The 46,424-nt window shown below is 60.9% G+C and carries 45 protein-coding genes; 11 read left to right on the top strand and 34 right to left on the bottom strand.

The window, feature by feature from the left end; genetic code table 11:
• Positions 1-39: 39 nt before the first annotated feature.
• Both ACNA0I_RS24505 and ACNA0I_RS24510 read right to left on the bottom strand, forming a co-directional pair.
• Complete coding sequence (locus tag ACNA0I_RS24505; protein WP_415808633.1) at positions 40-1,533, bottom strand: CoA-acylating methylmalonate-semialdehyde dehydrogenase; 1,494 nt, start codon at positions 1,531-1,533, stop codon at positions 40-42.
• A gap of 139 nt (positions 1,534-1,672) precedes the next feature.
• Complete coding sequence (locus ACNA0I_RS24510) at positions 1,673-2,890, bottom strand: ABC transporter substrate-binding protein (protein WP_415808634.1); 1,218 nt, start codon at positions 2,888-2,890, stop codon at positions 1,673-1,675.
• 143 nt (positions 2,891-3,033) lie between these two features.
• Here ACNA0I_RS24510 and ACNA0I_RS24515 point away from each other — a divergent pair, with 143 nt between their 5' ends.
• Positions 3,034-3,954: a LysR family transcriptional regulator gene (locus ACNA0I_RS24515; RefSeq protein ID WP_415808635.1), complete on the top strand. Its 921-nt coding sequence runs from the start codon at positions 3,034-3,036 to the stop codon at positions 3,952-3,954.
• A 12-nt stretch (positions 3,955-3,966) separates the two neighbouring features.
• On the opposite strand, the gene lptF is transcribed toward ACNA0I_RS24515, so the two are convergent.
• Complete coding sequence (lptF, locus tag ACNA0I_RS24520) at positions 3,967-5,064, bottom strand: LPS export ABC transporter permease LptF (RefSeq protein WP_415808636.1); 1,098 nt, start codon at positions 5,062-5,064, stop codon at positions 3,967-3,969.
• Positions 5,065-5,118: 54 nt separating this feature from the next.
• On the opposite strand from lptF, the gene ACNA0I_RS24525 reads away from it, so the two are divergent.
• The 4 genes from ACNA0I_RS24525 (at position 5,119) to ACNA0I_RS24540 (ending at position 8,726) form a co-directional block, all read left to right on the top strand.
• A complete protein-coding gene (locus ACNA0I_RS24525; RefSeq protein ID WP_415808637.1) occupies positions 5,119-6,615 on the top strand; it encodes a leucyl aminopeptidase in 1,497 nt (498 codons plus the stop codon).
• A gap of 128 nt (positions 6,616-6,743) precedes the next feature.
• Entirely contained in the window at positions 6,744-7,187 is a 444-nt protein-coding gene (locus tag ACNA0I_RS24530) for a DNA polymerase III subunit chi (RefSeq protein WP_415808638.1), read from the top strand.
• A gap of 20 nt (positions 7,188-7,207) precedes the next feature.
• Complete coding sequence (locus ACNA0I_RS24535) at positions 7,208-7,777, top strand: hypothetical protein (RefSeq protein WP_415808639.1); 570 nt, start codon at positions 7,208-7,210, stop codon at positions 7,775-7,777.
• Between the two features lie 238 nt (positions 7,778-8,015).
• The gene (locus ACNA0I_RS24540; RefSeq protein ID WP_415808640.1) at positions 8,016-8,726 is read left to right on the top strand and encodes a Bax inhibitor-1/YccA family protein; all 711 of its coding nucleotides are present in this window, start codon (positions 8,016-8,018) and stop codon (positions 8,724-8,726) included.
• 76 nt (positions 8,727-8,802) lie between these two features.
• On the opposite strand, the gene ACNA0I_RS24545 is transcribed toward ACNA0I_RS24540, so the two are convergent.
• The 21 genes from ACNA0I_RS24545 to ACNA0I_RS24645 all read right to left on the bottom strand — a co-directional run bounded on the left by ACNA0I_RS24545 (position 8,803) and on the right by ACNA0I_RS24645 (position 27,068).
• Positions 8,803-10,035, bottom strand: a complete 1,233-nt coding sequence (locus ACNA0I_RS24545; protein ID WP_415808641.1) for a VWA domain-containing protein — start codon at positions 10,033-10,035, stop codon at positions 8,803-8,805.
• Between the two features lie 151 nt (positions 10,036-10,186).
• Entirely contained in the window at positions 10,187-10,423 is a 237-nt protein-coding gene (locus tag ACNA0I_RS24550; protein WP_415808642.1) for a hypothetical protein, read from the bottom strand.
• A gap of 105 nt (positions 10,424-10,528) precedes the next feature.
• Positions 10,529-11,137 (bottom strand): flavodoxin family protein, encoded by a 609-nt coding sequence (locus tag ACNA0I_RS24555; protein ID WP_415808643.1) that lies wholly within the window; start codon positions 11,135-11,137, stop codon positions 10,529-10,531.
• 131 nt (positions 11,138-11,268) lie between these two features.
• Positions 11,269-11,856 carry a DNA repair protein RecO gene (gene recO / locus ACNA0I_RS24560; RefSeq protein ID WP_094820240.1) on the bottom strand — a complete coding sequence of 196 codons (588 nt, stop codon included), beginning with the start codon at positions 11,854-11,856 and terminating at the stop codon, positions 11,269-11,271.
• Positions 11,849-12,739 (bottom strand): GTPase Era, encoded by an 891-nt coding sequence (gene era, locus ACNA0I_RS24565; protein WP_094820239.1) that lies wholly within the window; start codon positions 12,737-12,739, stop codon positions 11,849-11,851. The genes recO and era overlap by 8 nt, the downstream gene beginning before the upstream one ends.
• On the bottom strand, positions 12,736-13,497 hold the full coding sequence (rnc, locus tag ACNA0I_RS24570; RefSeq protein ID WP_415808644.1) for a ribonuclease III: 762 nt from the start codon (positions 13,495-13,497) through the stop codon (positions 12,736-12,738). The genes era and rnc overlap by 4 nt, the downstream gene beginning before the upstream one ends.
• A 1-nt stretch (position 13,498) precedes the next feature.
• The gene (gene lepB, locus ACNA0I_RS24575; protein WP_415808645.1) at positions 13,499-14,383 is read right to left on the bottom strand and encodes a signal peptidase I; all 885 of its coding nucleotides are present in this window, start codon (positions 14,381-14,383) and stop codon (positions 13,499-13,501) included.
• A gap of 21 nt (positions 14,384-14,404) precedes the next feature.
• Entirely contained in the window at positions 14,405-16,198 is a 1,794-nt protein-coding gene (gene lepA / locus ACNA0I_RS24580; protein ID WP_415808646.1) for a translation elongation factor 4, read from the bottom strand.
• 273 nt (positions 16,199-16,471) lie between these two features.
• A complete protein-coding gene (locus ACNA0I_RS24585; protein ID WP_415808647.1) occupies positions 16,472-17,956 on the bottom strand; it encodes a DegQ family serine endoprotease in 1,485 nt (494 codons plus the stop codon).
• Positions 17,957-18,000: 44 nt separating this feature from the next.
• Entirely contained in the window at positions 18,001-19,059 is a 1,059-nt protein-coding gene (locus ACNA0I_RS24590; RefSeq protein WP_415808648.1) for a MucB/RseB C-terminal domain-containing protein, read from the bottom strand.
• Positions 19,056-19,556: a sigma-E factor negative regulatory protein gene (locus ACNA0I_RS24595; RefSeq protein ID WP_415808649.1), complete on the bottom strand. Its 501-nt coding sequence runs from the start codon at positions 19,554-19,556 to the stop codon at positions 19,056-19,058. The genes ACNA0I_RS24590 and ACNA0I_RS24595 overlap by 4 nt, the downstream gene beginning before the upstream one ends.
• A gap of 12 nt (positions 19,557-19,568) precedes the next feature.
• The gene (gene rpoE, locus ACNA0I_RS24600; RefSeq protein ID WP_415808650.1) at positions 19,569-20,168 is read right to left on the bottom strand and encodes an RNA polymerase sigma factor RpoE; all 600 of its coding nucleotides are present in this window, start codon (positions 20,166-20,168) and stop codon (positions 19,569-19,571) included.
• The gene (locus tag ACNA0I_RS24605; protein ID WP_415808651.1) at positions 20,165-20,503 is read right to left on the bottom strand and encodes a hypothetical protein; all 339 of its coding nucleotides are present in this window, start codon (positions 20,501-20,503) and stop codon (positions 20,165-20,167) included. The genes rpoE and ACNA0I_RS24605 overlap by 4 nt, the downstream gene beginning before the upstream one ends.
• A 1-nt stretch (position 20,504) precedes the next feature.
• Positions 20,505-21,734 (bottom strand): beta-ketoacyl-ACP synthase II, encoded by a 1,230-nt coding sequence (fabF, locus tag ACNA0I_RS24610; protein WP_415808652.1) that lies wholly within the window; start codon positions 21,732-21,734, stop codon positions 20,505-20,507.
• Positions 21,735-21,911: 177 nt separating this feature from the next.
• Positions 21,912-22,151, bottom strand: coding sequence for an acyl carrier protein (gene acpP / locus ACNA0I_RS24615; RefSeq protein ID WP_003813816.1), 240 nt, complete (start codon positions 22,149-22,151; stop codon positions 21,912-21,914).
• 128 nt (positions 22,152-22,279) lie between these two features.
• Positions 22,280-23,032, bottom strand: a complete 753-nt coding sequence (gene fabG, locus ACNA0I_RS24620; RefSeq protein ID WP_415808653.1) for a 3-oxoacyl-ACP reductase FabG — start codon at positions 23,030-23,032, stop codon at positions 22,280-22,282.
• A 42-nt stretch (positions 23,033-23,074) separates the two neighbouring features.
• Positions 23,075-24,010, bottom strand: coding sequence for an ACP S-malonyltransferase (gene fabD / locus ACNA0I_RS24625; protein ID WP_415808655.1), 936 nt, complete (start codon positions 24,008-24,010; stop codon positions 23,075-23,077).
• A 105-nt stretch (positions 24,011-24,115) separates the two neighbouring features.
• On the bottom strand, positions 24,116-25,102 hold the full coding sequence (locus tag ACNA0I_RS24630; RefSeq protein ID WP_415808656.1) for a beta-ketoacyl-ACP synthase III: 987 nt from the start codon (positions 25,100-25,102) through the stop codon (positions 24,116-24,118).
• Positions 25,102-26,166, bottom strand: coding sequence for a phosphate acyltransferase PlsX (plsX, locus tag ACNA0I_RS24635; RefSeq protein ID WP_415808657.1), 1,065 nt, complete (start codon positions 26,164-26,166; stop codon positions 25,102-25,104). Before plsX ends, ACNA0I_RS24630 begins: the two co-directional genes overlap by 1 nt.
• A 49-nt stretch (positions 26,167-26,215) precedes the next feature.
• A complete protein-coding gene (rpmF, locus tag ACNA0I_RS24640; RefSeq protein WP_094820226.1) occupies positions 26,216-26,398 on the bottom strand; it encodes a 50S ribosomal protein L32 in 183 nt (60 codons plus the stop codon).
• Positions 26,399-26,450: 52 nt separating this feature from the next.
• Positions 26,451-27,068 carry a YceD family protein gene (locus ACNA0I_RS24645; RefSeq protein WP_415808658.1) on the bottom strand — a complete coding sequence of 206 codons (618 nt, stop codon included), beginning with the start codon at positions 27,066-27,068 and terminating at the stop codon, positions 26,451-26,453.
• A gap of 166 nt (positions 27,069-27,234) precedes the next feature.
• On the opposite strand from ACNA0I_RS24645, the gene ACNA0I_RS24650 reads away from it, so the two are divergent.
• The 3 genes from ACNA0I_RS24650 to ACNA0I_RS24660 all read left to right on the top strand — a co-directional run bounded on the left by ACNA0I_RS24650 (position 27,235) and on the right by ACNA0I_RS24660 (position 29,488).
• Positions 27,235-27,849, top strand: coding sequence for a Maf family nucleotide pyrophosphatase (locus tag ACNA0I_RS24650; protein ID WP_415808659.1), 615 nt, complete (start codon positions 27,235-27,237; stop codon positions 27,847-27,849).
• Positions 27,846-28,562, top strand: a complete 717-nt coding sequence (locus ACNA0I_RS24655; protein WP_415808660.1) for an SAM-dependent methyltransferase — start codon at positions 27,846-27,848, stop codon at positions 28,560-28,562. The genes ACNA0I_RS24650 and ACNA0I_RS24655 overlap by 4 nt, the downstream gene beginning before the upstream one ends.
• 131 nt (positions 28,563-28,693) lie before the next feature.
• Positions 28,694-29,488 (top strand): N-acetylmuramoyl-L-alanine amidase, encoded by a 795-nt coding sequence (locus ACNA0I_RS24660; RefSeq protein WP_415808674.1) that lies wholly within the window; start codon positions 28,694-28,696, stop codon positions 29,486-29,488.
• On the opposite strand, the gene msrQ is transcribed toward ACNA0I_RS24660, so the two are convergent.
• From msrQ to ACNA0I_RS24680, 4 genes are all read right to left on the bottom strand, one after another.
• On the bottom strand, positions 29,468-30,085 hold the full coding sequence (gene msrQ, locus ACNA0I_RS24665; RefSeq protein WP_415808675.1) for a protein-methionine-sulfoxide reductase heme-binding subunit MsrQ: 618 nt from the start codon (positions 30,083-30,085) through the stop codon (positions 29,468-29,470). The two genes, ACNA0I_RS24660 and msrQ, sit on opposite strands and share 21 nt — an antisense overlap.
• Before the next feature lie 38 nt (positions 30,086-30,123).
• Positions 30,124-31,089 (bottom strand): protein-methionine-sulfoxide reductase catalytic subunit MsrP, encoded by a 966-nt coding sequence (gene msrP / locus ACNA0I_RS24670; protein ID WP_415808661.1) that lies wholly within the window; start codon positions 31,087-31,089, stop codon positions 30,124-30,126.
• Positions 31,090-31,187: 98 nt separating this feature from the next.
• Positions 31,188-31,847: an HAD family hydrolase gene (locus ACNA0I_RS24675; RefSeq protein WP_415808662.1), complete on the bottom strand. Its 660-nt coding sequence runs from the start codon at positions 31,845-31,847 to the stop codon at positions 31,188-31,190.
• A gap of 2 nt (positions 31,848-31,849) precedes the next feature.
• Complete coding sequence (locus ACNA0I_RS24680; RefSeq protein WP_415808663.1) at positions 31,850-32,818, bottom strand: RluA family pseudouridine synthase; 969 nt, start codon at positions 32,816-32,818, stop codon at positions 31,850-31,852.
• Between the two features lie 541 nt (positions 32,819-33,359).
• On the opposite strand from ACNA0I_RS24680, the gene ACNA0I_RS24685 reads away from it, so the two are divergent.
• Complete coding sequence (locus tag ACNA0I_RS24685; protein ID WP_415808664.1) at positions 33,360-36,851, top strand: Rne/Rng family ribonuclease; 3,492 nt, start codon at positions 33,360-33,362, stop codon at positions 36,849-36,851.
• Between the two features lie 207 nt (positions 36,852-37,058).
• Here the strand turns inward: ACNA0I_RS24685 and ACNA0I_RS24690 are convergent, their stop codons facing one another.
• The 6 genes from ACNA0I_RS24690 to ACNA0I_RS24715 form a co-directional block, all read right to left on the bottom strand.
• Positions 37,059-37,598, bottom strand: coding sequence for an acyloxyacyl hydrolase (locus ACNA0I_RS24690; protein ID WP_415808665.1), 540 nt, complete (start codon positions 37,596-37,598; stop codon positions 37,059-37,061).
• Between the two features lie 196 nt (positions 37,599-37,794).
• Positions 37,795-38,670: an acetyl-CoA carboxylase, carboxyltransferase subunit beta gene (accD, locus tag ACNA0I_RS24695; RefSeq protein WP_415808666.1), complete on the bottom strand. Its 876-nt coding sequence runs from the start codon at positions 38,668-38,670 to the stop codon at positions 37,795-37,797.
• A gap of 33 nt (positions 38,671-38,703) precedes the next feature.
• On the bottom strand, positions 38,704-39,564 hold the full coding sequence (trpA, locus tag ACNA0I_RS24700; protein WP_415808668.1) for a tryptophan synthase subunit alpha: 861 nt from the start codon (positions 39,562-39,564) through the stop codon (positions 38,704-38,706).
• 4 nt (positions 39,565-39,568) lie between these two features.
• The gene (trpB, locus tag ACNA0I_RS24705) at positions 39,569-40,768 is read right to left on the bottom strand and encodes a tryptophan synthase subunit beta (RefSeq protein WP_415808669.1); all 1,200 of its coding nucleotides are present in this window, start codon (positions 40,766-40,768) and stop codon (positions 39,569-39,571) included.
• Positions 40,769-41,077: 309 nt separating this feature from the next.
• Positions 41,078-42,232 carry an acetylornithine deacetylase gene (argE, locus tag ACNA0I_RS24710; RefSeq protein WP_415808670.1) on the bottom strand — a complete coding sequence of 385 codons (1,155 nt, stop codon included), beginning with the start codon at positions 42,230-42,232 and terminating at the stop codon, positions 41,078-41,080.
• Positions 42,233-42,309: 77 nt separating this feature from the next.
• A complete protein-coding gene (locus ACNA0I_RS24715) occupies positions 42,310-44,595 on the bottom strand; it encodes a RelA/SpoT family protein (protein WP_415808671.1) in 2,286 nt (761 codons plus the stop codon).
• 108 nt (positions 44,596-44,703) lie between these two features.
• Between ACNA0I_RS24715 and ACNA0I_RS24720 the strand changes: the two genes are divergently transcribed.
• Positions 44,704-45,588, top strand: coding sequence for a M90 family metallopeptidase (locus tag ACNA0I_RS24720; RefSeq protein WP_415808672.1), 885 nt, complete (start codon positions 44,704-44,706; stop codon positions 45,586-45,588).
• A 70-nt stretch (positions 45,589-45,658) separates the two neighbouring features.
• On the top strand, positions 45,659-46,171 hold the full coding sequence (locus tag ACNA0I_RS24725) for a flavodoxin family protein (RefSeq protein WP_415808673.1): 513 nt from the start codon (positions 45,659-45,661) through the stop codon (positions 46,169-46,171).
• Positions 46,172-46,424: the final 253 nt, after the last annotated feature.

Genomic DNA, 46,424 nt, shown 5'->3' on the forward strand with positions numbered 1-46,424 from the left:
CCACCGGGATGGAGCCCAACCGGTGGCCCAACGGGGGGATCAGCGCATTGAGATGGTGGTGTTTACTGTTCTTCCGTGCGCGGACCAGCGGGCTGTGACTGTTTTGGTTTGGGTCCAGAACTGTACTGCCTGCTTTCCGTTCGGACCTAGGTCGCCTAGTTTTGAGCCGCGAGAGCCTGTGAAGCTGAACCATGCTACGGGTACGGGAATGGGAATGTTGATCCCGACTTGGCCTACGTCGATATTGTTTTGGAAGTAACGGGCCGCGCCGCCGTCTTGGGTGAATAGCGCGACACCGTTGCCGTTGGGGTTGCGGTTGATGAACGCGACGGCATCCTCGAGGGTTTCGACGCCGACCACGCACAGCACGGGGCCAAAGATTTCCTCGGTATAGATGGTCATGTTTTCGGTCACGCCGTCGAACACGGTCGGGCCGACAAAGTTGCCTTCTTCAAAACCGGAGACTTTCAGGTTACGGCCATCGAGCAACAGTTTGGCGCCTTCGTCGACGCCTTTTTGGATCAGGCTCTCGACGCGTTTTTTGGCATTGGGCGATACCAGCGGGCCCAGATCTGCTTCGCGGTCGGTGCCGGCGTTGACTTTCAGGCGCTTGGCGCGCTCGACGAAATCAGGCAGCCAATTGCGGGCCTCGCCCACCAGCACGGCGACCGATGCAGCCATGCAGCGCTGACCGGCTGCGCCGAATGCGGCGCCGATCAGTTGATTGAGCGCGACTTCGGGATCGGCGTCCGGCAAAATCACGCAGTGATTTTTGGCGCCCATCATGGCCTGGCAACGCTTGCCGGCATTGGAGGCACGTTGATAGATCTCGGAGCCCACGCGGGTCGAGCCGATGAACGATACGGCCTTGATGTCGGGATGCTCGCACAGGCCGTTGGCAATTTCGGGGCCGCCGTGCACGACGTTCAGTACGCCCGGCGGCAAGCCTGCCTCCAGGGCCAATTGGGCGAGGAACAGCGATGACGTTGGGTCTTGTTCCGAGGGCTTGAGCACAAAGGTATTGCCGCAGGCCACCGCAATGGGGAACATGAAGCACGGCAACATCACGGGGAAGTTGAACGCGGTGATGCCCGCGCACACGCCCAGCGGTTGAATCAAGGTATAGACGTCGATGCCGCCCGCCGCATTCTCGGCGTATTCGCCCAGTTGCAGGTTGGCGATCGAGCATGCATGCTCTACGACCTCCAGGCCGCGGCCCACTTCGCCCTCCGCGTCAGGCAGAGTCTTGCCGTGTTCGCGCGTGATCATTTCGGCGAGTTTGCCTGTGTTTTCGCGCAGCAGTTGCTGCAGCTTCAGCATGACGCGCATACGCGCGCCCTGCCCGCTGTTACGCCAGGTCTGAAAAGCCTCTTTGGCATTGGCTACCGCCAGATCCAATTCTTCCCGAGTCGCAAAGGGGACTCGGGCGACAACTTTCTGCGTGGCGGGATCGATGACGTCGCGCCATTCTGTCGTCTTGGACTGCACGAGCTTGCCGCCGATCAGTAGCGGGACGTTGGGAACTTCACTCATGATGACTCCTTATTCCGAAAAAACCGCTGCGCTGTTGCGCAGCCCGTGATTTGAAAGGCCCCGCGCCCGCCGCTACGTTGGCATGCTGCGCCTGAATTGGCACTTTTCCTGCGTGGCGGGCCTGGGATAAAAATAAAATCTATTTCTTGAGCAGCGGGCAGCTGGAGTCCGCCAACGGCTGAAAGGCTTCGTCGGCCGGGATCGTGGCGATCAGCTTGGAATAATCCCAACCGCCTTTGGATTCGTCCGGTTTTTTGACCTCATACAAATACATGTCGTGAATCACGCGACCGTCGGGCCGGATGCTGGCGTTGCGCATGATCGGATCCTTGATCGGCAGCGCGCGCATCTTGTCGGCCACTGCGCGCCCTTCGGTGCTGCCCGTAGCGGCGACCGCGCGCAGGTAATGCAAGACGCTGGAATACACGCCTGCCTGCGTCATCGTCGGCTTTAACCCGCGAAACGCTTTTTCGAATCGAGCTGACCATTCGCGCGTCGCGTCGTCGTAGTCCCAATAAAAGCCGTCGACATAGGACAGGCCCTGCGCGTTATCCAAGCCCAAGGCACGCAAGTCCGACAAGAAGATCAACAACGACACCAGCCGTTGACCACCCGCGACGATGCCGAATTCACGAGCCTGTTTGACGGCATTGACGGTGTCCTGACCACCATTGGCCAACGCCACGACTTGTGCTTTGGAGCTCTGCGCCTGCAATAGATAGGATGCGAAATCGGGGGCATTCAAGGGATGACGGACCGAGCCTGCGACAGTACCGCCCAGGGCTTTCACGGCCTTGGCGGTATCTGCCTCGAGCGAATGGCCGAACGCATAGTCCACGGTAATGAAGTACCAGGACTTGCCGCCCGCCCTTACCGTGGCTTTGGCGCCGCCAGCCGATTGCGAATAGGTGTCGAACATCCAGTGAAAACCGACCGGCGAACATTCTTTGTTGGTCAGCGCCGTCGTCGCAGGCCCGGAGAACATCACGACTTTGTCTTTTTCGCGGGCAATACCCTGTACGGCCAGGGCTACGGCGGAATTGGTCAGGTCGGCGATCGCGGTGACGCCTTCGCGGTCGAACCATTCACGGGCGCGAGCGGCGCCGACATCGGCCTTGTTTTGATTGTCGGCCGACACCAGTTCGATCTTCATGCCCTTGCATTCGGCGGCCAGGCAGTCGTCGATCGCCATCTGTGCAGCGGCCACCGAGCCGGCGCCGCCCATTGCGGCATAGGTACCCGACATATCTGTCAGCACCCCGATTTTGACGGGCGGCTTGTCCGCTGCCCAGGCTGGGGCGGTCAAGATGGCGCCCAGGCACAAACTTGCGGCCAGGCCGCGCGCATGCAGTGTCATGATGATTGTCTCCGGTGATTATTTATCTTGTTTGCAGGCCGATGCACCGTTCGGACCTGCTGGTCTAGTGTAGATGTGTAAAAATCATCCAGCAACAGCACAAATTGCACATTCGTTGTGCATAGATACACAAGGAAGCCACCATGCTGGATTGGGACAGCCTGCGCTATTTTCTGGAGGTCGCCCGCACGCAGCGCGTCAGCGCCGCCGCACGTAAATTGGGCGTGGAGCACACGACGGTGTCGCGGCGCATACGCGCGCTGGAGGCTGAGCTCGATTCGCTGCTGTTCGAGAAATCGCGCAACACGGGGTTCCTGCTGACAGAAGATGGCCATCGGCTATTTGTCTACGCCGAGCAAATGGAAAGCGCAGTGCATACGGCGCGAGAAAATTTGTCGGGAATCGGACAAGCTCTGTCGGGCCATCTACGCATCGGGGCAACCGAAGGCTTCGGCAGTTATGTATTGACGCCACTGGCGGCCGACTTTCAGCGGCGCTATCCCCATATCACGCTGGATATCCTGCCGGTGCCGCGATTTGTCAGCCTGTCGAAACGCGAGGCGGATCTGGCCATCACCATCGAACGGCCGCAACGCGGACCCTATGTGTGCACCAAACTGTGCGACTACACGTTGCGGCTATATGGGACGCCTGGATATCTGGCCAATCATGCGCCGATCACACGCCGCACGGATCTGACCGAGCATACGTTCATCGGCTATGTGGATGAATTGCTGTTCAGCGAGCGGCTACGCTATCTGGAAGACCTGCTGCCCGAGAGCCGGGTCGTCTTGCGCAGCACTAGCGTGATTGCCCAATATCACGCCGCACTGCAAGGCCGATCGCTGGCCATTTTGCCCTGCTTTATCGCCGCCCAGGATCCACGGCTGGTGCCCGTGCTGGAAAATGACATCACCATCACGCGCAGCTTTTGGATGTACTGCCATGAAGATCTGCACAAACTCAAACGGATGGCGATTTTGTGGGATTTCATGCGCAAATCCGTAATGCGCAATGCCAAGCTGTTGGCGGGCAAACAAGGCGCCATGCGTTACCTGCCCTGAGGATTGGCAGCCTCACGCGCCTTTTGGCGCCTTGACCCGTAAACGCCGCATCAGCAGGTAGATCGCCAGTCCGGCGACGGCGGCGTGAATCACCCAAACCCCGACACCGAACGGCAATTTGCCGCTGCTGATCCAGGCTCGCGACAGGTTGATCATATTCATGTAGAGCAAGCCGACGAGACCCGCGATCAGCAGATCGCCCGAGCGGCCCAGGCGCGGATTCACTGCGCCCAACGGGATCGCCAACAGCGCCAGATTGAGGGCCGCGATGGGCAGGGAAATCCGCCACATGATCTGTGACCAGGAGCTATCCGTGTCATCAGCCACCAACTGCAACGTCGGGCGCGCCTTGCTCGAACGCTCCGCGGCAGCCCGCGCCTCGGCGATGGGATCGCCGGACTTGCTCTCCAGGCGAAAGCCATATCCCTCAAAGTCCACCAGGCGAATTTCGGGGGTCCCCGGTTTCAAGTCATAACGATGGCCTTTACCCAGGACCAGGAAACGATCGCCATTCGGCTCAGTCTCGATACGTGCGCTGCTTGCGGTCATGACGCTGTGCCATTCAGGGCCGGTTTCGCGGGCGAATACGGCGCCCAGTTCATCACTGGCGTGGGAGGGCTCTTCAGCAAAAAAGACGCGTTCTCCGCCGTTGGATTCAGCGAACTGGCCGGCCGCGACTTTCGACAGGTCCGAACGCTGTTCGAAGCGCTCGCGATATTCCGCAATCTGGCGATACGCCCAAGGAGAGGCACCTAGCGTCAGGACCGCGACAAGAATCGACACTGGTATTGCTACGCGCAAGACCGGACGCAGCCAATCCGCCAGTGACAACCCGCTGGCGAACCAGACCACCATTTCGGATTCGCGATAATTGCGGGTCACCGTCGTCAACACGGCGATGAACAGGGATACCGCCAATACGGTAGGCAGCGCAGTAATGGTGGAAAACGCGGCCAGCCCCAGGACGACATCCGCGCCAATAGTTCCGCCCGCGGCTTCGCCCAACAGGCGTACCAAGAGGACGCTAAGCCACACCACGACCAACGTGGAAAATACGACCCCAGCATGGCTGGTGATCTCAGCAACGACAGACCGTTTGAATAGAGACATGTGAGAATATGCGGGATAATCAACCGCACTGCACCACGCACACGGGAATCCTCCATGGAATTTAGCACACAGACCACCGCCTCTTTGCACCAAATCAAGACAGCCGCACTGGCGATAGGCGTCTATGCTGACGGCGAACTCAGTCCCGCCGCCGATGTCATCGACCGCGCGAGCAATCACGCCGTGCGTAATGTCGTAAAAACCGAGTTCCGTGGCCGTGCAGGCGCTACGCTGGTTCTGCGGGCCTTGCCCGGTGTCAGCGCGCAACGCGTCGTCCTGGTCGGCCTGGGCAAACAAAGCGAATACAACGCCCGCGCACATGCATCTGCAGAGCAAGGCTTTGCCGCGGCCTGCGTCGCTGCCCGCTTGACCGAGGGGGTCTCCACCCTGGCCGCCAACCCGGTCGCCGACGTCGATCTGCGCGCCCGCGCGCGTGCCGCGGCCATTGCGGCCGGCGCAGCAACGTATCACTATGACACCACGTTCGGCTCGCCTGATCGGGACAACCGTCCAAAATTGAAAAAAATCGTCCAGGTCGTCGAGCGCGCCGACGCCGCAACAGCCCAGCAAGGCCTGCGCGAAGGCGCCGCCATTGCCCACGGGATGGAATTGACCCGCACGCTGGGCAATCTGCCTGGTAACGTCTGCACACCAACGTACCTGGGCGACACCGCCAAGAAGCTGGCGCGCGAGTTCCAATCGCTCAAGGCCGAAGTCCTGGATCGCAAACAAGTCGAGGCACTGGGCATGGGATCGTTCCTGTCGGTTGCCCGTGGATCAGAGGAACCGCTGCGCTTCATCGTACTGCGCCACCAGATCAAGAACGCCAAGAAATCCAAATCCGGCCCGGTCGTGCTGGTCGGCAAGGGCATCACGTTCGACGCGGGCGGCATCTCGCTCAAGCCGGCGGCCACCATGGACGAAATGAAATACGACATGTGCGGCGCAGCCAGCGTGCTCGGAACGTTCCGCGCCCTGGCCGAACTGGAGCTGCCGGTCGAAGTCGTCGGCCTGATTCCCGCCTGCGAAAACCTGCCCAGCGGCAAAGCCAACAAGCCTGGCGACGTCGTGACCAGCATGTCCGGCCAGACCATCGAAATCCTGAACACCGATGCCGAAGGCCGTCTGGTGCTATGCGATGCCTTGACCTATGCCGAACGCTTCAAACCCTCGGCTGTCATCGATATCGCCACCTTGACCGGTGCCTGCGTCGTCGCCCTGGGCCACGTCAACACGGGGCTGTTCTCGCCTGACGACAGCCTGGCCGATGCGTTGTTGTCGGCGGGCAAACAGTCGCTCGATACGGCATGGCGCATGCCGATGGATGACGCCTACCAAGACCAGTTGAAATCGAACTTCGCCGATATGGCCAACATTGGCGGCCCACCGGCGGGTTCGGTCACGGCGGCGTGCTTCCTGTCACGCTTTACCAAGGCCTATCGCTGGGCGCACCTGGACATCGCCGGCACTGCATGGCGCAGCGGCAAGGACAAGGGAGCCACCGGCCGCCCCGTGCCCCTGCTGATGCAATACTTGCTGGATCAGGCCTGAGTTCGTTGCATGCTTATTAACGTTACCGCGCCAGGAAAAGCCGGCCATTTTCGGGACGGCTTCCTCCTCATGGAGGGGCAGCAGGGCCTTGCCCTGCCCTGGCGCAGACCTCAGAACTGCGTTCATTCATGACGCGCATCGATTTTGCATTTGGGGCCAACGACAGACTGCGTGCCGCCTGCCAGGTAGCGCGCAAGCGTTATCTGGCAGGCCAGCGGCTCGTGGTGTACTGCGCCAACGGGTCTCGCCTGTCCGCGTTCGATCGTTTGCTTTGGGCGTTTGACGATATTTCTTTTGTGCCACACGTGCTGGCGAGCGACCCCTTGGCAGCCAGCACACCGGTGGTTCTCACGGCAGCTCCGCCAGCCGCGCCCCTCTCGGAGGATGCCGAGGGGCCGTGGCTGATGAATCTCGATGATGATTGCCCGCCCGGTTACGAAGCATTTCCGCGGGTTCTGGAGATTGTGTCAGGAGAGCCCGACGACCGCCATGCAGCACGCCAGCGCTGGCGGACTTATCAGGCTGGCGGACACGATCTGCACGGCCACGATCTCGCCGGTCGTTTAGCATAAGGGCTGATTCAGGAGCCCTTATGCCCCACTATTCAGACCCTGGCATCCCTACGTTGACGCAGCGCGTCGAGCCGACCTTCGCTCCTGCGCAGCCGGACAAAAGCCGTGCCGAGCAAGATCACCACGATGATTTGCCGGTCTTGACCGATGTCACGGACTCGGCACCGGTCTCGGCCCCGTCCCGTACAACGCCGGCGGAACGGCAGGATGAGAACGAGCTGCCGGTCTTGACCGACATCGCCGACTCGACCCCCTCGCCTGCCGCATCCGGATCGCTCGCGTCCGAACAGCAGGATCGAGACGAGTTCCCCGTGTTGACCGACATCGCCAGCGACCAGGACGCAGGGTATTCCTCATCGGAGGCCGTCGCGGGCGCTGCGGGTGGCGCCGGCCTGCCGCAGGCAGCTTTCAGCACCACGGCAGGCGGCACAGATGCCAACACGGCGGTCCTCAGGGCGGCCCTGCAGGCCGAACTCGAACAAGCCCTGCAACAGGCGCTGGACGACGCCGCGGCCGGCGTGCGCGCCCGTCTGGAAGCGGAATTGCCCACGTTGATCACGCGTGCGCTCAGCAAAGTCCGGCCGGGTTGAGGCGAAAAGGTCTTGTGAGAAGACGAGCAGTATCCTGGCCTCGACCAAGAGCGTCCAAGTCAGGCCGAAGTGCACCGGATACTTACCCCTTGTTTCGTGCCATATGGCCCCCATATTGGGTTCAAGGCAAACCGGATACCGGCAAATCCTGCCCGCCAGTAGATTTTTCAGGGAACTGTAAGGTATCCTATACCTCTAATACGTTGGGCAACCCGTTTGCCGTACACAGGAGCCGTCCATGAACGATTACCGTCCTTCCCCTTTCAACCGCTCTGGCGCCTATGCTGGCGCGCCGGGCGAAGTCGTCCGCAATAAAGTCCTGCGCAACACCTATTGGCTGCTGGCGCTGTCGCTGATCCCCACCGTGCTGGGCGCGGCAGTCGGCCTGTATAGCGGCATCAACCAGGTCATGATGGCCAGCCCGGGCCTGTCGGCCATCATCTTTCTGGTCGGCGCGTTTGGCCTGATGTTCGCCATCGAAAAGAACAAGAACAGCTCGCTGGGCGTGGTCCTGCTGCTGGCCTTTACGTTCTTTATGGGTGTGATGCTGTCGCGCCTGCTGGGCTTTGTACTGGGCATGGGTAATGGCGCTCAGCTGGTCATGACCGCCTTTGGTGGTACGGCCGTGGTGTTCGGTACGATGGCAACGCTGGCCACCACCATCAAGCGTGACCTGTCCGGCATGCAGAAATGGCTGTTTACCGGCGCAGTGGTCATCCTGGTCGCCGCACTGGCCAACATCTTCCTGCAGATGCCGGCGCTGATGCTGACCATCTCGGTCCTGGCCATCGTGATTTTCTCGGCCTTCATGCTGGTGGACCTGCAGCGTGTGGTCAATGGTGGCGAGACCAACTATGTGTCGGCGACCTTGGCCATCTATCTGGACGTCTACAACGTCTTCTCGAACCTGTTGATGCTGTTGGGCATCTTTGGCGGTAATCGCGAATAAACCGTCCGCAGCTCGGCATCCTGAGGCCCGCCTTGTGCGGGCCTTTTTCATTGAGAGCCTTGCTATGGTCGATCAATCAATGGCGAGGAACCGGCGGCGGCGTGATCCCAGACCAGTGCGAATGATCGCCATAGGCCGCGTTGACGCGAGCTCTATCTGCATCGATACGCGCATTCATTTCCGCGAGTTCTGCCTTGGCCTGGTCACGAAACGCCCGCATGTCGGCGTGCAGGTCATCATGATGTATCTTCAATTCGTTATACGCGTCGCGGGCGGACTGAGCGTCGGTTTGCCCGTCCTCAATCATGCGGTGTGTCATGTCCAGAAATTGGGCCGACTCGCGACTGATGATATTGGAGACACAGGTGTTGGCGTGATTTGAGGCGTGTAGCGCTTGCTGTGTATTTTCGTCCTTCACCTGCAGGGCCGCTGTTTCGTAGGCAGTCTTTTTTTCCGGGTTGGTATATCTGACACGCAGGTGTTTTTCCAGTTCTCGCTGATTCGCGGCGTGAACAAATACGCCCCCGCCCGCGTGAGCGATCTGCTCGAGGGTGTGGCGATCCTTTTTGGGAACGTCAAAGCCGATGACGTTCACCACCGCTTTCACGTTGGAGTTACGCAGCGCCTGCGCAGCGGCGACTGGATCTCCATCACAGGTTTCCAGTCCATCTGACACGACAAAGACGGCCCTGTGCTCTTTTTTCTTATCCGTCTCTGATTTGAATGCAGCCCCTGCCTGGGTAATCGCGGCAGCTAACGGCGTCCAGCCTTTGGCTTGCAAGCCATCTAATGCCTTCTCGAGTTTCGGCTGACTCATGCGAGCCGGATCAGAAAGCACCTCAACTGCAGTGCATGACATCGCCTTGTCTCGTTCATCATTGCTACCGCGATGGCCAAACGCTAATAAACCCACTTCGGCATCGCTGGGGACGGTTTGCAGAAACGCCCGTGTAGCGGTTTTAACAGCGTCCAGTTTGCGTTTGCCCCCCGCGCGGCCTCGCATCGAACCCGAGGCATCAATGGCGATGACGGCCGTGCTCCAACGTTGCCCCAATGTCTGAGGCGCGTCCGGCAGGGGCGGCCCCGCATGGAGTCGATAGTCCGAATAGCAGGCATCGGCAGACTCGCCAAACTCGGAGAGAAAGTCCGTATATAGATCCTCTGCCGTCCAGAAGTCCCTTTTCGCCGCCAGTGTCGGGACATCGGCGCTCATGACGGTGATAGGCAACAGCCACGCGCAACCCACGGCCAACCCTAGCCATCGGCGTGTCGCCAAGCGGGTTTTATACGTCAATGCTGCGCCGTCCAAGATTCGCCTCCATCAAAGGAGGCGATGCTCATCGCCCCCAGATTCCGGGGCCAACGATACCACCGGCGCCAGCACCATAGCGTCGAAAAACCTTGGCAAAGCCGTTACAAGCGCTACGGCCTATAACTGCTGTAAGCGCTACGAGCGTCTTTTAACCTGCACGATCTTTAAACTCGGGCGCACCCATTGCCTCGGCACAGTGCGCGCAACAATACATTTTTCCCTCTTTTTCAAGCCCGTGCCCAATGATTCGAACGCCACAATGTTCGCAGGTGGGGGCCAGCGTTTTAATGGCGCATTCAAAGCTATCGAACGTATATGACTTTCCCTGGATAGCTATTTCAAAAGATTTGTCATATTCATTTCCACACGAATCACACTTCGCCATGTCGGCCTCCTCGATCAAGTCGTCTTGAATGACTCGCCCGGACTGGCCACCTACACCACGTCCCGACGCCCCCGGGGACCCGCAAGTTTCAAGCCTGGCCGCTCCTTAGCGGGGCGGATAAGGCGAGGCACGCAAGACGTTCGCCAGGTGTGCGCAATTAAGCGCCAGCTCCACTGTCGTCTGAGCTGTCTTTTGTGGCGTGACAGGCAGGTCGTCAAAATTCGTTTTTTGCATGGCTTCTCCGACCCAATAGGTCACTGCGCTGGCCGGCAATGTGAAACCCACATCATTCAGGGCCTGAAACAATTCAGCACTGACATGGTGTGCGCCATCCTCATTACCGACTACCACGACCCCGGCTACCCGGCCGTAAGTCACCATACGGCCGGCGTCATCCAACTCGCCTAGAAACGCGTCCATACGCTCGAGAATACGCTGGCATATGCTGGAAGGATGGCCCAGCCAAATCGGTGTTCCCAATATCAGGATGTCGGCCGCGAGAATGCGGCGCCGCAGATCCGGCCATTGGTCGCCAGCACCTTCATCCGACGTCACGCCGGGTGAAATGGCCAAGTCGACCGCACGTACTACATCATCACATTGAACACCTTGCTTGCGAAGCGCCTCTGCGACTTGGCTGAGCAGCTTGTCACACGATGAGGCGGCAGGAGATTTTTTGAGTGTGCAATTAATGGCAATCGCTGAAAGAGCCATGACGCGTCCTCCGTAGGCAGACGCTGGAATTGCGCAAGTCCCATGCCTGCCGCAGGATGCAAGGCCCCCGGGCTGTGCGTATCGGCTCGATCTGCCCACCCCGTTTTACGAATCGCTGACAAGCGCGATGATTACAACCGCTGCAAATCCAGTAATACGCGGCGCGTAGACAATGGACGGCCTACTAAATTGGCGGCCAACCGTTCACGGAGATCTCGCCGTAATGCAGGCTCAATCGCCGGATCATCGAAATCCGGGGCGGCCTCATCAATGCCATAGCCGGTTTCACTAAGCAACGTCCATTCAAAGCGCCGCAACGCACCGGCTGCCCGCGTCCCGCCCGCCAATTGCTGCAATGCCGTGTCGTAGGCGTCGAACAAGGCAGGATGCGCATCCTCACGCGGCAGCAAGCGCAACAGCAGCTCGTTCATGTACCAGGCGGACATGAGTGCCGTGCCTTTCAACGGCCGCAAGCCGACGACCTCGGCACGAGTCAGGGTTTTGACTTCGCCCGCTCCGCTCCACGACAACAACAGGGGTTGAAACGCGGACAACACCGGCCGTAGCACCGAATACGGCCGCTTTGCCCCCTTGGCGACCAGGGCTACACAGCCGTGATCGCGGGAGAAACTCTGGACGATAAGAGAGGTTTCGCGCCACGGCGTGGCGTGAAGCATAAAGGCAGGACAATCCTGGACGCGATGCGCCCTTTTACTCATAGCCTAAATCGCGCAACGCACTTTCGCGGTCAGACCAGCCCTTGCGCACCTTGATATAGACCTCCAGATGCACGGGCTTGTCCACCAGCTTGGCGATGTCTTGGCGCGCCTCGGTCGCGATGCGCTTCATGTGTTCACCGCCGGCGCCCAGCAAGATAGGCCGATGGCTCTCGCGTTCGACCACCACGCAGGCCGCCACACGTAGCGCCTGATCGTTTTCTTCCCATTGCTCGATGACGACGGTGCACGCGTAGGGTAACTCGTCGCCGACCAGACGAAAGATCTTTTCGCGGAGCAATTCGGCCGCGATGAACCGCACGGGCCGATCGGTGAGCGTGTCTTCCTCGAACATGGGCTCGCCCTCAGGCAAGCGCGTCGCAATTTCCTGCAGCAATTGATCGAGTTGCTGAGACTTGAGCGCGCTGACCGGCACCACCGCATCATAGGGATGCAGGGCCACGATCTTGGAGACAAAGGCGAACAGGTCATCGCGCCGTTTGATCGCATCGATCTTGCTCACGACCAGAATGGTGCGCTTGGCATCGGGCAACAGTGGCAGCAGCTTGGCGTCGCCGTCGGTCCATTTGCCGGCCTCGACGACATGCACCACGACGTCCACGTCGGCCAGTGCCTGCGTCACGACGCGATTCATCATGCGGTTCATCGCTCCGCCATGGCGCGTCTGAAAGCCGGGAGTATCGACAAAAACGAATTGCTCATGCTCTCGCGTGAGCACGCCGTGAATACGGTGACGCGTCGTCTGCGCCTTGCGCGAGACGATGGAGATTTTCGAGCCGATCAAGGCATTGGTCAGGGTGGACTTGCCCACGTTGGGACGGCCCACCACGGCCACGAAACCGGTTCGGAAAGGGGTATCGCTCATTTGACCTCTTGAGACACTGCCACGGGCAGTGACAATTGCGCTGTTTTACGGGCTTTGCCCGATTTACGGGCCGGACGTCCTGGCGGACTCGCGACCTGGGCGGCCTCCAGGGCCAGCTTGGCGGCGGATTGCTCGGCGGCACGGCGGCTGGCGCCGGGGGCTACGATTTTGATTTCCAGGGCCGGGATGGAACACTCGACCTCGAATTGCTGGCTGTGCGCCGCACCGTGCGTCGCGACAACCGTATAAAGCGGCAGGGCCAGTTTCCGGCCCTGCAGGAACTCTTGCAGCAAGGTTTTGGCGTCTTTGCCCAGGGTTTTGGGGTCTACGCTGGCCAACACCGGCTGATATTGCCGCGCAATGACCTTGCGAGCCACCTCAAAACCACCGTCCAGAAAGGCCGCGCCAAAAATGGCCTCGACCGCGTCAGCCAGAATGGACGGACGGCGAAAGCCGCCGCTTTTGAGCTCGCCCTCGCCCAGGCGCAGATGCTGGGAAAGCTCGAGACGCTGGCCGATTTCGGCCAACGACGCTTGTTTGACCAAATTGGCGCGCAAGCGGGACAAATCGCCCTCGTCCAGCTTGGGGAACCGCTCGAACAGCAACGCTGCCACGACAAAGTTCAACACCGAATCCCCGAGAAACTCCAGGCGCTCGTTGTGACGTGCGCTATGGCTGCGATGCGTCAGCGCCTGCTCAAGCAGGCTCGCATCGCTGAAGCGATGATCGAGGCGGGTTTCCAGCGTGGCGAGAGACATGTCAGTGAAAGCTGCCGATGCGGCCTAAGTCGCTGAAGTTCATCCAGATAAAGAATGCCTTTCCGACGATATTGGCATCCGGGACAAACCCCCAGTAACGGCTATCGGCGCTGTTATCCCGGTTGTCGCCCATGGCGAAATATTGTCCTTCCGGCACCTTGCAGCGTACTCCATTACGGGCATACTGGCAGTTGCCCATGTTGGGAAACTGCCAAATTGGGCCGTACATCTGTGTTTTACCCTCATCTAGCAGGATTTGGTGTTCAACATCGCCCAATTTTTCCTTGTATTGGGCAATATACGACACCCGATCCGGCTCGAAATACTCGCCATCCTGGACATGGGGCACCAGCTGGCCATTGACGTAGAGTTTTTTGTCCAGATAGGCGACCTCGTCACCCGGCAAGCCGACAATACGCTTGATGTAGTCCACGCTGGGGTCTACGGGATAGCGGAAAACGACCACATCGCCGCGCTGAGGCGAGCCGGTATCGACGACTTTTTTGTCAACGATAGGCAGACGCACGCCGTAGCTGAATTTGTTCACCAGGATCAGATCGCCCGATTGCAGTGTGGGCAGCATGGACCCCGACGGAATGCGAAATGGTTCGACCACAAAAGAGCGCAGTACGAACACGAACAAAATGACGGGAAAGAAGCTGACGGCATACTCGATCCACCACGGCACACGGGTCGCGGACTCAAGCGCGGCCTGGCGCATGCGAGTGGCCTCCTGGGGATCCGTCACATAGCTGGTATCGACGGCGTCGGCGGCCTCCCGGCCGCGTTGCGCGCGCTTGCGACGCAGCATCGACACGTCCAGCGCCCAAACAATACCGGTCACCACCAACAGCACAAAAAGTATCAGTGCAAAATTCCAACTCATAGGGTTGCCGCCTTTTTCTTACTACTTGTCTTCGACCTGCAAAATAGCCAGGAACGCCTCTTGGGGGATTTCCACGCTACCCACTTGTTTCATGCGCTTTTTGCCCGCTTTCTGCTTTTCAAGCAGTTTTTTCTTGCGGGTGATGTCGCCGCCGTAGCACTTGGCCAGCACGTTCTTGCGCAAGGCCTTGACGTTTTCGCGCGCGATCACCTCGGCACCAATGGCCGCCTGAATCGCGACATCGAACATCTGGCGAGGAATCAGGCCACGCATCCGCGTCACCACGTCACGCGCACGATAGCGGGCATTGGCCCGGTGCACGATCATGGCCAGGGCGTCCACACGATCGCCGTTGATGAGCAGATCGACCTTGACCACGTCTGCCGAGCGGTATTCGAGGAACTCATAGTCCATCGACGCATAGCCGCGCGACACGGATTTCAGTTTGTCGAAGAAATCGAGCACGATTTCAGCCAAGGGGATCTCGTACGTCAGATGGACCTGGCGGCCGTGGTAACTCATGTTGATCTGCGCACCGCGCTTTTGATTGCACAGCGTCATGACCGGCCCCACGTATTCCTGGGGCATGAATAGCGTCACCTTGACGATGGGCTCGCGTATATCGACGATATGTCCGACTTCCGGCATGCGCGCCGGGCTGTCGATCACGGCCAGAGTGCCATCGCGTTGCTCGACCTCGTACACCACCGACGGCGCGGTGGTGATGATGTCCATATCGAACTCGCGCTCCAGGCGCTCTTGCACGATCTCCATGTGCAGCAGGCCCAAAAAGCCGCAGCGGAAACCAAAGCCCAGCGCCTGAGAGACCTCGGGTTCGAACATCAGCGCGGCATCGTTGAGCTTGAGCTTTTCGAGCGAGTCGCGCAGTTGGTCATATTCAGAGCTTTCGACCGGATACAAGCCAGCAAACACCTGCGGCTTGACCTCTTTGAAGCCGGGCAGCGGTGTGGGCGCGGGCTTGCCGGCGAGCGTAATGGTATCGCCGACTTTGGCGTTGGCGAGCTCTTTGATGCCCGCGATGATAAAGCCCACCTCGCCTGCCGATAGCCTGGTGCGGGGTTGGGACTTTGGGGTAAACACCCCTAATTGCTCACACAAATGCGTGGCGCCGGACGCCATCAGCAGGATTTTGTCCTTGGGATTGAGCGTACCGTTGACGATACGCACCAGCATCACAACGCCTACGTAGTTGTCGAACCAGGAGTCGATGATCAGCGCCTGCAGCGGTGCGTCCGGATCGCCGACAGGAGGCGGCACACGCGACACGACAGTCTCGAGAATCTCGTCGATCCCCATCCCGGTCTTGGCGCTGGCCAATACGGCCTGACTGGCATCGATGCCAATCACATCCTCGACTTCTTGGCGGGCGGCATCGGGATCGGCTTGTGGCAGATCCATCTTGTTGAGTACGGGCAACACTTCGACGCCCAGTTCGATCGCGGTATAGCAGTTGGCGACCGTTTGTGCCTCAACGCCCTGCGAAGCATCAACGACCAGCAATGCGCCCTCGCAGGCTGACAGCGAGCGGCTGACTTCGTATGAAAAATCGACGTGGCCCGGAGTGTCGATCAGGTTCAGATTGTAGACCTTGCCGTCCTGGGCATGGTATTCCAGCGCAGCGGTCTGGGCTTTGATGGTGATGCCCCGCTCGCGTTCGATGTCCATCGAATCCAGCACCTGAGCGGACATCTCGCGCGCTGCCAGCCCGCCGCAACGTTGGATCAGGCGGTCGGCCAAGGTCGATTTGCCGTGATCGATGTGGGCGATGATGGAAAAATTGCGAATATGCTGCATAGAGTGGATTTATTAGGGACAAAACGCACGCAAACCCGGTGCGCGACAGAGACACAAACGCAAGCCATACAAGACTGCGGTCACCATACCGAGCCCCGATGTCACTCGGGTCACGAGAAAAGAACCAGCCAAAAACGAGGGGGCGCATCGCGCCCCCTGCTGTGCCGCCTGGCCGCTCCCGAGGTATGTGCCGCCCCTATGGGAGCAACAAACCTCGGATACGGCGTGGCAGCCACTTTTGTGGCAACCAGCCATTTTAGCCGGTCTTGGCGCTTATTTGGACGGCTCGACCGCCACCCACTGCGCTTGGTCACCACGACGGACCAATAAACCTGCCGCTTTGCCCTTGGGCAGCTTGCTGACCAGACTGTTGAACTGGCTCGCATCCGTCACGTCGGTGTTATTGACCGCCAGGACGATATCGCCGGGCTGCAGGCCGGCAGCGTCCGCCGCGCCGGTGGCTGTACGCACTTGAACGCCGCCCTTGATGCCCAGTTTGCGCTGAACATCATTGGGAACATTCACCACGCCCAATCCCAGGGCATTGCCGGCCGGCTGGGCCTCTTCCTGAGGGGTCTCCTCGGAATCATCGGCCTTGGCAGTAAGCTCGCCCACTTTGACCGACAGCGTCACGGTTTTGCCACGGCGCCAGACTTCCATGTCGGCACGGGTGCCCGGCTTGGTCTCCCCGACGATACGAGGCAAATCGGACCAGCGTTTGATGGTCTCGCCGTTGAATGACGTAATCACGTCACCCGCCTTGACGCCGGCATCTCCAGCGGGGCCGTCAGTCTCGACATTGCTGACCAGCGCGCCTTCGGCCTTGGGCAGACCAATGGCACTGGCAACGTCCTTGCCGACCTCACCGATCTGCACGCCGATACGGCCACGAGTCACCTTGCCGCTGGCACGCAGCTGGTCGGCCACGCGCATGGCTTCGTCAATCGGAATGGCCAGGGAAATACCCATGAAACCGCCGCTACGCGAGACGATCTGCGAGTTGATCCCGACGACCTCGCCTTTCAGGTTGATCAGCGGGCCGCCCGAGTTGCCGGGGTTGACCGCCACATCGGTCTGAATGAAGGGGAGGTATTCACCTGTATCGCGGCTCATGGCGCTGACGATACCCGCCGTTGCAGTGGAATCCAGCCCAAACGGCGAGCCGATTGCCAGTACCCATTGGCCCTTTTTGAGCTGTTTGGGGTCGCCGATCGCCAGGGGAGTCATATCCTTGGCATCGATCTTGATCAGCGCCACATCGGTGCGCTCGTCCGTCCCGATGACCTTGGCCTTGAACTCGCGCCCATCGGTCAGCGTGACATAGATATCAGCCGCGTCGCTGACAACGTGATTGTTGGTCAGGATGTAGCCATCAGCCGAGATAAAGAATCCTGAACCGACACCACGGGGGACTTTGCGCTCCTCGGGGGCCTGACGGGGCGTAGGATGCGGTTGCTGCGGGACGCCGGGGCCTTGGAAATCCGGACCGAAGAACCAGCGGAATAATTCGTAGGGGTCACCGCTGCCGCCTGGCGAACGCACCGGCACGTTGGCCGTCGTGCGGATATTGACCACAGCAGGATCGGCTTTGGCAATGACGTCGCTGAAATCAGGCAGCACTACCGCGGGACTGGCCGCAGCCGGTGCTTGCGTCTGTGCTTGTGCAACAGGCCCGTAGGCGCCGGCCAGCAAGACGGCTGACATGACTGCAGGGGCAAAGCGCCGGATAAAAGGTTTCGACACTGAAAGTGATTCCATGAGAGAACTCCGAAAACTCCCCATACCTTTTGCAGGCTTTATTGTTATTGAGAAGATACAGGCACGTATTCAGTAGAGGTGGCAAGCTGCTCCAGCGTCTCGGCGGGGACCTCGCCCAGCGCCGTCAGCCAGAAATCAGCGATGCGCGTGCTATAGATATTGATCGCACCGCGCCGCACCGCCCCGTTGGACATGGGATGGTCGCGTTGATCATCATAGGGTTCGATAAAGACAGAAATGGCGGCCAGCCCATCAGACAGCACGAGCTGGCTGACATTGCTGCGCCCCATCGAACGCACTACCTGCATGACCGAGACGAACCCGGCCGGGGCAGGAATACGCCATCCCTGAGCCGCCAGATCGATGGTCTCGATCTTGGGCTGCAAGATCTTCCAGTCTCGCGTGTTCCACGGCGACGTCAACTCATTCGCATCGACCTTGTCGCCCAAGCGGATGGAACTGAACGATACCTGCTCGACGACGCTGTGATCGCTGTCCACCGTCTGCGCGCGGAGCAGCAAATTAGTGGCCACATCTGCGCACAACCGATAGCCATAGCGCTGCCCGTCGCGCGGCTGAATCGTGATGATCCGGCATTGGCGGTCCGCGACACGGTGCAGCTTGTCTTGCACCCGAATGTCGTAATGTTGCGCCAAATCTGTCGGATTACCCAGCAGCAAGCCCGGGAAGCGGTCACCGCGACGCGGCTCCATCAACACAGTCTTGCGCTCGGGAATGAGGCATTGAATTTCGTCGTTGTGGCGCAAGTATTCGCGAGGCTGGCCATCCAGGATTTCCAGACGCTCACGCTCGCCTGTGCCATCAATTACATGAACGAGCCGGGACGACTGAATGGCCTCGCCCTGCTGGTACATGAATACGCCCGCATAGTCCTGCTTGCGCGCAGCCTGCTGAATATCGTAGAGCAGTTGTACTGCCGAGTCCGGTGCCGCAGCCTCGGCAGCCCGGGCGGCGTCATGCAAAGAGGAAAACGCGACCAGGAAAACCGCAGTCAACGCCCACCCTGCCCCTTGTATCGGCCGGCGGATCAAGCCGGCACGATGCCATGCGGGACGACAGAAATGTTGTAACTGTGCGATCAACGTCCGGCTCCGGCATCAAACGACACCTGGCGTACCGCACTGGGCCCCGCCATCTGGCGATGAGCCTCGAGGTAGTCACGTAGCGCCGGAGTTTCGTTGATGGACGCATCCGCCAACGTACGGGTATCGGCCGGGCGGCTATTGCCGCCCATGATGTAAGGCTGGGCTACCCACGCCACGGTAGCAACGGCGGCGGCAACGGCCAGGCTGGAGAGCCCGAAACGTAACGGAGAACGACGTCGCTGCGGCGCAACAATCGGCAGCTCGGCATCGAGCGCACGAGACAGACGCGCGTGAAAATTCGCACTGGGGCTGACAGCCAGATCGGCGTTGCGCAGAGCATCGCCTATCAGGTGATAGGTATCCCAGGTTCGACGGCCTTGCTCAGTGGAAAGGTCGGGAAAATTGAAATCGGATGGCTCACCGTCCATCCAGGCCGACACCGACTCCTCGAGGGAAACTTCGGTCTCTACCACTGATTTTGCTGTTGACTGCATGACTGCCGCTCCTTACCAACGACGCTCGGCATCGGTGTCCAGCAATGGACGCAACCGGGTGGCGATGGCTTCGCGCGCACGAAATATGCGCGAACGTACCGTGCCAATGGGGCAGTCCATGCTTTGGGCGATGTCTTCGTAACTCATACCTTCGATTTCACGCAGCACGATAGCGGTCCGGAGCTCTTCGGGCAATTCCTCGATGACGGCGTTCACTGTCTCGGCGATTTCCCGGCTAGCCACCATGGATTCCGGTGTGCTGATATCGGTTAGGTTGTCTGTTTCGTTAAAAGTTTCACCGTCTTCGGTTTCAATTGCATTTGGCGCGCTGGGACGACGCCCGGCAGAGGCCAGCCAATTGCGGGCCGTATTGACGGCAATGCGGTAAAGCCAGGTATAAAAGGCGCTCTCGCCGCGAAATTGGGGCAGCGCCCGGTAGGCCTTGATAAAGGCCTCTTGAGCGACATCCTCGATTTCGGCGGGATCGCGGATCATGCGGCCCAATAGCCGCAGGATTTTGCGCTGGTACTTGAGCACCAGCAGGTCAAAGGCTTTCTTGTCGCCCCGTTGTACGCGGGCGACTAATTCGGCGTCGACATCGCGCTCGCTCATGACGCCCCCTGCACAGGTGATGCTTGCAGGCGCTGAGCGGCCCCAGCCAGCAGGCAAACCCGACGCCAGACTGCTGCGGGAACGCCCGGTTGCCAAATGGAGACGCGATAGAGGGTACGAGGGCCCGCAGCAGACGCATCGGCCTGCAGGCGCAGGCTCAGCCAGCACGGGCCGCGCTGGCTATCTTGCAAGACGGCGTGAACCCAGTGCCGCCCCTGGCGGATCTGCCAGCGACGGCTGCCCGCAACCGCGCGGATCGCGCGCACGGCCGCGTGACGCGTCGCGCGCACCGGAACGCACAGCGTCCGCAGGCCGGGTTCCCAGAGGACGGTCAAATTAAACCCGGCGAACGGCCATGGAGCCGTTGGTGCCGCCAAAACCAAAGGAATTGGAAAGCCCCACGTCGATCTTCATGTCCCGAGCCTCGTTGGCGCAGTAATCCAGGTCACACTCGGGATCCTGGTTGAAGATATTGATGGTGGGTGGCGATTTCTGGTGGTACACCGCAAGCGTGGTGAACACCGCCTCGATACCGCCGGCAGCCCCGAGCAGGTGACCCGTCATCGATTTAGTCGAATTCACCACCAGCTTTTTGGCGTGATCGCCAAAGGCCAGTTTCAACGCATCGGATTCGTTTTTGTCGCCCAACGGCGTCGAGGTGCCATGGGCGTTGACGTAATCCACCTCGTCGAGGTTGATGCCGCCATTACGCAAGGCGTTGACCACACCACGGCGGGGACCGTCCTTGTCGGGAGCGGTGATGTGATGCGCATCCGAGCTCATCCCATAGCCCGCGAACTCGCCGTAAATGCGAGCACCGCGTTTTTTGGCGTGCTCGTATTCCTCGAGGACCAGGACGCCAGCGCCCTCACCCAGCACGAAACCATCGCGGTCTCGGTCCCAGGGGCGCGATGCCGTCGTCGGATCGTCGTTACGGGTCGACAGGGCGCGCATGGCAGCAAAACCGCCGATACCCAGGGGCGATACGGTGGACTCGGCACCGCCCGCCAGCATGACGTCGGCATCGCCGTATTCGATCAGGCGCGCGGCATCACCGATGCAGTGCAAGCCCGTCGTACATGCGGACACCACAGCATAGCTCGGGCCTTTCATGCCGAATCGGATCGATAACTGGCCGGAAATCAGGTTGATCAGCGAGCCAGGCACGAAAAAGGGGGAAATACGTCGCGGACCTTTGGCGAGCAGTTCGGTCTGCGTTTCTTCGATACGGGGAAGACCGCCAATGCCGGACCCCACGATCACGCCAATGCGGTCAGCATTGGCTTCGGTAACGTCCAGCCCGCTGTCTTGCCAGGCTTGAATGCCCGCAGCCATACCGTAATGGATGAAGGTATCCATCTGGCGGGCTTCTTTGGCGGGCATGTACTGCGTGACGTCGAAATCCTTGACCTCACCGGCGATATGCGTGGTGATGGCAGAAGGATCGAAACGGGAGATGCGGCTGATGCCAGAACGTCCGTTGACGATATTGTCCCAGGCGCTGGAGATATCGTTGCCCACGGGCGAGATGATACCCAGGCCGGTAATGACGACTCGTCGCTTCACGGAGGACTCCTAAAAGACAAAAGAAAGGCGGCTTTCGGATGCGCCGTGCGAACGGCAGACAAGCAAGAATATCGTAACAATACTCTCGCATGCGAACCGCACGACACCTCTGAAACCGCCCCGACTCCCGATCGCTACCCCTGTATGGGATAACGCCGGGAACAATATAGGCTGCGCTTACTGCTTACCGTGCGAATTGATGTAATCAATCGCCTGCTGCACGGTGGTGATCTTTTCGGCCTCTTCGTCGGGGATCTCGGTCTCGAATTCGTCTTCGAGCGCCATGACCAGTTCAACCATATCGAGCGAATCGGCACCGAGGTCGTCAAGGAAGGAGGACTCGTTTTTGATCTCGGCTTCGTTAACGCCAAGTTGTTCAGCGACGATCTTCTTGACGCGCTGTTCGATGCTTTCCATGCAGATCTCCAAGTGGGAAAAATCCCGCGAATTATAGCCAAGCGTAGAGGAATGCAAACGCCTGGCCGTGATAAAAGTAACAGTACGCCGTGAGACGCACCCCAAAATCGCCCTTTTTCAGGCCGACTTTACATGTACATTCCGCCGTTTACGTGCAGCGTTGTTCCCGTAATGTAACCTGCCTGCGGTCCGGACAAAAAGGCCACGGCATGAGCAATGTCCGTCGGCGAGCCTAAACGGCCCAGCGGAATCTGCTGCAACAGTGCCGCCGTCTGGGTTTCGCCCAGAGCGCGAGTCATGTCAGTATCAATGAAACCGGGCGCCACGCAATTGACGGTCACGTTGCGGCTGCCGAGCTCGCGTGCCAATGCACGCGACATCCCTGCAACGCCGGCTTTGGCCGCCGCGTAGTTGGCCTGACCGGGGTTGCCGCTGGAGCCCACCACAGAGGTCACATTGATGATGCGGCCCCAACGGGCTTTCATCATGCCGCGCAATACGGCGCGGGACAGGCGAAACACCGAAGCCAGGTTGGTATCGATCACCGCAGACCATTCCTCGTCCTTCATCCGCATGGCGAGATTGTCGCGTGTAATGCCGGCGTTATTGACCAGGATGTGAGGGCCACCCTCGGGCGCCTTGCTCAAGGTGTCGATCAGCGCATCACAAGCCTGCGCGTCGGTAACGTCCAGCACGACACCGCGACCGCCCAGCGGCGCAAGCGCTTCGCCGATGGCCTGGGCGCCGGACTCGCTGGTGGCTGTGCCGACGACGATGGCGCCGCGCTGTGCGAGTTCTAAGGCAATGGCCTTGCCGATACCGCGTGTGGCACCCGTGACCAATGCCACTTTGCCCTGCAATTCTGCTGATTGTTTATCCATATCCGTTTCCGTAATGACTGGCGATCGGTACGCAGAACGGCCTCAGGCCTGTCCTAACGTCGCCAGAGCGGCCTCGAGAGAGGCCGGATCGGTGATCGAAAGCCCGATGAGCTCGCTGTCGATACGCTTGGTCAGCCCCGCCAGTACCTTGCCAGGGCCGCATTCGACGACGTGAGTGACGCCTTGTTCCTTCATGGCGCGCAAGGTTTCCACCCAGCGCACAGGATGCCATGCCTGGCGCACCAGCGCATCCCGGATGGCGTCCGGCTCGCCAGGCGCAGCAACATCCACGTTGTTGATGACGGGCACCTGAGGCGCCAATACGGAGGCTTGCGACAAAGCGCTGGCCAGCACCTCGGCAGCGGGCTTTAGCAAGCTGGAGTGAAATGGCGCCGATACAGGCAGCGGCAAGGCACGCTTGGCGCCTGCAGCCTTGGCAGCCTCGCAGGCGCGTTCGACGGCGGCCTTGTGGCCGGCGATCACGACCTGGGCAGGCGCATTGAAATTCACAGCTTCGACGATTTCGCCCTGGGCAGCCTGAGCACAAGCAGCACGCACCGCATCGTCATCCAAGCCCAGGATCGCGGCCATGCCTCCCGTGCCAACGGGCACAGCGGCTTGCATCGCATCGGCGCGCACACGCACCAGGCGCACGGCGTCCTCGAGAGTCAGCGCGCCGGCAGCCGTCAAGGCGGCGTATTCGCCCAGGCTATGGCCGGCCATCAGCGCCGGCAGCGGGCCGCCGGCAGCACGCCAGGCAGCGTATACGGCAACGCCTGCCGTCAACATGGCGGGCTGGGTGTTGATAGTCAGATTGAGCTGATCCGCAGGACCTTGTGCAATCAAGGCGCCGAGATCCTGGTCGAGTGCCTGACCCGCACGGGCAATGACATCGGCCACAGCAGCGTTACCGGCCCAGACATCGAGCATGCCGACCGACTGCGAACCCTGGCCAGGAAACACAAACGCGATTTTCATGATGGAAGTATCAACAGATTTCAGATTTGGGAGAATACCCGACATCGGGCGACCGCTGAGGTTGCCACCGCCCTCGTGGCGCAGGCAACACATGGACGTGCCGCACTACATGCGCGCCAGCACCGAGCCCCAGGTAAAACCGCCTCCCACGCCCTGCATCAACACCAGTTGCCCCGGCTTGACTCGCCCGTCACGGCGCGCGGCATCCAGCGCCAAAGGAACGCTGGCGGCAGAGGTATTGGCATGGGAATCGACCGTAATGACGACCTTTTCAGTCGGAACGTGCAATTTACGGGCCAGGAAATTCAAAATACGGACGTTGGCCTGATGAGGGATGAGCCAGTCGACATCTGACACGCCCACGCCTGCCTCTGCACATACGTCTCGCGCGGAGCGATCGAGTACCGTCACGGCCTGCTTGAACACAGCCTGGCCATCCATGCGCAGGAACGGATCGCCCACGACGCTGCCATAGGCGACGTTGCCCGCGGCGCACAGGATTTTGGTTTGAGAGCCATCGGCATGCAACTGAGCAGCCAGGATGCCCGGCTGATCCGAGGCCTTGAGAACCACCGCCCCCGCCCCATCACCGAACAACACGCAGGTGCTGCGGTCGTTCCAATCGAGAATGCTGGAAAACACCTCGGCGCCAATCACGAGCGCGCAACGCGCCCGGCCAGCCCGCACAAACGCATCCGCCGTGCTGAGCGCATAGACGAACCCGCTGCAAACGGCCTGCACATCAAATGCAGCCCCGCCTTTGGTGCCCAGATTGGCTTGAACCAGACAGGCGGTGCTGGGAAAGACGAAGTCCGGTGTCGAGGTCGCGACGATGATCAGATCGACATCCGCCGCCTGAACACCTGCATCTACCAATGCACGCTTGGCGGCCTCGGTCGCCAGGTGGCTGGTAGTCACACCACGCTCGGCCAAGTGACGTTGGCGTATCCCCGTCCGCTCAACGATCCATTCGTCGGACGTGGCAATATTACGCGTAGCCAGCTCGGCAGCCAGCTCGTCGTTGGACACGACCCGCTCGGGCAGAAAACTGCCAGAGCCCGCGATCACGGCATATGTCATTGCATTACCCATCAAACGGTATCTCCGGCCGTTTCGGACGCGCCGGAGGCTGCTTCGCCCATCTGGACGCGCTGAGTGATCAGCGCCACGGTCTGGGCGGTACGTTCTTGCAGTTTACTCACTACCGCCTCGCGCGCACGCTGCAAGGCGAACCCGTACGCATATACGTCAGCCGAGCCGTGGCTTTTGATCACCACACCACGCAGGCCCAACAAAGCAGCACCGTTGTAGCGGCGATTGTCGACGCGGCCGCGCAGGCGGTTGAGTACGGGCTTGGCGATGGCTCCGGCCAGCAGCGTGACCAAATTGCGCTTGAATTCCTCGCGGATCACGCTGGAGAGCATTTTTGCCAGCCCTTCGACGGACTTGAGGACGACATTACCAACGAAACCGTCGCAAACCACTACATCGACGGTGCCCTTGAAAATATCGTTGCCTTCGACGTTTCCGTAGAAATTCAGCGGACTGCGGCGCAAGAGCTCTGCAGCCTCTTTGACGACCTCATTGCCCTTGATGACTTCTTCGCCGATATTCAGCAAACCCACCGACGGATTGTCTCGATGATCGACAGCCTGGGTCAACGCCGCACCCATGATGGCAAACTGCAACAGGTGTTGCGCCGAGCAATCGACGTTGGCCCCCAGATCGAGCACGGTCGTTGCCCGGCCGGTCTGGTTGGGAATGGACGTGGCGATCGCTGGACGATCGATGCCATCCAGGGTCTTCAGCACATAGCGGGAGATCGCCATCCACGCGCCGGTATTGCCTGCGGACACGCAAGCGTCGGCACGCCCGTCCTTGACGGCTTGAGCCGCCAGGCGCATGGACGAATCTTTTTTACGACGTAAAGCGACCTCGACCGGATCGTCCATCGTGACAACCTCGGTCGCGGGGACGATTTCCAGACGATCACGCGGGGCGGTCTTGTGTTCGTTCAAGGCCGCTTCGATAGCGTCAGGCAGCCCGACCAGCAATAGCTTGGAATCGGGGAACTGCCGGGCGAACTCGATCGCGGCCGGAATCGTAACGGGCAGACCGAAGTCGCCGCCCATGCAGTCAATGGCGATACGTATCACAGGTGCAGTACAGCTGCTGCCGTGAGTGCGAAAGCGCTTTTACAGCGGCTTATTCGTCAGCCTTGGTCTTGAGGACCTTGCGGCCACGATAAAAGCCGTTGGGGCTGATGTGGTGACGCAGATGGTTTTCGCCAGTGGTGGGCTCGATCGCGGTCGGCGGGTTGACCAGAAAATCGTGCGAGCGATGCATGCCACGCTTGGACGGGGACTTTTTGTTTTGTTGAACAGCCATGATGACTCCTAGAAACGGGGCGCATTGTACGCGATGCACGCCCGATGTTGACCTAATCTTTACGCTTTAATTGTTCGAGCACCGCGAACGGCGACGGACGCTGGGTGGCGGGCGCCTGCTGCGCGTCGCCGTCTTTGGCCTGTGCGCCCGGGCATACAGGATGCTTGGGCACATATGGAATACTCAAAATGAGCTCGTCTTCGACCTGGGCCAACAGATCAAAACGATGCGAACCCACGACCTTTTCGGGTAGCGAATCTGCAACATCCGGGTCTTGCGCATCAAAGGACAGATCGTCGTCGAGCTCGTCCTCGGACTTGACCAACTGCAATACTGCCTGGGAATCCACTGCAAAAGCAAACGGGGCATTGCACCGCTGACAAATCAGCACAGGATGCGCCTGCACACGCAAGCGCAGGAGCGGCTGACCGGACGCAAAGCTCGTTCCAATCACACCCTTGCCGATTTCGCCCTGGACCGACCAGCGGACCAATCCCGCCTCGCCACTGGGCTGCTCGGGTAACCCCTCGACAGCCCGGGCCAAGCGTACCAGTGGTATCTCGCCCTGAACAAAATCGCCTTGCCTGGCCAGCGCAAACGCGTCGATCACAGTATCCGCCGACACGGACGCGCGCGGCGATGCCGCCCCTGCCCGTTGATTGTCACTCATGCGAACTCCGTAACCCTGTCGTTTTAGCTGTGCTGCACGCATCGCAAAACATATTCTCGCGACCGCAAGCGCAGACATCCCTCAGCGCCCAAAACCGAGGCGCCGTGCAAAAATCCCGCAAAACGTTAGATAATACCGTGACTTACGCCTAACCGTCAAACAACGCATGCCCATTTCCACACCTCGCCTGATCCTGGCTTCGAGCTCGCCATACCGCCGTGAACTGCTGTCCCGGTTGCGCCTGCCCTTTGAGGCAATTTCCCCAAATGTGGACGAAACGCCCCACGAGAACGAGTCCCCTGCGGCACTGGCGCTGCGCCTATCCGTCGACAAGGCCATGGCCATAGCGGCCCAACGACCGGGCTGCATCATCATCGGCTCTGATCAGGTCGCCACCATCGATGGCAATCCGATCGGAAAACCAGGTGATTTTAGCCGCGCGCAGGCCCAACTGCGGATGCTGGCCGGGCAAACGGTAGAGTTCCATAGCGCGCTGGCGGTCACCGATGGCCAACACGTGGAAAAAGCCGATGTCGTCACGCAATGCCGATTCCGCCCGCTTTCGGATGCGGCCATCGACGCTTACCTGCGCGCCGAAGCTCCCTTTGATACGGCAGGCAGCGCCAAAGCGGAAAGCCTGGGCATTGCATTGATGGAATATATCCGCAGCGATGACCCTACCGCCATCATCGGCCTGCCGCTGATCACGCTGACCGGCATGCTGACCACGTTTGGCTTGGACCCACTGACGCATGCGCAGCCCGAGGGACAAGCAGCATGAGCGGCACGCTACACCTCATCCCCGTGGGTCTGGGACCTGCGCAACCCGAGCGCTGGTTACCGGCGGATGCCCGTGCCCTGGCAGGCAGCTTGGACACCTATATCGCCGAAAACGCAAAAACCGCGCGGGCATTTCTCAAACAGATCGGCACGGCGCGCCCGCTGCAGGAAATCACCATCCACACGCTCAGCCCCAAAACGGATGTGGGCCAGATACAAGAGTGGCTGGCCCCCGTGCACAAGGGGCAGGACATCGGCCTCGTATCCGAGGCCGGCTGCCCTGCCGTCGCCGACCCCGGCGCCACGGTTGTCGCCGCGGCGCATCGGCTCGGCATTCATGTCCGTCCCTGGGTCGGACCCTCGTCGATTTTGCTGGGATTAATGGCGAGCGGCCTGGATGGACAGCGCTTTGCATTCCATGGCTACGCTCCTGTCGACCCGGGCGAACGCGCCAAGCAATTGAAAGCCTGGGAGCAGCACTCCGCCCGCCACCACCAGACCCAACTGTTGATCGAAACCCCCTATCGCAACGCCGCCATGTTCGCGACCCTGCTCTCGGCACTGCGCGGCGACACGCGGCTATGCGTCGCCCGATCCCTCACGACAGACGACGAATGGGTACGCACCTACAGCATCGCCGAATGGAAAAAACAGCTCGCGCCGGAACTGGACAAACAGCCGACCTTATTCCTGTATCTCGCTCCGCGCGCGTAAACTCGTCCTAGCCGACGACCGACGGCCCTTGCCACCTGCAATCATCGCCGCTTGCTCAACGCACGTAAGTCCGCCCTATGCCGATACCCCCAAGTTCCCGCTTCGCGCACCCTCGACGCCATCTGGGGCTGATGTGGGCGGGTGCGGTACTCGCCCTGGCGGGCTGCGTGGGGCCCCAGCCCGTGTCTACCCGCCTGGATGTCGATGATTCGATCAAAGCCGTCAGTCACGACAGCCGGGTGCGGTATATCGTGCTGCACTACACCTCGACGGACACAGAGAACTCGCTGAGGCTGTTGGCACAGGGCCAAGTCAGTACCCACTACCTGATCACGGATGACGCACGCCCCCGCATCTACCGCCTGGTCGACGAAACCCAGAGCGCCTGGCACGCGGGAGAAAGCCGGTGGTACAACCAGGTGTCGCTGAACCCCGTATCCATCGGCATCGAACTGGTCAATATCGGCCGTACCGACCTGGCACACGGCCAGACCCGCTGGGCGCCCTATTCCGAACACCAGATCCAGACCCTGATTCTGCTGTTAAAAGATCTGACTAAACGGTACGGCATCCGTGCGGAAAACGTGGTGGGACACAGTGATATCGCCCCTCAGCGCAAAACCGACCCAGGCCCGTTATTTCCCTGGAAGCAGCTCGCCGAAGCCGGCATCGGGCGCTGGTACAACGAAGCGCAGGCCGCCACGAACTGGGTCACCCTGCAACGCCAAGGCACACCCGACGTTGCCTGGTTCCAGGAACGGCTGGCCAAGTTGGGTTACGCGTGCCCCCAGCACGGCCGACTCGATCGCGAAACCCAGAACGTGCTGTCAGCCTTTCAGATGCACTATCGCCCCAGCAACTACGACGGCAAACCCGACGCGGAAACAGGGGCCATCATCATGGCGCTACTTGAGCCGCAGCACTAGACGCCAGCCCAGCAACACGGCCAGGATTGCGCCATAAATCAGGGGTTGCTCAAAATCATTCTTGCCGGACTTATGCCACCACAGGTGCACAACGGCCAGGATACCTATCAGATACACCAGTCGATGCAGCATTTGCCATCGCCGCCCCAACTTGCGGATGGCCCACTGCGTCGAGGTGAGCGCCAATGCGGTCATGCACACGAAAGCCGCAAAGCCGACGGTGATGAAAGGCCGCTCCCATACGTCTTGCAGCATGGCTCCGACATCCAGACCACGATCCCACCACACCCAGGCGACGAAATGCAATGCGCCATAGAAAAAGGCAAACAGCCCACAGGGCCGGCGCAAGCGCACCAGCGCCGGCTGCCTGAGCAAGCGGCGCAAAGGCGTGATCGACAGCGTGACCAACAGACACACTAGCGCCCACGTGCCAGACGAACGTGTCAAAAACTCGATCGGATTGGCGGTCAGGCCATCGTTGAACCCGAGCCAGAACCAGCGTGCCAATGGCAACAAGCCCGCGACAAATAAGAGCGGCTTGAATCGCGCCACCGCTGCCGCGGACCATTGCGCCCGACGCGCAGCAGGCTCAGCCATAGACGCAGTGGCTTTAGTCATAGACACCTATTTTGCCGTCAATAGTTCGCCGTCAAATCCATCCCCTGATACAGCGAGGCGACCTGATCGGCATACCCGTTAAATAACAGCGTCTTGCGCTTGGGCGTGAAAAAACCGCCCTCGCCGATCCGCCGCTCCGTCGCCTGGCTCCAGCGAGGATGAGGCACGTCGGGATTCACGTTGGCATAAAAGCCATATTCATTGGCAGCCGCCTGCATCCACGAACTCGTCGGCTGACGTTCGACCAGACGAATACGCACAATCGATTTAGCCGACTTGAAGCCATATTTCCAGGGCACCGCCAGGCGCATTGGCGCACCGTTTTGATTCGGCAGGACCTTTCCGTATAAACCAAAGACCAGTAACGCCAACGGATGCATGGCCTCGTCCAACCTCAGCGCTTCGACATAGGGCCATTCGAGCACGGGATACCGCAATCCGGGCATATTTTCCCGCTGCTCGACCGTGGTGAACTCCACATATTTGGCGTTACCTGTGGGCTCGACCTGCTTGAGCAAGGTCGATAGCGAATACCCCACCCACGGGATGACCATGGACCATCCCTCGACACAGCGCAGGCGATAGACCCGGTCCTCGAGAGGAGCCAGTTTCAGCAGGGTGTCGATATCAAAGGTTTGAGGACGCAGCACCTCGCCCTCGACCGAGACCGTCCAGGGACGGGTCTGCAGCTTGTCCGCGTATTTTGCCGGCTCGCCTTTGTCGACCCCGAACTCGTAGTAGTTGTTGTACGTGGTGACGTCTTTCCATTCGGTCGGCTTGTCCATGACCGAATAGGCGGGACTTGGCCGGCCGGGCAATTCGGCGCCGCTCTGGGCAAACGCACTGCGCGACGCCCAAGCCGGCAAGCCCGCGGCCGCTGCGGCCATGGCAGCGCGCGCCATCCATTCGCGACGCGACTGCCAAACCGCCTCGGGCGTGATTTCGGACGATGCGGGCTCGTGACGGGGCTTACGTATCAGCATGACCAGATCTCCTGGCGTCGTTCCAGTCGACGCGAAAGATGACAACAGACTAACCACCACTGCAAGCAAACGGCGCCAGGATGCGCATCAGACCCCGATCAAGCCCCGACGCGAGACAATAGCCACTCTCGCAAGGCAGGCACAGTATCGACTACAGCCTGGGGCGTACACCCCAGCAATTCTTGTGGGCTATGAGCACCATAGGCGACCCCCAGACCATGCACGCCGGCATTAGCCGCCATATTCAAGTCATGCGAGGTGTCGCCCACCATGATCACGCGTTCGGGTTCGACATCCAATTCCTGCATGAGTTCATGCAACATGGCGGGATGCGGCTTGCTGAACGTTTCGTCGGCCGTGCGCGTAGCATCAAAGATATCGCGCAAGCCAGTGGCGGCCAACACACGATTGAGCCCGACGCGGCTTTTTCCGGTCGCGACTGCCAAGCGGATTTTCTGGCCGGCCAGTTCGCCCAGCAGAGGCTCTATTCCCTCGAACAACTGCAAATCGGGGTCACGCAATAAATAGTGAATGCGATAACGCTCGAGGAACCGCGGCAACATGGCCTGAGTCAACTCGGGCACCGCACGACGCAAGGCGCTCTCCAGCGACAAGCCAATCACCCAACTGGCCTCCGAGGCGGACGGCACGGGCAGATCCAGATCGCGGCACGCGCCCTGAATGGCGGAAACAATGCCGTTGGTGGAGTCCATCAAGGTTCCGTCCCAATCGAACACCACCAGCGAATACGACGACATGGTTATTGATTCTCCAACTGCTGCAACAGCTTACGGCAGGCCGGCGGCAACTCAGCCGTCAACCTGAGGATCTCGCCGGTCAAGGGATGCGGCAAGGTCAATTGATGGGCATGCAGAAACATGCGATTAAAGCCCTGACGGGCAAATTGTGCCCTCGTCTCATCCACCCCGTATTTCTCGTCGCCAATGATCGGGAAACCGCTGGCCGCCAAATGCACACGGATTTGATGCGTACGCCCACTGCGCAGTTCCGCGTCGACCAGACTGTAACGGCCGAAGCGTTGCCGTAGCGTGACGATGGTATGAGCCGATTGTCCGTCCGGATCGGGGCGCACGCGGCGCTCGCCGGACTGGGTGGTCCATTTGGTCAGCGCCAGCCGAATATGCTGGCGATCATTGACCCAGTCACCTTCGACCAGCGCGAGGTAATGTTTGTCGCCTTTGCCTTCGCGCAGCATGGCGTGCAACGCCAATAGCGCGCTGCGCTTCTTGGCCACCATCAGCAAGCCCGAGGTCTCACGGTCCAGGCGATGCACCAATTCCAGGAAACGGGCCTCAGGCCGCGCCGCCCGCAATTGCTCGATGACACCGAATGAGACGCCGCTGCCCCCATGGACCGCCACCCCGGCAGGCTTGTCGATGACGAGCAAAGCATCGTCCTCGAATACGATGGGAAATTCGCTCCCGGGTACTGGCCTGGCCTCACCCGCCGCCGGCAACCGCAGCGGTGGCACGCGGACCACATCTCCAGCTACGACACGGTAGTCTGCCTGAATACGTCCCTTATTTACTCGTACCTCTCCGCCACGGATCGCCTTGTAGATATGGCTTTTGGGCACGCCCTTGCACAGGCGAAGCAGAAAATTATCGATACGCTGGCCGTCGTGTTCCGCGTCCACCTCGACGAGGCGGACAACGGGTGCAGACGAGGTCGAGACAGGGGTTTCTTTGCGCATTACGGAAAGCGACATATAATCGGGACAGCCTTGAGGGGCTGAACATCGGGGGCTGAACAACGGGGCTGAACAAGCCGCCCGGCGTAGAGATGCAACAACGCGTCTCCGTCGAGCGCGCGGGCCGTCATTGTACCGCTGCCTGCTGGTTCAGCTCCGGGGCCTCTCGGTCGCCGGCGCAACCGCGCTCTGCCGGACGGTGGTGTGGCACTTTTTGCCCGCCGTCCTGGCTGAGTCGTTGCATGCCGCAAGCGGCTCTGAAGCACTGCAAGAATCATCGCGTAATTTAAAGCACCAGGTGCGCGCAGGCTGATCGTTCGCCGCATCTGTTCGTTCACAGCAACCCTTTCCGTCAACCACTTAGTGAAACTGACTCCCCTGCTGACAGAACCACGTGCCCTCTGGCACGATGTGCCCGCCTGACCGGCGGCGGCCTTGCCTGGGCGCAGCCCGGCGGCCGTTTGACGCTTGATTTTCTTGCCCTGCTTCAGTCCGCAGCCCGAGTGGCCCGGGGTCACGCGCCGATATCGGCGCGTCATGACAACGGAGAACACCACTCATGAAGCGCATGCTGTTCAATGCAACGCACCAGGAAGAACTGCGCGTTGCCATCGTCGATGGGCAAAAACTCATCGACCTCGACATCGAAACCGCCGGCCGCGAACAGCGCAAAGGCAACATTTATAAAGGCGTCATCACCCGCATCGAGCCCGGCCTGGAGGCTTGCTTCGTCAACTACGGCGAAGACCGCCACGGCTTTTTGCCCTTCAAGGAAGTCGCCCGCAGTTACTTCAAAGAAGGCGTCGACGTCCGCAGCGCCCGCATCCAGGACGCCCTGCGCGAAGGCCAGGAACTGATCGTCCAGGTCGAAAAAGAAGAACGCGGCAACAAGGGCGCCGCCCTGACCACATTCATCTCGCTAGCCGGCCGCTATCTGGTCCTGATGCCCAACAACCCGCGTGGCGGCGGCGTCTCGCGCCGCGTCGAAGGCGAAGACCGCCAGGAACTGCGCGATACGATGGAGCAACTGCAAGTGCCGCAAGGCATGAGCATCATCGCCCGCACCGCCGGTATCGGCCGCAATGTCGACGAGCTGCAATGGGACCTGTCCTATTTGATGCAGCTCTGGACGGCCATTGATTCGGCCGCTCGCGACAATGCCGCCCCCATTCTGATTTATCTCGAGTCCAGCCTGGTCATCCGGGCCATCCGCGACTATTTTTCGCCCGAAATCGGCGAAATCCTGATCGATACCGACGAGATCGCCGACCAGGCTACCGCCTTTATGAGCGTGGTGATGCCGGACAACGTCCAGCGCGTCAAACGCTACCGCGACGACATTCCGCTGTTCTCGCGTTTCCAGATCGAACACCAGATCGAAACCGCCTACTCGCGTACCGTGCAATTGCCCTCGGGCGGCGCCGTCGTGATCGACCACACCGAGGCCTTGGTCGCGGTGGACGTGAACTCGGCGCGCTCGACCCGTGGCGCGGATATCGAAGAAACCGCCCTGCGCACCAATGTCGAGGCTGCCGACGAAGTCGCCCGCCAGTTGCGCCTGCGTGACCTGGGTGGCCTGATCGTCATCGACTTTATCGATATGGAGGACAGCAAAAACCAGCGCGCCGTCGAACAGCGCCTGCGTGATGCCCTGCATTTCGACCGTGCCCGCGTGCAAATGGGCAAGATCTCCCGTTTTGGCTTGATGGAACTGTCGCGCCAGCGACTGCGTCCCGCCCTGAACGAAGGCTCGCACATCACTTGCCCGCGCTGCAACGGCACCGGCGTGATCCGCGACGCAGAATCCAGCGCCCTGCATGTGCTGCGCCTGCTGCAAGAAGAAGCAATGAAGGAAAACACCGCGGCGGTCCACGCCCAGGTGCCGGTTGACGTGGCCACCTTCCTGCTCAACGAAAAGCGTTCCGACATCACCAAGATGGAGGCCCGCCTCAAGGTCAATCTGGTGCTGATCCCCAACAAGCACCTGGAAACCCCGCACCATCATATCGAGCGCCTGCGTCACGACGATCCGCGCCTCGAAGAGCTCAAAACCAGCTTCGACCTGGCCGAGGCTCCGTCGACCGACATGACCTGGGCTCCGAAAGACCAAGAAATCAAGGCGCGCCCCGAAGCCTTGGTCAAGGGCATCACCCCTTCGCAACCCGCTCCCGTATCGACGCCCGCCGCGGCGCCTGCTGCGGCATCGTCCGGCTTCAGTCTGGGCAATCTGTTCAAACGCCTGTTCGGCTGGCTGAGCGGCAGCTCGACCCCGGCCCCGACCGAAACCAAAGACGAACCGAAGCGTGGCAACCAGGCTCGCGGCAAGCGCGGCCAGGACGGCCAGGAACGCCGTGGCGACCGCCAGGGCTCGGATCGCAACCGCCAGCGCCGTAACAACGACGCTCGTCAAGCCTCGGATGCCGGCGAGACGTCCGAAGGTGCAGCTCGTCATCACGTGCGCGGCAATCGCCGTCATGACGACCGTGCAGACCGCCCGGCCCGTGCCGAGCGCGACAATGCGCGCGTAGAGGCCGAGTCCACGGCACGCGCAGAACGCGCCGATCGCGACAACGCCCGTCAAGATCGCGCTCAAGGCTCTGACGTCTCGGCAGACGAGGCACCGCGCGGCAATCGCAATCGCCGCGGCCGTGGTCGCAATCGTCGCGACGACAGCAACCAGCAAGACGTCTCCTTGAACGATCAGGACAACGCACTGACAGCCGGCGCAGCCGTTGCGACAGCTGCCGTCGCTGCTGGGACTGACCAAGCCGTTGCCGCCAACACGCAACGCGTAGCCGACGCAGCGCAAGCGCCGAAGGTAACCGTCTCCGAAAATGCAACGGACGCCGCCGTCACGGACAGCCAAGGGATCGAAGCCGCCACCGAAGGTAGCGATACCGAAGGCACCGGCGATCCGGAACGCAAGCGCCGCCGCCGCCGCAGCCGTCGTGGCCGCCGCAGCCAAGAAGATCAGGCCCTGCAGAGTGCCGACGATCAAGGTAACGACCAAGCCGATGCTGTTGAATCCTCGGACGCACTGGCTACGCAGGCCTCGTCTGCGGCTGACGCCGCCACAGCAGCAGCCGACGCCGCTCAGGCCGCGACTGCAGCACAAGACATACCGTCCGCCGTTCAACCGGCTTCGCAAGCTACGACGCCGTCGGAATCCGCCGTACAGCCGCTGACCGCAGCGACAGCAGCAGCGGCTGCGGCAACGGCAGCAGCCGCTGCAACGACCGCGGCAGCCGCCGCTGCCGTGCGCAACGCCGCCGCTGCCGAAACGGCCAAACCCGTTGACACCCTCTCCGCGGCGACGACTGAGCAACCGGCGACGACCGAACCTGCCGCGGCGAACGTAGCACCGGCTCAACCCGCAGCAGGCGAAGCCCCGGTCATCGCAGCAGCAGACCAGGCCGGAACGACCGAAGCACCCGTCCAAACGGCGGCGATCAAGGCGGAGCCCGCTACCGCCACGCCATCGACTGAGGCCGACACGACCACACCGGTGACCACTGCTCCTGTGGCAAGCGTATCAACAGCGACCGAAGCTGTGGCCTCCGCGCCTTCGGCACCGGCCCCTGTCCACGAGCCTGCGAGCCCTGAGGCTGCTCCCACTGCGTCCGAGCCTGTCGCCCCGGTGGCGGTCCCGGCCGGCCTCGCGGATGCGACAGCAACAGAGGCTCTAGCCAGTGCCGCTGCGCCCCAGGCCCCGGCAGCCACCTCGGTAGCCGCAGCGAGCGAAGCCGCTGCAACGCCCGCTCCGGCGGCCGCTGCGCCCGTCGCTCAAGCCCCTGCTACGGCCGCTGCCGCAGCGTCTGCGGCTTCGCAACCCATCGTCGTACCGGCAGCACCGGCCACGTCGAACCAGTCCTTGCACGACGTCGTGCACGCGGCGGGTCTGAAATGGGTAGAAACCGATCCGGAACGCCATGCGCAGACGCAGCAACGTATCGCTGCCGGCCATGTCCCAGCCCGTCTGGGCCGCGAACGCAAGCCGGTCGCCCCGGCCTCGAACGCCCCCTTGGTGCAAGTGGAAACGCAGCGCCAATAAACCAGCGTCACGCGAGCCCCAAAAACGCCGGCAGCAATGCCGGCGTTTTTTTATTGCTGACCACCTCCGCTCATTCAGAGACGGCGCAAAAAACAAAACCCCGGCCGAAGCCGGGGTTGCGCGTTATCAGGTCCGCTGCGACATAGCCCGCACAGACGGCGGCAAGCGCATTGAACAAGGCAGGGAACTACCCTGCTTCACCAAACATCAGAACTGATACGTGTACGTCAACTGCAAGATATCCAGACCCGGGTTCGGGCGTTTGATGCTGGCATTGGAAAAATGCGAATAACGCAGACCCAAGCGGTTGTTCGGCGTGACCAAGAAGCCCAAACCGAGGTGATCGCCAAATTGGTATGCCGTACTGATATTCTCGTCTGCAAACCTGGTGTGCGTGAATAATGTCGCGCCGATACCCGCCTCGACATAGAAACGATCGCTCATCCACCAGCGGAACATCGGAATCGCATTGAACTGCCAGACGTGGCTCGGATCACGCGAACCATTGGCAGACCAATAGGCCGCACCGAACTCGCCGTTCAGGTCAATATGACCCCAATTACCGCCAAATCGATACAACTCGAGGGAGGGGGTTTCGTACACCAACTCGGCGCGCGAATAATGGTCGCCCACGCCATAATGCAGGCCAATGCCGCCCTGGCTTTGAGCCTGGGCCGAGCACGCCAGGCCAGCCAACGACAAGGCAGCCGCAGCTGCCAGCATGTTTTTATTATTGAAACTCAGCATGAAAGCTCCTGAATGGGGTGCGCCATTAAGTTATCAGAAATTCGGCAATTGTCTGCAACCTATGTATGACCCAGACAACAGTTCTCTAGGAAAATCCGACATCTCGTGGTGAATACCGGGCGCATTCCTGTTCAATATGGAAATATCGCCCGAGTATCTCGCGCCACCGGTATCGCCTATCTGGCACAACAAAGCGTCAAGCGGCGACGACGTCTGCAGGCTGATCCGTGAGCAACGCCAACAGACGGGCAATTTCCTCGCGCAGCTGACGCCGGTCAACCACCATATCGATGGCGCCCTTTTGCAGCAAAAACTCCGCTCGCTGAAACCCCTCGGGCAATTTCTCGCGGACGGTCTGCTCAATCACACGCGGACCGGCAAAACCGATCAATGCCTTAGGCTCCGCAATCACGACATCGCCCATAAAAGCAAAACTGGCCGATACGCCGCCCATGGTCGGGTCGGTCAAGACACTGATGAATGGCAGCCCCGCCGCGGACAGACGCGTCAACATGGCGTTGGTCTTGGCCATCTGCATCAGCGACAGCAGGCTTTCCTGCATCCGTGCGCCGCCCGAGGCCGCCACACAAATGAAGGGGGTCTTGTTGTCCAGCGCCGCCTGGGCTCCGCGCGCAAAGCGCTCACCCACGACCGAGCCCATCGAGCCGCCCATGAACTCGAACTCAAAGCAGGCCACCACTGCCGGCACGCCGCGAATGGCGCCGCTCATGACTACCAGCGCATCAGTCTCGCCGGTTTGCTTCATAGCTTCTTGGACACGTTCAGGATACTTGCGCGTGTCCTTGAATTTGAGCGAATCCACCGACCGCGTGGTCTGGCCGATCTCGACCCGCCCCTCGACGTCCAGCAACGAATCGATGCGAGCACGCGAACCAATGCGCATGTGATGATCGCATTTGGGGCACACATGCAAGTTGGCAGCGAGGTCTTCGCTGTAGAGCACTGACTCGCAAGACGGACACTTGACCCAGAGGCCTTCGGGTACACGGCGTGCACCACTGTCATTTGTCTTGTTGATACGAGGAGGCAGGAGTTTATCAATCCAGCTCATTGTCTTTTTCCATGAGGAAACCGCGCGCCAGCCTCAGGCCGGGGCGCCGTCTCGTTTGACTTGGTCGAGTGCCTGACGGATACCGGCCAGCCACTGGCTGGCGGCGGTAACGGCAGACTCGGTCTGTTGGCCGGCGGGCGCAGAGGCAACCGCCTGTTCCAGGGTTTCGATCAGTTTGGAACCGATGACCACGGCGTCGGCCTTGCCGGCAATGCGCTGGGCGCTCTGCGCGTCGCGAATGCCGAAGCCCACGCCCACCGGAATGCGAACGTGCTGCTTGATCAACGCCACGCGTTCGGCCACATCATCCGTGTTCAGGCTGCCAGCCCCCGTCACGCCCTTGAGCGAAACATAGTAAACGTAGCCACGCGCAACACGTGCCACCGCTTTGATGCGTTCCTCGGTCGAGGTCGGCGCCAACAGGAAAATCGGCGCGACGCTGCAGGCCTCGAGTTGGCCGGCAAAGGCATCGACCTCTTCGGGCGGATAATCGACGACCAGCACGCCATCGACACCGGCAGCCTGAGCGGCTTGGGCAAAGGCCGCCTGGCCCATGCGTTCGATCGGGTTGGCGTAGCCCATCAACACCACTGGCGTCTCGGCATCATCGCGCCGAAACTCGGCAACCAGCTCCAGTGTCCGGCGCAGTCCCACACCTTGGGCAATGGCGCGCTCGGCGGCACGTTGGATCACCGGCCCATCGGCCATGGGATCGGAAAACGGTACGCCCAACTCGATGATGTCGGCGCCCGCTTTCGTCAGGGCATGCATCAGAGGCACCGTGGCGCTGGGTGAAGGATCACCCGCAGCAATATAGGGAATCAACGCAGCGGCGCGCCCGGATTCGGCCACACGGGAAAATGCTGCTGCGATACGGTCGGTTCGGCTAGTCATGGTGTCAGAACTGAATGCCCGCGCGCTCGGCGACGGTGTGCATGTCTTTGTCGCCACGGCCCGACAAATTGACCAGAATGATTTTGTCTTTCGAGAGCGCAGGCGCCATTTTCACGGCCTGAGCAATGGCGTGCGAAGACTCCAGCGCGGGCATGATGCCCTCGATGCGGCAGCAATCATGGAAAGCCGCCAAGGCCTCTTCGTCGGTAATTCCGACATAGTCGGCACGGCCGCTATCTTTCAGCCAGGCATGCTCGGGGCCGACTCCCGGATAATCCAGGCCCGCCGAGACAGAATGCGTGTCCAGGATCTGGCCGTCCTCGTTCTGAATAATGTACGTGCGGTTGCCGTGCAACACCCCCACCTGCCCGGCAGCCAGCGATGCCGCATGACGGCCCGTTTCCATGCCGTCACCGGCCGCCTCGACACCGATCAGCTTGACGTCTTCGTAGGGGATATAGGGATGGAAAATGCCCATGGCATTCGAGCCGCCGCCCACCGAGGCCAGCACGTAGTCCGGCTGGCGGCCGGCGTCCAGAGGCATTTGTTGCAGGCATTCGTTGCCGATTACCGTCTGGAAATCACGCACCATGCGCGGATAGGGATCGGGCCCGGCCACCGTGCCGATGATGTAGAACGTGTTTTCGATGTTGGTCACCCAGTCGCGCATGGCTTCGTTCAGGGCGTCTTTCAGTGTGCGTGACCCCGACTCGACCGGCACGACGGTCGCGCCCAGGAGCTTCATGCGATAGACGTTGGAAGCCTGGCGCCGGACGTCCTCGCTACCCATGTACACCACGCATTCCATACCGTAGCGGGCCGCGACAGTGGCCGTCGCTACACCGTGCTGGCCAGCACCGGTCTCGGCAATGACGCGCGGCTTGCCCATGCGGCGAGCCAGCAGCGCCTGGCCAATGCAATTGTTGACCTTGTGGGCGCCGGTATGGTTGAGATCCTCGCGTTTGAACCAGATCTGCGCGCCGCCCAGCTCGCGCGACCAGCGCTCGGCATGGTAGACCGGGCTGGGGCGTCCGACAAAGTGCTTGAGCTCGTAGTTGAACGCCTCAATGAATGCAGGATCGACGCGGCAGCTGTCGTACGCGGCACGCAGCTCGTCGAGCGCATGCATCAGCGTTTCAGCTACGAACACGCCACCATAGGGGCCGAAATGGCCCTGGGCATCCGGAAGATCGTAAGAATTCACCAAGTTTCTCCTGGGCAGGAGGCGAACACCGCATTCGCCGCTCAACCCGTTTCGCAACCCATTATTTTACCCGAGCGCGCCATAGACGCCGAAACGATGGGGGCCGGTCCGCCCGCGAGGGGGCGATAGGGTCCGTACGCAGGCGGACAGCCTCGGCAGGATCGGCAAGGTACAGCGCCTGGCCAATGCCGCCTCAGCAGGCGGGAATGGTCAACTGTCGCAACCTGGCGGCCAAGCCACCCTGGTCAGAACCCATGCCAGGCGGACCCGCCACCCACGCTCGCGTCTGAACAATCACTGCTGCGCAGACTACGCCAGCGATTGCCCCAAACGACGCAGAAAATTCTCGCAGGCGGCCAACTGGTCCAACGCCACGAACTCATCCGGCTTATGAGCCTGCTCGATATGTCCGGGGCCGCAGACTACGGTGGGAATCCCCAGTCCCTGAAACAGGCCCGCCTCGGTGCCATAGGCAACCTTGCGCGTGGCACGATCATCAGTGAGCGCACGCACCAGTTGCGTAATCGCTGCCGCCTCGGAGGCATCCAGGCCGGGAGCCTGGGCACCCGTTTGAATGTCAATGCGCGCGCCGTCAAATTCCGCGCGCATGGCGGGCAGGAGCGTTTCTTGCACATAGCGTTCGATTTCCGCCTGAATCTCATCAGCCGGGGTACCCGGCAAATTACGAAACTCATAGGAAAACTCGCAACGCTCCGGAATCGTGTTCACGGCGATGCCACCCTGAATCAGATTGGTCGTCAGCGTCGAATACGGCACGTCGTAAAACTCGTCGTACGGGCCTTTGGCCTTGAAGGCGTCGGCCACCTCGCGAATCCGGCAAATCAACCGGGCCGCGTATTCGATGGCATTGCAGCCGCGCGGGGTCAACGACGAATGCGCCGCCTTGCCTTGAACGCAACAGCGAAACAGATTGATCCCCTTGTGCGCCACCACGACCTGCATTCCTGTGGGTTCGCCCACCACACACCCATCCGGCCGAATACCGCGATCGAGCAACTCGGCCAACATGACGGGAGCGCCTACGCAGCCGACCTCTTCGTCATAGGAAAACGCCAGATGAATGGGTTTTTTGCGCGGCATGGCCAGGAACTCGGGCACCAACGCCAATGACGCCGCGATAAAACCTTTCATGTCGCAGGTGCCGCGGCCATACACCAGGCCGTTGGATTCCGAGAGCGTAAAAGGATCGGTAGACCAATTCTGTCCATCGACCGGCACCACATCGGTATGCCCCGACAGCACAATGCCTCCCTGCTCACCGCCGTCACTGGCCGGCAAGGTAGCAAAGAGATTGGCCTTGCTGCCATCGCTGTTATGTGCCAACCACGCTTGCACCCCTTGCGCCTTGAGGTTGTCCCTCACGGTTTCGATCAAACCCAGATTCGAATTGCGGCTGGTGGTATCGATCCCCACCAAGGTTTCAAGCCAGGTGCGCGTATCCATGTGATGGCCCTCTAGGAGTAAAGCATCAGTGTAGGCGAGAAATCGAAGATTTCCAGCCGGCCGCACCCCGCCCCCGCCTAATATCGAACCGCAGAACTCACGCCGGACACTTCGGACAGTGCCGCCAATGCCTTGTTCAACGACTCTCCGCCGCGCACCTCGACCGTAAAAATCATGTGCGCCAATGACTGGCGGCTTTGTGTATTCACGCCCACCACATTCATCCTGAGACGCGCAAACACCTCGGACAGATCTCTGAGAAGCCCCGGGCGATCACGGGCGTGGACGCTGATATCCACAGGGTAAAACGTCTCGGCGGTGTCGCCCCAGGCGACATCGATAATCCGCTCTGGTTCACGCTCGGCCAACGCCTGATAACTACGGCACCCCTTGCGGTGAATCGACACGCCGCGCCCACGGGTCACGAATCCGGCGATCTCGTCCGGCGGTGCCGGGCGGCAGCAGCGCGCCAACTGCGTGAGCAGCGACCCCACGCCTACGACCAGCACCCCGCTTTTTCCGCTGCGGGCCGCGCTGTCCGCGCTATGCGCATGGGCCAGGTCCGACGCGTCGGGTTCGGCCTCAGGCGCGGGCTCCTGAAACACCGCGTCGATCTGGCGCAGACTGAATTCCTCTTTCGCTGCAGCCACATACAAATCGTCGGCCCGCGCAAACCCCAGATTTTGCGCCAATTGTTCCAGATTGATCGCCGTCTTGCCCAGGCGCTGCAATTCCTTTTCCACCAACGCCTGGCCGGTATTGATGCGCTGCTGCAGCTCAATGGCGTTGAACCACATCCGCACTTTGGCGCGCGAGCGCGGGCTGGCCAAAAAGCCCAACTGCGGATTCAGCCAATCGCGTGACGGGCCGCCAGATTTGGCAGAAATGATCTCCACCGTCTGGCCCGTCGCCAAATGTGTCTGCAGCGGCACCATCTGGCCATCAACGCGTGCGCCGCGGCAGCGATGTCCCAGATCGGTATGCAAATGATAGGCAAAGTCCACAGGCGTCGCCCCCTCGGGCAACTCAATCACGCGAGCCTGAGGAGTCAGCACGTAAATACGCTCGTCGCGCACCCGATTGGCCGCGCCTGCCGTCTGAGCGTCACATGCGCCGCGCGCGCCCGCCTGCGGCGCCTGTGTGCCCGAGGCTTGATTTGCGTCGCCTGCCTCGATATCGGTATTCCAGGCCAACAACTGCCGCATCCACGACAACTGGCGATCATAATCACTGGATGCCGAGACTTGGCCGCCCTTGGCTCCCGCCTCTTTATAGCGCCAGTGCGCCGCCATCCCATACTCGGCAAACTGATGCATCTCGCGGGTGCGGATCTGCACCTCGAACGGCCGGCCATCATCGTCCGTCACCACCGTATGCAGCGAGCGATAACCGTTAGGCTTGGGTCGCGAAATGTAGTCGTCGAATTCCTCGGACAGCGGTGTCCACATATCGTGGATCATGCCCAGTGCCGTATAGCAATCGCGCACATCGTCCACGATCACACGCAACGCCCGCAGATCATAGAGTTGTGAAAACTCCAGCCCTTTGAGGCGCATCTTGTTCCAGATACTGTAAATATGCTTGGGCCGCCCGCTCACCTCGGCGGTAATTCCGGCCTTGGCCAACGCCGATTGCAAACGCTCGATCGCCGCCTCGATAAAGGCCTCGCGTTCGACCCGTTTTTCTTCCAGGAGCTTCGCGATCTGCTTATAACGATCGGGCTCGAGAAAACGGAACGACAAATCCTCCATTTCCCATTTGACCTGCCAAATGCCCAGGCGATTGGCCAGCGGCGCATACAGATCCATGGTTTCTCGGGCGAACGCCACCGAGCAGGGTTCTTTCGAAGCCGCGTGCCAACGTAGCGTCTGCAAACGCGAGGCCAGGCGCATCAGCACAATGCGCAGATCGGCCGCCATGGCCAGCAGCATTTTGCGCTGCATTTCTTTTTGGTCGCCAGTGTCGGCTTCGCTGTCGCTCGCGTGACGGGCGACCAGCCCCAGACGCAACAGTGCACGCGCCCCTTGTACCAGACGGGCGATCTCTGAGCCGAACTCGGTTGCCAGCGGATCATTGCGCAGGGGCGGAGCCGGCGCCGACAAATCGGCAGGCAAGGCCGCCAACAACGCCGCAATACGTGTTGCAACATCCGTCTGCAGCCCTGCCAAAATGCGCACCACCCCCGCCCCGTGAGTAGCCAGGGGCTCACCGGACGCAGCGCGCTGATCAGCGAACTGGGGCAAGGCCCAAGCGACAGCATGCTCGATGCGCGCGGACGCGTCGGCGTCCAGGCCGGCCCCAGCCATCTGGTGCCACGCGTCGTCAAAAGGCGAGAACGCATCAGAATCAGGAATCACGGACATCGCAAACGAAACGGACCAGCAGGCTAAGAAGCGGAAATTTCCTACACTCTACACTAAGCCCAGGCGTGGTGACGGCTCTCCCACGCGGTTGATAAGGAATTTTGACTCATGTTGCGATGGCTCAAAGGCCGGGGCGCAGCCGCCTCGGCAGTCGCCCAGATGCAAGCTCGCATTACGCCAGAACTGTGGCGCGACGTTCTGCAAGCCTATCCCTTTCTGGCAACCCTCGGTGCCGCAGAAGCCGAACAACTGCAAGCGCGCGCGGCCTGGCTTCTGGCCAGCAAGACCATGAACGGAGCACGCGGCCAGATGCTCAGCGACTTCATGCGCTTGTCTATTGCCGCCCAGGCCGCCCTGCCTATTTTGAATTTATCGCCCACCCTCTACGAAGGCTGGGACGAAATCATTGTCTACCCTGAAGGTTTCAGCATCCCGCGCACCCACCAGGACGATGCCGGCGTCGTCCACGAATACGACGAAGAAGCCGCGGGCGAGGCCTGGGAGGGAGGCCCCGTCATCCTGTCCTGGGCAGACACCTTGCCTGGCGATACTGCCTTTAACGTCATCATTCACGAGTTCGCCCATAAACTGGACCTGTCCTCGGGAGACGCTGACGGCATTCCCGACCTGAGCGCTCATCCCGGCCTGTCCCCGCGCACGTGGCACGGTATTCTGAGCAGCAGCCTGGACCAATTCACCATCGCCCTGGACACGATCGAGGCTGCCATCCCCGGCGACATCGATCCCGAAAGCGAAGCAGCCGCCCCCTGGTACAGCCAACTGCCTCTGGACCCCTACGCCGCCACCGACGAGGCGGAATTCTTCGCAGTCAGTTCCGAACATTTTTTTGTCGATCCTGCCCCGTTGGCCCTGGCCTTGCCTGATTGGTACGAATTGCTGCGTGCCTACTATCGCCAAGATCCGTTGGCGCGGGCGGCAGACAGAGGGCCGCACTCTCCTGAAGCGCCCGCGGAACAGCCCGGACATTCCTGATACCCGATCATTCGCCTTTCGCCTTTCATTTTCACAGAGCGCCCGCTATCGCTGCACACAGAGCCCTGCCATGAAACACCTCCTCATCATCTGGCATTCCCGCACCGGCTATGCCGAACAAATGGCCCGGGCGTTGGCGCGTGGCGCTGGCGACGCCGCCCAGGCGCTGGAACAAGTTGCGAGCTTGCAAGTACACCTCCGGCGTGCACAGGACACGTCCCCTGACGACCTGCTCAATGCCGACGGCTATCTGTTCTGCGCCCCTGAAAACCTCGCCAGCCTCACTGGCGAAATGAAAGAATGCCTGGACCGCTGCTACTACGGCGTCCTCGACCACATCCAGGGCCGTCCCTATGCGGCTGCCATCAGCGCCGGCACAGACGGCACAGGCGCCGCACGCCAACTCGAACGCATCTGCACCGGCTGGCGCCTGAGGGCCATCGCGCCGCCCCTCATAGAACGCAACGGCGCCCAGACGCCGTCAGCCATCCTGGCCCCCAAGACCGCGCCTGAAGACGCACTCTCCCGCTGCGAGGAACTCGGCGGCCTGCTGGCGGCTACTTTGCTGACGGGTGAACTTTGATCGAGGCCAAGCAGATCTTCCAACTGGCACCACGCCACCCCGTCGCATGCCCGGACCGATCGCTTGAGGGGGACGCGCAGGGCGTCCCCCGAAAGCAGCACCGCAAGATCTTTCTCTCTTCCCGGGCGCTGCAAAAAAACGCCAAGCAAGAAAGTCGTGCCAGCGATGCAGAGAATTCTAGTTGCTGCCAGTCGAGCCGAGGCAATCGGCCCGGCCGGGCGCCTCAAAGTCGAGTGGAGCGGACGTCGAAGGG

This window comes from Bordetella muralis (assembly GCF_965139205.1).
GTDB classification, from domain to species: Bacteria; Pseudomonadota; Gammaproteobacteria; order Burkholderiales; family Burkholderiaceae_B; genus Bordetella_A; species Bordetella_A muralis.

Bases quoted from the DNA above. Each gene is read 5' to 3' on its own strand.
- ACNA0I_RS24505 (WP_415808633.1), bottom strand. From the start codon at position 1,533: ATGAGTGAAGTTCCCAACGTCCCGCTACTGATCGGCGGCAAGCTCGTG.
- ACNA0I_RS24510 (WP_415808634.1), bottom strand. From the start codon at position 2,890: ATGACACTGCATGCGCGCGGCCTGGCCGCAAGTTTGTGCCTGGGCGCC.
- ACNA0I_RS24515 (WP_415808635.1), top strand. From the start codon at position 3,034: ATGCTGGATTGGGACAGCCTGCGCTATTTTCTGGAGGTCGCCCGCACG.
- lptF (WP_415808636.1), bottom strand. From the start codon at position 5,064: ATGTCTCTATTCAAACGGTCTGTCGTTGCTGAGATCACCAGCCATGCT.
- ACNA0I_RS24525 (WP_415808637.1), top strand. From the start codon at position 5,119: ATGGAATTTAGCACACAGACCACCGCCTCTTTGCACCAAATCAAGACA.
- ACNA0I_RS24530 (WP_415808638.1), top strand. From the start codon at position 6,744: ATGACGCGCATCGATTTTGCATTTGGGGCCAACGACAGACTGCGTGCC.
- ACNA0I_RS24535 (WP_415808639.1), top strand. From the start codon at position 7,208: ATGCCCCACTATTCAGACCCTGGCATCCCTACGTTGACGCAGCGCGTC.
- ACNA0I_RS24540 (WP_415808640.1), top strand. From the start codon at position 8,016: ATGAACGATTACCGTCCTTCCCCTTTCAACCGCTCTGGCGCCTATGCT.
- ACNA0I_RS24550 (WP_415808642.1), bottom strand. From the start codon at position 10,423: ATGGCGAAGTGTGATTCGTGTGGAAATGAATATGACAAATCTTTTGAA.
- ACNA0I_RS24555 (WP_415808643.1), bottom strand. From the start codon at position 11,137: ATGGCTCTTTCAGCGATTGCCATTAATTGCACACTCAAAAAATCTCCT.
- recO (WP_094820240.1), bottom strand. From the start codon at position 11,856: ATGAGTAAAAGGGCGCATCGCGTCCAGGATTGTCCTGCCTTTATGCTT.
- era (WP_094820239.1), bottom strand. From the start codon at position 12,739: ATGAGCGATACCCCTTTCCGAACCGGTTTCGTGGCCGTGGTGGGCCGT.
- rnc (WP_415808644.1), bottom strand. From the start codon at position 13,497: ATGTCTCTCGCCACGCTGGAAACCCGCCTCGATCATCGCTTCAGCGAT.
- lepB (WP_415808645.1), bottom strand. From the start codon at position 14,383: ATGAGTTGGAATTTTGCACTGATACTTTTTGTGCTGTTGGTGGTGACC.
- lepA (WP_415808646.1), bottom strand. From the start codon at position 16,198: ATGCAGCATATTCGCAATTTTTCCATCATCGCCCACATCGATCACGGC.
- ACNA0I_RS24585 (WP_415808647.1), bottom strand. From the start codon at position 17,956: ATGGAATCACTTTCAGTGTCGAAACCTTTTATCCGGCGCTTTGCCCCT.
- ACNA0I_RS24595 (WP_415808649.1), bottom strand. From the start codon at position 19,556: ATGCAGTCAACAGCAAAATCAGTGGTAGAGACCGAAGTTTCCCTCGAG.
- rpoE (WP_415808650.1), bottom strand. From the start codon at position 20,168: ATGAGCGAGCGCGATGTCGACGCCGAATTAGTCGCCCGCGTACAACGG.
- acpP (WP_003813816.1), bottom strand. From the start codon at position 22,151: ATGGAAAGCATCGAACAGCGCGTCAAGAAGATCGTCGCTGAACAACTT.
- fabG (WP_415808653.1), bottom strand. From the start codon at position 23,032: ATGGATAAACAATCAGCAGAATTGCAGGGCAAAGTGGCATTGGTCACG.
- fabD (WP_415808655.1), bottom strand. From the start codon at position 24,010: ATGAAAATCGCGTTTGTGTTTCCTGGCCAGGGTTCGCAGTCGGTCGGC.
- ACNA0I_RS24630 (WP_415808656.1), bottom strand. From the start codon at position 25,102: ATGGGTAATGCAATGACATATGCCGTGATCGCGGGCTCTGGCAGTTTT.
- rpmF (WP_094820226.1), bottom strand. From the start codon at position 26,398: ATGGCTGTTCAACAAAACAAAAAGTCCCCGTCCAAGCGTGGCATGCAT.
- ACNA0I_RS24645 (WP_415808658.1), bottom strand. From the start codon at position 27,068: ATGAGTGACAATCAACGGGCAGGGGCGGCATCGCCGCGCGCGTCCGTG.
- ACNA0I_RS24650 (WP_415808659.1), top strand. From the start codon at position 27,235: ATGCCCATTTCCACACCTCGCCTGATCCTGGCTTCGAGCTCGCCATAC.
- ACNA0I_RS24655 (WP_415808660.1), top strand. From the start codon at position 27,846: ATGAGCGGCACGCTACACCTCATCCCCGTGGGTCTGGGACCTGCGCAA.
- ACNA0I_RS24660 (WP_415808674.1), top strand. From the start codon at position 28,694: ATGTGGGCGGGTGCGGTACTCGCCCTGGCGGGCTGCGTGGGGCCCCAG.
- msrQ (WP_415808675.1), bottom strand. From the start codon at position 30,085: ATGGCTGAGCCTGCTGCGCGTCGGGCGCAATGGTCCGCGGCAGCGGTG.
- msrP (WP_415808661.1), bottom strand. From the start codon at position 31,089: ATGCTGATACGTAAGCCCCGTCACGAGCCCGCATCGTCCGAAATCACG.
- ACNA0I_RS24675 (WP_415808662.1), bottom strand. From the start codon at position 31,847: ATGTCGTCGTATTCGCTGGTGGTGTTCGATTGGGACGGAACCTTGATG.
- ACNA0I_RS24680 (WP_415808663.1), bottom strand. From the start codon at position 32,818: ATGTCGCTTTCCGTAATGCGCAAAGAAACCCCTGTCTCGACCTCGTCT.
- ACNA0I_RS24685 (WP_415808664.1), top strand. From the start codon at position 33,360: ATGAAGCGCATGCTGTTCAATGCAACGCACCAGGAAGAACTGCGCGTT.
- ACNA0I_RS24690 (WP_415808665.1), bottom strand. From the start codon at position 37,598: ATGCTGAGTTTCAATAATAAAAACATGCTGGCAGCTGCGGCTGCCTTG.
- accD (WP_415808666.1), bottom strand. From the start codon at position 38,670: ATGAGCTGGATTGATAAACTCCTGCCTCCTCGTATCAACAAGACAAAT.
- trpA (WP_415808668.1), bottom strand. From the start codon at position 39,564: ATGACTAGCCGAACCGACCGTATCGCAGCAGCATTTTCCCGTGTGGCC.
- argE (WP_415808670.1), bottom strand. From the start codon at position 42,232: ATGGATACGCGCACCTGGCTTGAAACCTTGGTGGGGATCGATACCACC.
- ACNA0I_RS24715 (WP_415808671.1), bottom strand. From the start codon at position 44,595: ATGTCCGTGATTCCTGATTCTGATGCGTTCTCGCCTTTTGACGACGCG.
- ACNA0I_RS24720 (WP_415808672.1), top strand. From the start codon at position 44,704: ATGTTGCGATGGCTCAAAGGCCGGGGCGCAGCCGCCTCGGCAGTCGCC.
- ACNA0I_RS24725 (WP_415808673.1), top strand. From the start codon at position 45,659: ATGAAACACCTCCTCATCATCTGGCATTCCCGCACCGGCTATGCCGAA.